Here is a 54,277-nt window from a genome sequence, read left to right on the forward strand (position 1 = left end):
GGAGAGGGGACATCTCATGACATCAGCCGGTCCGCACCGCCGCGCCGTCGCGCTGGCCGCCCTGGCCACCCTGGTTCTCGGCGCGCCGCTCCCCGGCACCGCCCGCGCGGCCGACCGGGAGGTCACCTTCGCCCACCAGGACATGGTGGTGCCGTTCCGCGCCCTGATGGCCTCCGGGGCGATCGAGAAGGCGACCGGTTACACGATCCACTGGCGCAAGTTCGGCGGCGGCGGCGACGTGATCCGCGCCATGGCCTCGGGCAGCGTCCAGATCGGCGAGGCGGGGTCGAGCCCGATCGCGGCGGCCGCCTCGCAGGGGCTCGACATCCAGCTGTTCTGGATCCTCGACGAGATCGCCGACGCCGAGCAGCTCGTGGCCCGCGCCGGCAGCGGCGTGACGGGCGTGGCCGACCTGCGCGGCAAGACGATCGCGGTCCCGTTCGTGTCGACCGCCCACTACCAGCTGATCGCCGCCCTGGCGGAGGCCGGGCTGACGCAGGCCGATGTCCGGATCCTGAACATGCGCCCGCCCGAGATCGCCGCCGCCTGGGAGCGCGGCGACATCGACGCAACCTTCATCTGGGATCCGGTGCTCGCCCGGGTGAAGAAGTCCGGCACGGTGGTGGTCTCGGCCGGCGACCTCGCCCGCCGGGGCAAGGCGACCTTCGACGGACTCGTGGTCGACCGGGCCTGGGCGGCGCGGAACCGCGACTTCCTGGCGACGCTCGTCCGGCTGATCGCCGCCCAGGACGCGGCCTACGCCGCCAAGCCCTGGGGCGCCGACGCGCCGGAGGTGGCGGCGGTGGCCCGGGTCACCGGCTCGGCCCCCGCGGAGGTGCCGGCGAGCCTCGCGGCCTACCGGTTCCCGACCCTGGAGGCGCAGGCCTCGCCGGCCTGGCTCGGGGGCGGCGCCGCCAAGGCCCTGACCGAGACCGCCGCCTTCCTGAAGGCGCAGGGGCGCGTGCAGGCGCTGGCGCCCGACTACGCCCGGTTCGTCACGACGGAGTTCGTCGAGGCGGCCCGGAAATAGCCTGTCGCCGGACCGGAGGGCCCATGATCGAGATCCGCAACCTGAGCGTCCGCTACGGGCAGGGCGCCGACGCGGTCGCCGCGCTGTCGGGGATCGACCTGACCATCGCGCCCGGGGAGTTCGTGGTGGCGCTCGGCGCCTCGGGCTGCGGCAAGACCACCCTGCTCTCGGCGATCGCGGGGTTCCTGGCGCCCAGCGAGGGCCGCATCCTCCTCGACGGGGTGCCGGTCCGGGGGCCGGGGGCCGAGCGGGGCGTGGTGTTCCAGCGCCACGCCCTGATGCCCTGGCTGGACGTGGCCGAGAACGTGGCCTTCGGGCCGAAGATGCGGGGCGTGCCCCGGGCCGAGCGGCGGCGGATCGCCCTGGCGATGCTCGACCTCGTGGGCCTGCCCGACTGCGCCGACCGGAAGGTCCACGAGCTCTCGGGCGGCATGCAGCAGCGGGTCGGCCTCGCCCGGGCGCTCGCCGGAGACCCGCGTGCCCTGCTGATGGACGAGCCGCTCGGCGCGCTGGACGCCTTCACCCGCGAGCAGATCCAGGAGCTGATCCTCGAGATCTGGCACCGGACCGGCAAGATGGCCTTCTTCATCACCCACGACGTCGAGGAGGCGGTGTTCCTCGCCACCCGGCTGGTGATCATGAGCCCGCGGCCCGGCCGCATCGTCGAGACGCTGGACCTGCCCTTCTCCCGGGCCGCGGTCGCCGGCCGCGACACGCGGGCCGTGAAGTCGGACCCCGCCTTCATCGCCGTGCGCGAGCGCGTGCTCGCGCGCATCCGCGGCGGCGCCGACGCGGCGGCCGAGGCCGTCCGATGAGCGCTCTGTCCCGCGCCGCGCCGGACACGGTCCCGGCCTCGGCGCCGGCCCCGCGGGCGCGCTTCGGATCCCGCCGCGGCGGGATCCTGGTGCCGGCGGCCAGCACCGTCACCGTGCTGTCGGCCCTCGGCCTCTGGCTGGTCGCCACCCGCGCCGGCTGGGTGAAGCCGCTGTTCCTGCCGCCGCCGGAGGCGGTCCTGGCGGCCTTCGGGCAGGCCTGGCGCGGGGAGATCGACGGCGCCCCGCTCGGGCTCCACATCGGCGACAGCCTCCTGCGCGTCCTCGGCGCCTTCGCGCTCGCCGCCCTGTTCGGCATCCCGGCCGGGCTCGCCATGGGCACGAGCCGGATCGCCCGGGGCATCCTCGACCCGCCGATCGAGTTCTACCGGCCGCTGCCGCCGCTCGCCTACCTGCCGCTGATGATCATCTGGTTCGGGATCGGCGAGCTGTCGAAGGTGCTGCTGATCTTCCTCGCCTGCTTCGCCCCGGTGGCGCTCGCCGCGCGGGCGGGGGTTGCGCTCCGCCTCGCTCGACCAGATCAACGCCGCGCGCGCCCTCGGGGCGAGCCGCTGGCAGGTCCTGCGCCACGTGGTCTTCCCGGCGGCGCTGCCGGAGATCCTGATCGGCCTGCGGATCGGCATGGGCGTGGGCTGGACCACCCTGGTGGCCGCCGAGATGGTGGCGGCCCAGGCCGGGCTCGGGCAGCTCGTCCTCAACGCCTCCAACTTCCTGCGCACGGACGTGGTGCTGATGGGCATCCTGGTGATCGGCCTGTTCGCCGGCCTGTTCGAACTCGGGATGCGGGCCCTGGAGCGCGTGCTGGTACCCTGGAAGGGCAGAAACTAGCGCCGCCGCAGCACCTGCTTGAGCCGGCTGTCCGCGTGCGGATCGACGTAGTGCAGCAGGGCGGTGGCCCGGATCGCGTCGGACGCGCAGGGCTCGTTCGTGTGCAGCGAGCGGTAGCCCCAGAAGAAGTAGAGGCTTCCCGGCTTCAGCGACAGGCGGATCACGCGGTTGCTGCCGCGGTCGTAGGCGCGGGTCAGGAGCGTCTGCGCGAGCGGATTGTCGACCAGCACCTTGTCCACGAGGTTGACGAGGTAGCTCCGACGCAGCGGGCGGGTGTTCGGGTGGATGATCAGGCGCCCCGGGGACCCGTGGTCCGGCATCGTGATGGGGATGAGGGCCGTGAGCACGTAGGAGTCGAAGTGGAAGCGCATCGAGTGCGTCCTGGCGCCCCCTCCCGTTAGGCAGCGCAGGATCTGGTAGAAGCCGACATCCGGCGCGGGCCGTCCCACGGCGCTCTCGTAGATGCCGCGGCACAGGGCGTTGAAGGCCGGGTCGTCCGGCAGGGCGGCCAGGAACGTGCCGCCGAGATCCTTCGTCCCGGCGAAACCCGCGTACTCGCCGCCCTTCGCGGCGACCGCCCGCGCGACGAAAGCCTGCGCGACACGCAGGTCCTCCGGGCTCACGTAGTCCTCGAGAACCGCGTAGCCCCGTGACGTGATCTGCTGTGCAATCGCCCCCGCGACCGGTCCGGAGGGGGCCTTGAACATGTAGCTCATGGGACCGTACCTTGCCGACGCGCGCCGCACGACGCCTGAGAGCCGGTAAATCCGCTACCAAGAACACTATCTAAGCCTATACAACCCAATTCGGCAATCGTTAACCGGCATAAATAGCTGCACGGGATGGCGCAATTTGCGCCATTACTGCACAGTCCGCCGGAGCAGCTGGATTCGTTCTCGCGGCGCGGCGATGGATGGTTCCGCGCGGAGGCTCTGTGGATCGACGGAGCCTGCCGTCTCGCGTGGGTCTCTGCATCCACGTCCGCGTCCCGACAAGATGTGGGGCCCATCAGGCAGCGGACGTGGAGGTCGGCAGAACCAACCCGTCCTTGATCGCGTCGGCCCGCGCGCCGGTCGCCCTCATTTGATGTGCTGACGAACCGCCCTCGGCCTTCGCGCGGATGTCCAGGGCGCGCCCGATCCGCTCCGGGTCGGGGGCGGCGCCGGTTCCGCTCGTGCCGGCGCAGATCAGGTGCCGGCCAGTGGAAGGGACGGCCCGTCGCCGCGCGAAGCAGAAGAAAATTCTCTTCCAGCCCTCCGCTCAACTCTGGCGGAAGCCTAGGGCCGGCCAACCGGACATGGAGAGACAACACATATATTTGAATACAAGATCTTTACGAACATTTATATTACGCTAAAACGAATTAGGCAGGATCACACGCGTCGTGCAGCATCGCCTCTGGCTGCGGTGAGATCGGGGATGTCTCGGATGGACCACGCGGACGACGTCGTATCCGAGGCGGCGCTCGTCGCGGCGCTCGAGGCCTCCGGCGGCGTCGGCTTCTGGATGTGGGACATCCGCCGGGACGAGGCGCGGGCCGATCCGGTGAGCGCCCTGCTGTTCAACATCAGCCCGGCCCGGTCGCGGGCCGGGGTCAGCCTCGCCGAACTCCTGAAGGCCGTCCATCCGGACGATCAGCCCCATATATCGCAGGTCATCCTGGACTGTGTCCGGACCGGCGGCTCCTACACGGCCGAGTACCGCGTCCGCTCGCCGGAGGGGCGGCTGCGGTGGCTGTTCACCCGCGGGCACTTCTACTTGGACCAGGACGGGCGGCCGACCACCGGACGGGGCGTGATCGTCGAGATCTCGGACAGCAAGTCGGCCGGCGCGGCCTTCGCGGAGCGCGACGGGGTCACGATCGACGATGCGCTCAACCGCACCGCCGACCTCTGCCTGTCGCTGCACAACACCGTCTCGGCGCTCGGCGACACCGCCCTGGTGGCGCTGGCCGAGACGCTGCTCCTCGAGACCGGCAAGCGGCTCGCGGAGCGCCAGCGCGCCGAGCGCAGCGGCGCCCTGCACTGAGCGGGGCGTCCGCTAGAGCTCGCGGATCTTCCGCTCGATGCGCGCCGCCTCGGCTTCGTCGACCTCCACCGGCCGGCCGGTATCGTTCGGCAGGCCGGGCCCCGTCTGGGCGATGGTCTCGTCGCGGGGGCGGGCGCTCGGGCCGTCCGAGAGCGGCGGCTCCTTCGGGCGTTCGCGCTCCTGGTCCATCGCCATCCTCCAGGTCCGAGACCGCGCCCCGGCCGGATGCCGGGCGCGCCTCACAGGACCAGAACCCCGCGCGGCCCCGTCCGGGTCCCGGCGCCGTGCCGTCCCGCTCGGGACCGGCGCACGCCCCGTGCGGTGACGGGGCGGGCCAGGCCCGCGCGGCCGGGCGGCCCTGCGCCTGCGACCTTCCGACCGGAACTTGGCCGTGCGGCACCCGTGTTTGCCGGTTGAAAGAGCCCCGGGCTCGCAACCACTGAGAGGTGAACACCATGACCATGGACGCCCGCGAGATCTACGTCACGGCCCTGAAGAACACCCATGCTGTGGAGATGCAGGCGCTGCAGATCATGGAGCGGCAGGTCGAGCGCCTGGAACGCTACCCCGAGATGGAGCAGGCCCTGCGCCGCCACATCGAGGAGACGCACGGGCAGCGCCACCGGCTGGAGGAGGCGCTCCAGAGCCTGGGCGACAGCCCCTCGACCCTCAAGGAGGGCTTCCTCGGCTTCGTCGGCAACATGATGGCGCTGGGCCACACGCCGGCCCAGGACGAGATCCTGAAGAACACCTACGCCAACCACGCCTTCGAGAATTTCGAGATCGCCGCCTACGAGTCGCTGCTCACCATCGGCGACGCGGCCGGCCAGCAGGGCCACCGGACGGCGTTCGAGCAGTCGCTGAAGGAGGAGCAGGCCATGGCGGAGGCGGTCCGCAAGCTGATCCGCCCGACCACCGAGCGCTACCTCTCCCTGACGACGTCCGGCGCCAAGGCCGACCGCTGAGGTCCCGCCGTCCCCGCCCCGAGACGGGGCGGGGACGGCGCCCTCGTGCACCTTCACCCCTTCCCGAGCCACGTCGAACCGGCCTGATCGCGCGCCCATGGACACCGGAAGCCGCCCATCGACGGACAGCCCCCGGCCGGAGCCGGGATCCCCCGGCGGAGCCCTGGGACGTGGCTGCGTCCATCTCTGCGTCGACATGCAGCGCATGTTCGCCGAGTCGACCGACTGGCAGACGCCGTGGATGAACCGCGTCCTGCCCCAGGTCTGCCGCCTCGCGGCGGCGCACCCGGAGCGGACCGTCTTCACCCGCTTCATCCCGGCAGCCCGGCCGGGCGAGGGCCGCGGCACCTGGGCGACCTACTCGCGGCGCTGGGCCGGCATGACCCGGGAGCGCCTCGACCCGGGTCTGATCGACCTCGTCCCGGATTTGGCCCGGCTGGCTCCGCCCGCCGAGATCGTCGACAAGACCGTCTACTCGCCCTGGCTGGAGACCGGCCTCGACGCGCGCCTGAAGGCGCGGGGCGTCGACACCCTGATCGTCACGGGCGCCGAGACCGACGTCTGCGTGCTGGCCGCCGTGCTCGGCGGGGTCGATCTCGGCTACCGGATCGTGCTGGCCACCGATGCCCTTTGCAGTTCCTGCGACGAGGCGCACGACGCCCTCCTGCTGATGTACCGGATGCGCTACGGCCACCAGGTCGAGACGATGACGACCGCCGAGATCCTCGACCGCTGGCACTGAGCCGGCCGCCCGCCTGCCCGCCGGGCCCGAACATTCGCCCTGTAATGGCCAAGCTCAGGCGAGTTCTCCGCCGGGTGCCGCCGGCCTTCCCGGTTCACGAACACTCGATCCGTGCGCTCGCGCACGCGAAAAACAGTCGCAACGCCTGAACCAGCGGCCGGCGCGACCGTTATGCTCCTGAACACGGTTCCGGAGGAAAGGTTATGGCCAAGCACGAGATCCTCGGCTACTTCGAGCACCGCCGCGACGGAGCCTGGGTCTGCGTCCGTCCCTTCACCCTGACCACGCGGGATGCCAGCGTCGACATCCGTCAGGGCATGCGCTTCGACTACGGCAAGCGTGTCGGGGGCGTCGATCTGGCCGAGTACCTCGAGCGCCTGGGCTCGCAGTTCGGGTCCTGAGAGAGCGGCCGCCGGCCCGCAACACAGCGCAGATCCTTCGACGCGGCGCCGGGCGTGACCCCGGCGCCGCGTCGCGTCGTTCCGGCCCCGTTCAGGCGCCCCCCCACTGCATCGTCAGGCCACCGTCGACCACCAGGGTGTGGCCGGTGACGTAGGCGGCGTCGTCCGAGGCGAGGTAGAGGATCGCCCGGGCGATCTCCTCCGGCTGGCCGGCCCGGTGCCACGGGATCCGCTCCAGAGACTGGTCGAGAACCTCCCGCTTCTCGAACCGGTCGGCGGTCATCGGCGTCTCGATCAGGCCCGGGGCGACGTTGTTGACGTTGATCCGGTCCTCCGCGAGTTCCCGCGACAGCGACCGGCAGAGGGAGCCGAGCCCGGCCTTCGACATGCCGTAGGGGGCGCTCTCCGGCGTCGGCAGGTGCTGGGCCACGGAGGAGACGAACACGATCTTGCCGTTCCCGCCCTGCGCCCGGCGCATCCGAATGAAGGGGCGGGCGCAGAACAGCGGCCCCATGAGGTTCACCCGCAGGATCCGCTCCAGCACCGCGTCGTCCATCTCGGCGACCGGCATGCCGCTCATGGCCTGCCCGGCATTGGCCACGAGGATGTCGAGGGTGCCGAACTCGCTGCCGATGCGGTCGAAGGCCGCCGTGACCGCCGCCGGGTCGCCGACATCGAGCTGGAGCACCAGCGCCCGGCGGCCCGCGGCCTCGACCCGCGCGGCGGTCTCCCGGATGCCGTCGGCGTCGCTGTGATAGGTGATGGCGACGTCGGCGCCCGCGCGGGCGAGCAGCTCCGCGGTCGCCTGCCCGATGCCGGAATCGGCCCCGGTGACCAGGGCACGGGTGTCGGTGAAGCTCATCGCGGATCTCTCGCTGGCGCCGCCGTCGCGGCCGGGTGCCTGGGCAATGGGTGTCGCCGGGGCCGGTTCCGGGCGCGCGCAGCCGCCGCAGGGGAACCCGATCTGGGTTCGCGTCTTTGACGCTCCGCCTCCGCATGGCCTAGTGAGGACGCATGTCCCTGGAAGTTACGATCCCCTCGCTCGCGGAGGAGTGCGCGCCCGACACGCGGAGCCGCATCCTCGCGACGGCGGACGCGTATTTCCGGGAGATCGGCTACCAGAAGACGACCGTGGCCGACATCGCCCGGACGCTGAAGATGAGCCCGGCCAACGTCTACCGCTTCTTCGAGTCGAAGAAGGCGATCAACGAGGCGGTGCTGGAGCGGCTGATCGGCGAGAGCGAGGCGGTGATCCTCGGCATCGCCGACCGGCCCGGCCTCGACGCCGCCGCGCGCCTCGCGGCGGCGATCGAGGCCCTGCATCGCGACTGCACCCGGCGCTGCGAGACGTTTCCCCGCCTGCACGAGATGATCGAGGCGGCGATGGCGGAGAGCTGGGACGTCTGCCGCCACCACGTGGCCCGGATCACCGCCGGGTTCGAGCGGATCATCCGCGACGGGGTGGCGCGGGGCGAGTTCGAGGCGGCCGATCCCGCCGAGGCGGCCGCCTGCATCCACGTCGCCATCGCCCGCTACACCCACCCGCTGCTGGTGGGCTGCTCCACCCTTCAGCCGGTGCCGCCCATGGCGGCGATGACCGCGTTCCTGTTGCGGAGCCTCGCGCCGCGCAGGCCCCTGTCGTAGCGCGCCGGGGCCGCCCCTCTCGGGTTCCGCCCCTTGCCCCGCGGGCTACTCGGAGGCCGGTCCCGCCTCCGGCGCCGGCTCGGAGGCGCTGGGCTGCGGGCCGTCATAGCCCTCGATCACCAGGATCTCGGCCTCGACGCCGCCGCGCTGCTTGGCCTTGGCGGCTTGGTAGAGGTCGGAGTTCCAGCAGGCGAGGGCGTCGGCGTAGCTCGGGAACTCGATCACCACGTTGCGGGACCGGGCCGGGCCCATCACCGCCGCGTGGGCGCCGCCGCGCACGAGGAAGCGGCCGCCGAACTTGGCGAAGGCCGCGCCGTTGGCCGCCACGTAATCCTTGTAGGCCTCCGCGTCGCGGACATCGACCCGCGCGATCCAGTAGCCCTTCGTCATGCTGCGTCTCCTGCCCTGCGGAGCGAAGTGGATCCGGCCCGCGCGAAGGCAATCCCTGTCCGGGTCAGGCGAGGTCCGCCACGATCGCCTGCGTGACCGCGCGGGGGTCGGCGGCACCGGTGATCGGGCGGCCGACCACCACGTGGTCGATCCCGGCCCTGCGGGCATCGCCCGGCGTCATGACCCGCTTCTGGTCGCCGGCCTCGGCGCCCGCCGGGCGGATGCCCGGGGTGACGATCAGCCTGTCCGGCCCGACGATGCGACGGACCGAGCCCGCCTCGGCGGCCGAGCAGACGAGGCCGTCGATGCCGATCTCGGCGGCCTGGGCGGCGCGCTTGGCGACGAGCTCCGCCACCGGCAGGCCGTAGCCGGCCTCCGCGGCGTCGGCATCGTCGTAGGAGGTGAGCACCGTCACGGCGAGGATCCTGAGCCCCGCGCCCCGGCCGCGGACCGCCGCCCGCATGGTCTGCGGGTAGGCGTGGACGGTGAGGAAGGTGGCGCCCGAGCCCGAGGCCGAGCGCACGCCCTCCTCGACGGTGTTGCCGATGTCGTGGAGCTTCAGGTCGAGGAAGACCTTGAGGCCGCGGGCCGCCAGCCGCTCGGCCAGGGCGAGGCCGCCCGCGTAGCCGAGCTGGTAGCCGATCTTGTAGAAGGTCGCGGCGTCGCCGATCCGGTCGATCAGCGCCTCGGCCGCCTGCACGCTCGGCAGGTCGAGGGCCACGATCAGGCGGTCGCGGGGGTCGGCAATCTCGGTCATCGGCACGTCCTTCGGGGGTCGCGGCAGCGATCCCGCGGAACGCCGGCGACGTCAATGCCGGCACGGCCCCTCACCCCGCCATCACCCGCGCCACCTCGGCGCGCAGCACCGGCAGCAGCTCCGCCTCGAACCAGGGCTCGCGCTTCAGCCAGCCGTTGTTGCGCCAGGACGGGTGGGGCAGGGGCAGGACCCGGGGGCGGCGCGGCTCGGCCAGGATCTCCCGCCAGCGCCGCACCGTCCCGGTGAGGCCGCCCTCCATCCGCCCGAGATGCCAGCCCTGCGCGTACTGGCCGATCACCAGGATCAGCTCCAGCTCCGGCAGGCCGGAGAAGAGCTCCGCCCGCCAGCGCTCGGCGCATTCCCGGCGGGGCGGCCGGTCGCCGCCCTTGGCGTCGAGGCCGGGGAAGCACGACCCCATCGGCACGATGGCCACCCGGGCGGGATCGTAGAACCGCGCCTCGTCGAGGCCGAGCCAGGCGCGCAGCCGCACCCCGGACGGGTCGGTGAAGGGCTGTCCCGTGCGGTGGGCCCGGGTGCCGGGCGCCTGGCTGGCGATACAGAGGCGCGCCGTGGCCGAACCCTGGACGATCGGTCGGGGCTCCTGGGGCAGGGGCGGCCCGTAGAGCGGGCTGTCGCGGCAGAGGCGGCAGGCGCGCAGGCGCGCGGCGGTGTCGTCGAAGGCGGGCATGCCCCGGAGATGGCGTCGCGGCGCCCGAAAAAGAAACGGCGCGGTGTCGCGCCGCGCCGTCGTCAGTCGGGTCTCTTGCCTTGGGGGGAAGGCTCCTCCGTCCTACGCCGATGCGCGCGATCGGAACGTGCGTTTCCTCACGCGCCCTTCACGCCCGAGAGGTCGAGGGGCAGCGAGCGCACGCGCCGGCCGGTCGCGGCGAAGACCGCGTTGGCGATCGACGGCCCGAGCACGGGTACGCCCGGCTCGCCGATCCCGGTGGGCGCCACCTGGCTCGGCACGATGTGCACCTCCACCTTCGGCATCTCGCTCATCCGGGTCGGCTCGTAGGCGTCGAAATTGTGCTCCTGCACGTGGCCCTCCTTGAGGGTGATGCGGTTCCGCAGCACCGCCGACAGGGCGAAGCCGACCGCACCCTCGACCTGCGCGCGGATCACGTCCGGGTTGACCGGCACGCCGACATCCACGGCCGCCACGATCCGGTTCACGCGGATCGCGGCGTCGCGCGCCGTGACGTCGGCCACCATGGCGACGTAGGAGCCGAAGGATTCGTGGACCGCCACCCCGAGGCCGCGCCCCTGCTCCTGCGGCTTGGCGCTCCAGCCGGCCTTCTCGGCGGCGAGCTTGAGCACGCCGGAGAGCCGCGGCGCCTGGGTCAGGAGGGACAGCCGGTAGGCTACCGGATCGACGTTGGCGGCGTGGGCCAGCTCGTCGATCATCACCTCCATCACGTGGGCCGTGTGGGTGTGGCCGACCGAGCGCCACCACAGGACCGGCACGCCCTCGCGGCCGTTATGGACACCGAAGCGGTAGGCCGGCAGCGCGTAGGCGGTGTCGGAGGCGCCCTCCACGGTGGTCGAGTCGACGCCGTTCTTCACGATCATCGCCTCGAAGGGCGAGCCGATCATGATCGACTTGCCGACCATGACGTGGTCCCAGCCGACCACCGCGCCCTTGCCGTCGATGCCGGCCCGGACCCTGTGCAGCACGGTCGGGCGGTAATAGCCGCCGGCCATGTCGTCCTCGCGGGTCCAGACGAGGTGCACGGGGGCCTTCTCGCCCGACGCCTTGAGGACGGTCGCGGCCTCCGCGAGGTAGTCGGCGGTGGGCGTCGCCCGGCGGCCGAAGGAGCCGCCGGCCCAGTTGCTGTGCAGCCGGACCCGGTCGGGCGTCACCCCGAGGATCGCCGCCATGGTGGCCTGCTCGACGGTCTGGAACTGGAAGCCCGCGTAGACGTCGTAGCCGCCGTCGGCCGCCCGCTCGATCGTGGCGTTGAGCGGCTCCATCGCCGCGTGCGCGAGGTAGGGGAAGGTGAACTCGGCCTCGACGACCTTGGCGGCGCCCTTCAGGGCCGCCTGCGGGTCGCCGCGCTCGGACGCGGTGAGGCCGGGACTTTTGGCCCGCTCGCGGTACTCGGCGAGGATCGCGTCGGACGAGCGGGTCTCGGCGGTGCTGTCGTCCCAGGCGACGGTCAGCGCCTCGCGGCCCTTCATGGCCGACCACGTGTCGCGGGCGATCACCGCCACGCCGGTCGGCACCTGCACCACGTCGAGGACGCCCGCGACCTTCCGGGCGGCCGCGGCGTCGAAGCTCTTCACGGTGGCGCCGAAGCGCGGCGCCCGGGCCACGACGGCCTTGACCTGGTTCGGGCGGCGGATGTCGAGGGAGTAGACCGCCGTGCCGTTCGTCTTGGCGACGGAATCGAGGCGCGGCACCTTCTGGCCGATCAGCGTCCACTCGCTCGGGTCCTTGAGACGCGGCTCGGACGGCACCGGCAGGGAGGCCGCCGAGGCCGCGAGCTCCCCGAACCGGGCCTGCCGGCCGGACGGGGCGTGGCGCACGAGATGGTCGGCGACCGTGATCTCGGCGACCGGCACCTTCCAGCGGAAGGCGGCCTCGGCCGTCAGCATCTCGCGGGCGGCCGCGCCGGCCTTGCGCAGCTGGAACCACGAATTGGCCACCGCGGTCGAGCCGCCGGTGCCCTGGATCGGGCCCATCAGGGTGTTGTTGTAGAGCGCCGCGTCGGCGGGCGCGAACTCCGTGCGGACCTTCGCCCAGTCGGCGCCGAGCTCGTCGGCCAGGATCGTGGCGAGCCCGGTCGTGTTCCCCTGGCCCATGTCGAGGTGCTTGATCACCACCGTGACGGTGTCGTCGGCGCCGATCCGCACGAAGGCGTTGGGCTGCGCCTTCACGTCGGCGAGGTTCGGGCCGGGCGCGGCGCGGGCGGGTTTCGGGTCGAGCCGGAACGCGACCACGAGGGCGCCGGCGCCGGCCAGCAGGCCGCGGCGGCTGGGGCGGGCGGGCAGGGGGCTCGGTCGACGGGCGTTCAGCATGGCGGCGAGGCTCCGGTCGGGACCGCGGGGGAGGGCGGGAAGGTGGGCGCCGGGACGGATCAGGCGAGGCTGCGCGCGGCTTCGTGAATCGCCGCGCGGATGCGCTGATACGTGCCGCAGCGGCAGATGTTGCCGTCCATGGCGCCGTCGATGTCGGCGTCGGTCGGCTTGGCGTTGCCCGAGAGCAGGCCGATCGCCGACATGATCTGGCCGGACTGGCAGTAGCCGCACTGGACCACGTCGAGCTTGCGCCAGGCCGCCTGGACGGCCTCGGCCACCCGGCCCGACACGCCCTCGATGGTGGTGATCTGCGCGGTGCCGACATCGCCCAGGCGCGTCTGGCAGGCACGGACCGGCTGGCCGTCGAGGTGGACCGTGCAGGCGCCGCACTGCGCGATGCCGCAGCCGTACTTGGTGCCGGTGGCGTCGAGCCGGTCGCGCAGCACCCAGAGCAGGGGCATGTCGGGATCGGCGTCGATCGCGTGCGTGACGCCGTTGACGGTGAGATTCGGCATGGTCGGCGACCCTCTCTCGACGCGCGTGTCCGGGCGCCCCGGACCGCGGCGTGCGGCCGCGCTCGGGCAAGCGGGCCTGCACACCAGGATAGCGAGCGCGGGCCCGGACACGATGTGCGGCACCGCACGCCGATCCGGCGGCACGACAGTCTCGATACAGCCCGCGATGCTTAAGATTGCAGGGATGTCGGCAGCCGCTTCTTAACACATCCACCCCATCCTCACGGAGTGCTTCCCAGCCACCGCCGCCCGTCCGCGCATTCGAGCCGAGTTTCAAGAAGCGCATGTCCGATCTCACCGTCGAGATGGTCCAGCGCGGTCGCGGCCCCTCGACGGAGGAGGCGGCGCGCCGCCTCGGGGTTGCCCGCGAGATCCGCTCGGCCCGCGAGAAGCTGACCTCGCAGACCGGACTTGAGCGGGCCTTCGACTACGAGCTGCTGCGCCACTACGCCCAGTACCGGGCCGGGGCGGGCATCCCGCTGGCGGGGTTCGCGGCGGCGCTGGCCGCGGCGGCGACCTTCTGGATCGCGCCGCCGGTGGCGGCGGCCTGGGCGCTCGGCGTCTTCCTCATGATCACGCTCAACACGACGTTGAGCCGGCGCTTCCTCCGCGCCGACCCAGCGACGATCCCGCTCGCCCGCTGGCGGCGCCGCTTCCTGGTCGGCGAGGTGCTGCAGAGCCTGTCGTGGGCCGCGATGATCGGGCTCGGCACCACCGGCGGCTGGACCTTCGCGCTGTTCGGCCTCGTCATCGCCTCCGCGGTCACAACCATGCTGGCCGCGACGGTGCCGCTCGCCGCCGTCGCCGCCCTGGTGCCGCTGGCCCTCGCCACCGCCTCGCTCGCGGCCTTCTCCCGCGGGATGGACCTGCTGATGCTGGTGGTGATGGCCGGCGGCGCGCAGGTCTTCTTCCTCGGCCTGTCCCGCCGCCTCTACACCTCGACGGTGGGCGCCCTGCGCTCCCGCGCCGAGAAGGACGCGGTGTTCGGCGAGCTGGAGCAGGCCAAGGCCAACTCGGACGAGGCCCGCCGCCGGGCCGAGGAGGCCAACCTCGCCAAGTCGCGGTTCCTGGCCACGATGAGCCACGAGCTGCGCACGCCGCTCAACGCCATCCTGGGCTTCTCGGAGGTGATGAAGAACGAGGTGTTCGGCACCCACACGGCGCCGTCCTACCGCGAGTACTCGCACGACATCCACGACAGCGGGATGCACCTCTTGAACCTGATCAACGAGATCCTCGACCTGTCGCGGATCGAGGCGGGGCGCTACGAGCTCAACGAGGAGCCGGTGCAGCTCGCCCACGTGGTCGAGGAGTGCCGCCACATGATGGGCCTGCGGGCCAAGGCGAAGAACCAGACCTTCCACGACCTCGTCGACGGCTCGCTGCCGCGGCTCTGGGCCGACGAGCGGGCGCTGCGCCAGATCGTCCTGAACCTCCTGTCGAACGCCGTGAAGTTCACGCCCCCGGGCGGCGAGATCTGGCTGAAGGTCGGCTGGACCGCCTCCGGCGGGCAGTACGTGTCGGTGAAGGACAGCGGCCCGGGCATCCCCGAGGACGAGCTCGGCACGGTCCTGTCCTCGTTCGGGCGCGGCTCGCTCGCGATCAAGACCGCCGAGCAGGGCTCCGGCCTGGGGCTGCCGATCGTGAAGGGGCTGGTGGAGCTGCACGGCGGGCAGTTCCAGCTGTCCTCCAAGCCCCGCGAGGGCACCGAGGTGGTGGTGACCCTGCCGGCCGCCCGGGTCATGGACACGCTGCCGCCGGTCGAGGTCGAGCCGGACTTCGTGGGCCCCGTGCGCGGCCCCCTCAACCGCGCGGCCTGAGCCGGCCGTCGGGCGGCGCGCCGCGGCTCAGCCGAGACCGCCGAGCGCGCAGACCCGCGCCCACTCGGCCTCGGTTACCGGCTGCACCGACAGGCGGGAATTGTTGACCAGCACCATGTCGGCGAGCGCCGGGTCGGCCTTGATCGCCTCGAGCGTCACCGGGCTCGGCATCGCCCGCACGGCCTTGACGTCGACCATGCCGAAGCGGCCGGTCTCGTCCGTGTGGTCGGGATAGTAGGCGCGGATCACCGCCACGATGCCGACCACCGCCTTGCCCTCGTTCGAGTGGTAGAAGAAGCCCCGCTCGCCGACCTGCATGGCCATCAGCTGCTTCTTGGCGAGGTGGTTGCGCACGCCGTTCCAGTACGTGCCGGCCTCCCCGGCCGCGACCTGCTGATCCCACGACCAAGTCGCGGGCTCGGATTTGAACAGCCAGTACGCCATCGCTGAAGTCCCAGTGGACCGCCCGGTCGGGCGGCGCGCCCCGCCATAGCCCAGCTTCGGCCCTCCGGGACAGGCCGGCCCGGCCCCGGCCGCGCGCGGCACCGCCGGCCAAGCAGAACCCGCGTCAAACGCCGCAGATCTTCTATCGTATTTCTTGGGTAAATATTAAATTCTGCATGCCAATAGCCGTACAAATCATCAACTACCAATTCTCGGTTGCATAGATGCTCGCAGTCGTCGGTTGTTTCGTCGGGGAACACAACCTGTGGCTAGTGGCCCTCGCGGCCCTGGTCTGCACGCTGGCGAGCGCCACCGCGATCGAGCTGCTCATCCATGCCGGCGGGGCCGGCGGATTCAGCCGCTACGTCTGGCTCGCGGTGGCCGCCGCCGCCGGCGGATCGGGGATCTGGGCGACGCATTTCCTGGCGATGCTCGCCTTCGAGCCGGGGCTGCCCTCGGGCTACGGCGTCGGGCTGACGCTCCTCTCCTACGTGGACGCCGTCGCGATCACGGGGCTCGGCTTCGCCCTGGCCGCGTCCGGCCGGGCGATCCAGGCGGGTCTCGGCGGCGCCGTGGTCGGCGGCGGCATCGCGACGATGCACTACACCGGCATGGCCGCCTATCAGGTGGCGGGACACCTCGTCTGGAATCCCGCGCTGGTCGTCGTCTCGGTCGCCCTCGGCGCGGGTCTGGGCGCCGCCGCCCTGGTGGTCGGCCTGTCGGCCACCACGGTCCGGGGTCGGTACGGCGGCGTCGCGCTGCTGATCCTGGCGATCTGCGCCCACCACTTCACCGGCATGGGCGCGGTGACCCTCCATCCCGACCCCACCGTGGCGATCCCCACCGGCGCGATCCGGACCGGGTGGCTCGCCGCGGCCGTGGCGGTGGCGAGCTGCTTCATCCTGCTGCTCGCCGGCGCCGCCCTGATGGTCGACCTGCGGGAGCGCCGCCGCGCCGATCTCGAGCGCGAGCGCCTGCGCAGCCTCGCCAACGCGGCCGTGGAGGGCCTCGTCGTCTGCCGCGGCGGCGAGATCGTCAGCGCCAACGAGGCCTTCGCCCGGCTCGCGGGCCTGGAGGCGGCCCTCCTGACGGGCCGGAGCCTGACAGCCTACCTGCCGGACCTCGTGTCCGGGACCGGGACGGCCGACCAGCCCCTGGAAACCGAGCTCGTCCCGGCAGGGGGCGCCCCCATCCCGGTCGAGGTGATCATGCGCCCGGTCGCCGAGTACGGGCGGCTGCCGCACCACGCCGTGGCGGTGCGCGACCTGCGCGCCCGGCGCCGGGCCGAGAGCGAGATCCACTATCTCGCCCACCACGACGCGCTCACCGGCCTCGCCAACCGCACGAGCTTCCACGCGCGGCTCGAGCGCGAGATGCGCACCGCCGACGCCCTGGGCGGCCGGCTCGCGGTGCTGTGCCTCGACCTCGACCGTTTCAAGGAGGTCAACGACCTGTTCGGCCACGCGGCCGGCGACGCGATGCTGCGCGACCTCGCGCTCCGGGTCGGCGGCCTGCTCGATCCCCGGCAGCTGATGGCGCGCCTCGGCGGCGACGAGTTCGCGATCCTGACGCCGCAGGCGGACGGATCCGCCGAGCGGCTGGCCGAGCGGATCCTCGCCACCCTGGCGGCGGTGCCGGCCGCCTCCGGCCCGGTGATCGCCACCAGCATCGGCATCGCGGTCTATCCCGACGACGCCGCGGACCAGCGCGCGCTCCTGAGCCACGCCGACGCCGCCCTCTACCGGGCCAAGAACGAGGGGCGCGGCACCTGCCGGCGCTACGACGCCAGCATGGGCGCGCAGATCCGCGACCGGCGCCAGCTCGAGCACGACCTCCGCCACGCTGTGGCGAAGGGCGAGCTGGAACTCGTCTACCAGCCGCAGACCCAGATCGAGTCCGGCGCGATCACGGGCTTCGAGGCGCTGCTGCGCTGGCGCCATCCCGAACGGGGCAGCATCTCCCCGGCCGTGTTCGTGCCGATCGCCGAGGAGACCGGGGCGATCCTGGAGATCGGCGCCTGGGTGCTGCGGGAAGCCTGCCGGGCGGCGGCCGGCTGGCCGAACCCGCTGGCGATCGCCGTCAACGTCTCGGCGGTGCAGCTCCACAATCCGCTCTTCGTCCAGTTCGTCCACGGCACCCTGTACGAATCCGGCCTGAAGGCGGAGCGCCTGGAGATCGAGATCACCGAGACCGCGCTGATCCGGGACCCGGCCCGGGCGCTCCTCACCCTGCGCCAGCTCAAGGCGCTCGGCGTGCACATCGCCATGGACGATTTCGGCACCGGCTACTCGTCGCTGTCGAACCTGCGCTCCTTCCCGTTCGACCGGATCAAGATCGACGGCTCGTTCATCAAGGCGGTCCACAGCAACCCGCAGGGAGCCGCGATCGTGCGCTCCGTCCTGGGGCTGGGGCGCGGCCTCGGGCTCGCCGTGGTGGCGGAGGGCGTGGAGACCGCCGAGGAGCTGTCCTTCCTGGCCGACGAGCAGTGCCACCTCGCCCAGGGCTACCTGCTGGGCCGGCCGGCACCGATCGCGCGCTTCTCGACCCACACCCACGGCGACGCCCGCGGCGTCCCGCCGGGGCCGGCGGCCTCGGCGGCGTGAGGGGGCTGCGGACCGGGGCAGGCGCTCAGTCGGTCTCCCCGCGCAGCGGCCGGGCCAGCAGGCCGGCGATCACGTCGTCGACGCTGGCCGTGCCGGCCACGATGGCGGCGACGGCCGCCGCGACCGGCATCTCGATGCCCTTGGCGGCGGCCAGCCCGGCGAGCGCCGCGGCCGTGAACGCCCCCTCGGCGAGCTTGCCGCCCGCGGCCTCGGCCGGGCTCGCCCCGGCGCCGAGGCGCTGGCCGAAGGCGAAGTTGCGCGATTGCGGCGAGGAGGCGGTGAGCACGAGGTCGCCGAGGCCGGAGAGCCCCATCAGGGTCTCGGCACGGCCGCCGAAGGCGCGGGCGAAGCGCATCAGCTCGGCGAAGGCCCGGGCGATCAGCGCCGCCCGGGCGCTCTCGCCGAGCCCGCGCCCGGCCACGATCCCGCAGGCGATGGCGAGCACGTTCTTGCCGGCACCGCCGATCTCGACGCCGCGCACGTCGTCGGTGTGGTAGAGGCGGAAGCTCGGTCCCGACAGCAGAGCGCTCAGGGCGGCGGCGCGGCCGGCATCGGACGCCGCCAGGGTCACGGCCGTGGGCAGGCCGCGGGCGACGTCGATGGCGAAGCTCGGGCCGGACAGGACCGCCACGGGCGCCCCCGGCGGCAGGACCTGCTCGGCCACCGCGCTCATGAAGCTGTCGCTGCCGCGCTCGATCCCCTTGGCGCAGAGGATGACCGGCCCGGCCGTCGCCAGGGGCCCGCGCAGGGATTCCAGTACGCCGCGCACGGTCTGGGCAGGCACGACCAAGAGCGTCGCCCGCGCACCCGCGAGGTCCGCGGCCTCGCCCGTCGCCCGGATCGCCGGGTGGAGGGGCACGCCCGGCAGGTAGCGCGGATTCTCCCGCTGGGCCTGGAGGGCGGCAGCGGCCCCGGCGTCGCGCAGCCAGAGGGTGACGGGATGGCCGGCCCCGGCGGCGGCGTTGGCCAGCGCCGTGCCCCAGGCACCGCCGCCGACGACGTTGATCGGGGTCTCGGCGCTCATGCCGCTTCCTCCCTGTCCGCGCAGTCCAGCCGGTAGAGCACGTGGTCGCGCAGCGGCCCTTCCGGCACCGCCGGATGCGGGAATGTCCCGGCCAAGCGCATGCCGAGGCGCTCCATCACGGCGCGGGAGCGGCCGTTGCCGGCCGCCGTGAAGGCCACGACGTCCCGGATCCCGCAGCGCCCGGCGAGGTCGGCGCGGGCGAGCCGCGCGGCGCGCGTGGCGAGCCCCAGGCCCCAGGAATCCCGCGCGAGGCGCCAGGCCAGCTCGACCGTCGAACCGGGCCGGTCACCGCCCGGGAAGGGCAGGGGGCGCAGGATCCGCATCGCGCCGGCGAAGCCGACGAACCGGCCCGCGCGCTCCAGGGCCCAGGGGCCGAACCCGTCCGCCACGAAGCGGCGGTCGAGGAGGCCGGCCTCGGCCTCGCTCTCCGTCGCGGTCCGGGTCCGCGGAAAGTGGGCCATCACCGCCGGATCGGCGTTGAGCGCCGCGAACGGCGCCGCGTCCTCCGAGCGCCAGCGGCGCAGGATCAGGTCGCCGTCGCGGAGAGCCGCTGGGACCGGCGCGAGGGCGATCTTGCCGCGCCACGCGAGCGAGCGGCGGTTGAGGAGGGCGAGATCCGCGCGACCCGCGAGCACCGCCTCGCCGAGCGCGATCGCCAGCTCCAGCTGCGCGAGGGGCATGGTGGCGTGGGCGGGCGGGCGGACGTGGTCGCGCCACGCGCCGCCGCAGGCGTGGTCCAGGAGGATGCGGGCGAAGCAATGGTCGAGCCGCACCGGCCAGCCCGGCCGGGCGGCCCCGGGCAGGCGGCGCTCCACCAGGTCCCGCCAGTGGGCGCGCCGGTCCGCCGCGCTCATCCGGCCGGGACCGCCGCGCGGGCCGGGGCGGCCGCCAGCGGCCAGCGCGGCCGCGCCGGGGCGGTGAGGTCGTCCACCAGCCCGAGGCGCAGGCGCTCCAGCCCGGCCCAGGCGATCATCGCGCCGTTGTCGCCGCAGAGCGGCAGGGGCGGGGCGACGAAGCTCAGGCCCGCCTCGCCGGCCAGGGACGCCAGCGCCCGCCGGACGGCACCGTTGGCCGCCACGCCGCCGGCCGCCACCAGGGCGGTGGGCCGTCCGGCCACGTCCGAGAAGGCGCGCAGGGCGACCCGGGCGCGGTCCACCACCACGTCGACCACGGCGGCCTGGAAGCTCGCGCAGAGATCGGCGACGTCGCGCTCGGCCAGCGGGGCGATCCGCTCGGCCTCGATCCGCACGGCGGTCTTGAGGCCCGAGAGGGAGAAGTCGGCCTCGCGGCGGCCGAGCATCGGCCGGGGCAGGGCGAAGCGCTCGGGATCGCCGGCCTCGGCCGCGCGCTCGACCTCGGGGCCGCCGGGATAGCCGAGGCCCAGGAGCTTGGCGACCTTGTCGAAGGCCTCGCCGATGGCGTCGTCGACGGTGGAGCCGAGGCGCACGTAGTCGCCGACGCCGCGCACGGCCACGAGCTGGGTGTGGCCGCCCGAGACCAGGAGCAGCAGGTAGGGGAAGGCGATGCCGTCGGTGAGCCGCGCCGTGAGGGCGTGGGCCTCGAGGTGGTTGACGGCGAGCAGGGGCTTGCGGGTCACGAGCGCCAGGGTCTTGGCGGTGACGAGGCCGACCAGCACGCCGCCGATCAGCCCCGGCCCGGCCGCCACCGCGATGCCGTCGAGGTCCCGGAAGCCGGTCCCGGCCCGGTCGAGGGCGCGGGCGATCAGCCGGTCGAGCACCTCGACATGGGCGCGGGCGGCGATCTCCGGCACGACGCCGCCGTAGGCCGCGTGCTCGGCGATCTGACTGAGCACCTCGTTGGCGCGGATCTGAGCGACACCGTCCTCGTCGATCGACACCACGGCGGCGGCGGTCTCATCGCAGGTGGTCTCGATGCCGAGCACGGTCTTCTGCACGCGCGGAACTCCTTGTCCGGACTCATCCTATCCGGCGGCGGCGGCGGCGCGAAGGCGGCCGGCCCCCACCGGAGCCCGGAGCGTGGTAGATGGGCGTCGTCAGTCGACGGCGACCATGACGTCGGAGGCCTTGATCACCGCGTAGGCGGGACCGCCGGCGACGAGCTTGAGGGACTCGACGGCCTCGTTGGTGATCGAGGCGGTGACCACTTGGCCGGGGCTGATCTCGATCCTCACGTGGGAGGTGGTCGCCCCCTTGTCCACCGAGACGACCGTGCCCTTGAGAACGTTGCGCGCGCTGATCTTCATGGTCTGCTGCCAATCTCCATGAGCGGTCCCGGGCCGGTCTCCTACAGCATGGCGGAGCCCGGCGCGACCACCTCAGCGCGGATCGGCCTCGGGCTCGCCGGGCTCGTCCTCGGGGACCGGCGCGGCGCCCCAGGCGGCGAGCGCGGCGTTCAGGTCGTCGAGGACGAAGTGCCGGGCGCTGTCCCGGTCGTAGCCGTCGGCCAGGAGTTCGTCGTAATCGGTGAAGACGTGGCGCGCGTAGCTCACGAGGGCGAGGCGGGCCGCCGTCTCGGGGGCGGCGCGGCGCAGGCCGGGGCTCGCCAGCGCCCGGTCGAGGGCGGCCTCCGCCTCGAAATCCGGCAGGCGCGGGGCGAGGCGGGCCAGGGCCGCGGCGACGGCCTCCCGGCGGTTCAGGGGCGGACCGGCGCTCACCGGAGATCTGCCGTCGGCATGATTTTAAAGGTGTGATCGGATAGGATCGCCGCCAGATGAGGCGGGGCCGGCACAGGATCCTCCGCCGGGGAGATCAGGTCCATGGCAATTCTTCGTCCCGCGCTGCTTCTCGGCCTCCTGCTCGGGGCGACACCGGCGCTGGCCCAGAGCCCGGCTCCGGGCGCGGCTCCCGGACCGGCCGCCGCCCCGACCGGTCCCATCGTGGGCGGCCGCCGGGTGACCCCCATGAGCCAGACCAAGGCGCCGGGCAACGCCGCGGCCACCGGGCTGCCGCAGCCCGTGAGCCAGGCCGAGATGATCAAGGCTCAGAAGGCCGCCGAGGCCCGCTCGAAGGCCTGGGACAGCAAGATGCGCCACACGATGGGGTCGATCTGCCACGGCTGCTGAGACCCGACCCCCGCCCCGGCCGGCGGTGGCCGGCGGTCGGGCCGGGGCCCTCGAAACGCGAAGGGGCCGCCCGAACGGGCAGCCCCTCCACCGGTCGCCGGGGCGACAGGATCAGCGGGAGTAGAACTCGATGACGAGGTTCGGCTCCATCTGCACCGGGTAGGGCACCTCGGACAGGCTGGGGATGCGGGTGACGCGGGCGGTCATCTTGGCGTGGTCGGCCTCGATGTAGTCCGGCACGTCGCGCTCGGAGAGCTGGGTCGCCACGATGACGATCTCGAGCTGGCGGGACGATTCCTTGACCTCGATCAGGTCGCCGGCCTTCACCTGGTAGCTCGGGATGTTGACGCGGACGCCGTTCACCTTGACGTGCCCGTGGTTGACGAACTGGCGCGCGGCGAACGGGGTGGCGACGAACTTCGCCCGGTAGACCACGGCGTCGAGGCGGCGCTCGAGCAGGCCGACGAGGTTCTCGCCCGAGTCGCCGCGCAGGCGGATCGCCTCGGCGTAGTAGCGGCGGAACTGCTTCTCGGTGATGTTGCCGTAGTAGCCCTTGAGCTTCTGCTTGGCGCGCAGCTGCGTGCCGAAGTCGCTCATCTTGCCCTTGCGGCGCTGGCCGTGCTGGCCGGGGCCGTACTCGCGGCGGTTGACGGGGCTCTTCGGGCGGCCCCAGATGTTCTGGCCCATGCGGCGGTCGAGCTTGTGCTTCGCCTGAATCCGCTTCGACATATTTTCCGCGTCCTCTCGTGACGAGAATGAGGAACGCGCCCTCCTTTTCCCGGCCCTTCGCGGTCCGGGACGACAGGGCGGGAGGATCCCGCCCACGGGTGCGCGTGAAAACGCGACGGGGCCCCGTGCGGGGCCCCATCGACGGGCGGGTCTTTAGGGGACGGAGACGCCGCGGTCAACCGTGAGAGGTCAGATGAACGAGTCAGTCGCGCTCCGGCGCGGTGCGCAGGCGGACGCGGAGGCGGTCCGGGCGCTGGTGGAGGCGGCCTACACCAAGTGGATCCCGGTGATCGGCCGCCTGCCGATCCCCATGCAGGCGGACTACGCGCAGGCTTTGCGCGACCACCGCTTCGACCTGCTGCTGGCCGGCCCGGATCTCGCCGGCCTGATCGAGACGCGGGCCGAGGCCGATCACCTGCTGGTCGTCAACGTCGCGGTGCACCCGGCCTTCCAGGGCCGGGGCTTCGGCAGCCGGCTGATGGGACGGGCCGACGCGGTCGCGGCCGAGGCCGGGCTCGCGCGGCTGCGCCTCTACACCAACAAGAAGTACACGGCGAACCTGCGCCTCTACGGCGCGCTCGGCTACCGGGTGGAGCGGGAGGAGCTCTACGACGGACCGGGCCGGACCCGCGACGACGACGTCACCGTGCACATGGTGAAGGACCTCGCGGCGTGACGCCCCGCTCCCTCAGGTCACCACGCTCGGCTCGGCTCGGCCGGTGCGCGGCGCGATCTCGGCGATCGCGCGGGCCGCGGCCGCGACCGGGGCCAGCATTTCGGCAACGGCCAAGTCGAGCCGGTCCGGCGCGTTCTCGTAGCGCTCCAGGTAGACCCGCAGCGTCGCCCCGGCGGTGCCGGTGCCCGAGAGCCGGAACACCGCCCGCGCGTCCTCGGCGAAGCCGATCCGGATGCCCTGGCGCTCGGTGAGCGAGCCGTCCACCGGGTCGCGGTAGGCGAACTCGTCGGCCGTCGACACCGTGAGCTCGCCGATCCGCGTGCCCGGCAGCCCGGCGAGCTTCCCGCGGAGCGCGTCCATCAGGCCGTTGGCGGCGTCCGAATCCACCTCCTCGTAGTCGTGGCGGGCGTAGTAGTCCCGCCCGTAGGTGCGCCAATGCGCCCGCACCAGCGCGTCGGCGCGCTCGCCGGTGGCCGCCAGGATGTTGAGCCAGAGCAGCACCGCCCAGAGCCCGTCCTTCTCGCGCACGTGGTTCGAGCCGGTGCCGGCGCTCTCCTCGCCGCACAGGGTGATGAGGCCCGCGTCGAGGAGATTCCCGAAGAACTTCCAGCCGGTGGGGGTCTCGTAGGCCTCGATGCCGAGGGCGGCCGCGACCCGGTCGGCGGCGCGGCTCGTGGGCATCGACCGGGCGACGCCCGCGAGCCCGCCCGCGTAGCCCGGCGCCCGGTGGGCGTGGGCGGCGAGCAGCGCGAGGCTGTCGCTCGGCGTCACGAACAGGCCCGGCGCCACGATCATGTTGCGGTCGCCGTCGCCGTCCGAGGCGGCGCCGAAATCCGGCGCGTCCGGGCCCTGCATCAGGTCGAACAGGTCGTGGCAGTGGACCGGGTTCGGGTCCGGGTGGTGGCCGCCGAAATCCTCCTTCGGGACGGCGTTGACCACCGTGCCTGCGGGGGCGCCGAGCATCCCCTCCAGGATCGCCGTCGCGTAGGGGCCGGTCACCGCGCTCATGGCGTCGAAGCGCATGCGGAAGCCGGAGGCGAACAGGCGCGACACCGCGTCGAAGTCGATCAGCGTGCGCATCAGTTCGGCGTAGTCGGCCACCGGGTCGATCACCGTGACCGTCATGGCACCGAGGCGGGTGTCGCCGAGCGTGTCGAGGTCGAGGTCCGGAGCCTCGACGAGGCGATAGTCCGTGATCGCCCTGGCGCGCGCGAAGATCGCGTCTGTGACCGACTCGGGCGCCGGGCCGCCGTTGGCGGCGTTGAACTTGATGCCGAAATCGCCCTCCGGCCCGCCGGGATTGTGGCTCGCCGAGAGGACGATGCCGCCGAGCGCCTTGGCCTTCCGGATCACGCAGGAGGCGGCGGGCGTCGAGAGCAGGCCGCCGCGCCCGACCAGGACCCGGCCGAACCCGTTGCCGGCGGCGAGGCGCAGCGTCTTCTGCACCACTTCGCGGTTGAGGAACCGGCCGTCGCCGCCGAGAACCAGGGTGGCGCCGGCCTTGTCGGGGAGGGTGTCGAAGATCGCCTGGACGAAGTTCTCGACGTAGTTCGGCTGCCGGAACACGGGCACCTTCTTGCGCAGGCCGGAGGTGCCCGGCTTCTGGTCGGGGAAGGGCGTGGTCGCGACGGTCGTCGGGGTCGTCATAAGCGGGCGTCTCCCGGGCTCTCCCGCCTCAATGCCCGCGCGGAGGCGCGGCGTCACCAGCCCCGGCGACAGGGACGGGCTTTTTTCACGCTGTTTCGCCGGATCGGGCGACGGAATCCGCCGCCTGTCCGGCCGCCCGCGCCGCCGGGCGTTGCACCGGTCGACACCCGTGGGTTGAATGACCGGAGCCGCCAGACAAGGCGGGCCGGAGGAAACCATGGCGGACAGACGCGCGCAGACAGATCCGAACCGGGCGCCCCCGGGCAAGGATCCGCCCCGGGGCCTGGCCCGGCGCCATCTGGTCGGAGCCCTCGCCGTCGGTGCGGCGGTCGCGGCGACGCCGGCGCGGGCGGCCGCCCCGCCGGGCCGGCTGGCGACGGAGGAGTTCCGCCTGCCCTGGAGCGAGCCCGGCGTCGACATCTACGTGCGCAACAAGCGCCCGGCCGGCACCGACACGTTCCCGGGCGACCGGATCCTGCTCTACGTGCACGGCTCGACCTACCCGTCCTCCACGGCGTTCGATCTGCCCCTCGGCGGGATGTCGGCCATGGACTACCTCGCGGGCCTCGGCTTCGACGTCTACTGCGTGGACCTGCCCGGCTACGGCCTGTCCGGGCGCCCGGCCGCCATGGACGCGCCGCCGGACGACAACCCGCCGCTGATGCGCACGCCCGACGCCGCCAAGGTCGTGGGACAGGTCGTCGACTTCATCAAGAAGCGGCGCAGCGTCGAGAAGATCGACCTGATGGGCTGGTCCTGGGGGACCTCCACCATGGGGCTCTACACCAGCACCCACAACGACAGCGTCAACCGTCTCGTCCTCTACGCGCCGCAATGGCTCGCGCGCACGCCGGGCCTGATCGGCGGCGGCGGCAAGGTGGGTGCCTACCGCACCGTCAGCCGGGACAGCGCCCGGGCCCGCTGGCTGACCGGGGTGCCCGAGGACAAGAAGGCCGACCTGATCCCGGCGGGCTGGTTCGACCAGTGGGCCGACGCGACCTTCGCGACCGACGCGGCCGGCGCGAAGCGGTCGCCGCCGGTCCTGCGCGCACCGAACGGCACGGTCGCCGACAAGGACGCCTACTGGGCGGCCGGCAAGCCGCTCTACGACCCGGGCGAGATCCGCGTGCCGGTGCTGATCATCCACGCCGAGTGGGACGCCGACCTGCCGAGCTATCAGGCGCAGGAGTACTTCACCAAGCTCACCCACGCCCCCTACAAGCGCTTCGTCGAGCTGGGGGAGGGCACCCACACGGTGATGATGGAGAAGAACCGCATGCAGTTCCTCCACGCCGTCGGGGCGTTCCTCACGGAGGCGGACCCGCAGGCGCTGAACTGAGCGCCCCATCCCCGGGGCCGGCCGATCCCATGCCACCGCCTCATTCTGCGGTGCCCGCGCCAGGGAGCCTCCGAGGAGGGGTCAGGGATCGCGCGACTGGCCGGAGGCCTCCTTCGAGGCCTCCGCTGCGCTCCGGCATCTCCGGTTGAGGGCGGGGGCGGGAAGGATCGGGGCGGCCAAGCCCGGCCACCGCGGGAGGCTCGCCCTACTCCGCCGCCTGCCGGGCCGCGTAGCCCAGCCGCTCGTTCAGCGCGCGGATCAGCTTGGCGGCCGCCTCGGCGATCACCGTGCCGGGCGGGAAGATCGCCGCCGCGCCGGCCGCCGTCAGCGCCTCGTAGTCGCCCGGCGGGATGACGCCGCCGATGGCGATCATCACGTCGTCGCGGCCCTGCTCGGTGAGCGCCGCCTTCAGCTCCGGCACCAGGGTCAGGTGGCCGGCCGCCAGCGACGAGACGCCGACGATGTGGACGTCGTTCTCCACCGCTTGGCGGGCGGCCTCCGCCGGCGTGGCGAAGAGCGGCCCGATATCCACGTCGAAGCCGAGATCCGCGAAGGCCGAGGCGATCACCTTCTGGCCGCGGTCGTGCCCGTCCTGGCCCATCTTGGCGACCAGGATGCGCGGCCGGCGGCCGTCATTCTCCTCGAACGCCTCGACCAGCGCCCGGACTTCCTCGACCACAGGCGACATGCCCCCCACCTCGCGCTTGTAGACGCCGGAGATCGAGCGGATCTCGGCGCGGTGCCGGCCCCAGGCCTTCTCCAGGGCCTCGGAAATCTCGCCCACCGTCGCCTTGGCGCGGGCCGCGTCGACGGCGAGTTCCAGCAGGTTGCCGGCGCCGTCGGCGGCCTTCGTGAGCGCGTCGAGCCGGTCCGCGACCGTCGCCTCGTCGCGCTCGGCGCGCAGGCGCTTGAGCTTGTCGATCTGGAGCCGGCGGACGTTGCCGTTGTCGACCCGCAGCAGCTCGATCGCCATCTCGTCGTCGGCCCGGAACTTGTTCACGCCCACGATAGTCTGGCGGCCGGAATCGATCCGCGCCTGCGCCCGCGCGGCGGCCTCCTCGATGCGCAGCTTCGGGATGCCGGCCTCGATCGCCTTGGCCATGCCGCCGAGCCCGTCGACCTCGCGGATGTGCTCCCAGGCCCGGGCGACCATGTCGGCGGTGAGCTTCTCCACGTAGTAGGAGCCGCCCCAGGGATCGACGATCCGGGTGGTGCCGCTCTCCTGCTGGAGGAACAGCTGGGTGTTGCGGGCGATCCGGGCCGAGAAGTCGGTCGGCAGCGCCAGCGCCTCGTCGAGCGCGTTGGTGTGGAGCGACTGCGTGCCGCCCTGCGTCGCCGCCATCGCCTCGATGTTGGTGCGGGTGACGTTGTTGAACACGTCCTGGGCGGTGAGCGACCAGCCCGACGTCTGCGAGTGGGTGCGCAGCGCCAGCGACTTCTCCGACTTCGGATCGAAGCCCTTCACGAGCTTCGCCCAGATCAGGCGCGCGGCCCGCATCTTGGCGACCTCCATGAAGAAGTTGGTCGAGATCGCCCAGAAGAACGACAGGCGCGGGGCGAACTGGTCGATGGTCAGCCCCGCCGCCAGCCCCGCCTTGATGTACTCGACGCCGTCGGCGAGCGTGTAGGCGAGCTCCAGGTCGTTCGTGGCGCCCGCCTCCTGCATGTGGTAGCCGGAGATCGAGATCGAGTTGAACTTCGGCATATTCTTGGACGTATATGCGAAGATATCGGAGATGATCCGCATCGATCCCTTGGGGGGATAGATGTAGGTGTTGCGGACCATGAATTCTTTTAGAATGTCATTTTGAATGGTGCCCGCGAGCTTCTGCGGCGGCACGCCCTGCTCCTCGGCGGCGACGATGTAGAGGGCGAGGATCGGCAGCACGGCGCCGTTCATCGTCATCGACACGGTCATCTCGTTGAGGGGAATCCCCGAGAACAGCGTGCGCATGTCGTAGATCGAGTCGATCGCCACGCCCGCCATGCCGACATCGCCCGAGACGCGGGGATGGTCGGAATCGTAGCCGCGGTGCGTGGCGAGGTCGAAGGCCACCGACAGGCCCTTCTGTCCGGCCGCGAGGTTGCGGCGGTAGAAGGCGTTCGAATCCTCGGCCGTGGAGAAGCCGGCGTACTGCCGGATCGTCCAGGGCTGGGTGACGTACATGGTCGGGTAGGGGCCGCGCAGGAACGGCGCGAGACCCGGATAGGTGTCGAGGAACTCGATGCCCTCCCGGTCCTCCGGCCCGTAGCGGCCCTTCACCAGGATGCCCTCCGGCGTCATCCAGGGCTCGCCGAGCGCCGGGGCCGCGATCGCGAGTGATTCGCCGGCGAGCGGGATTTCGGCGAAGTTCGGGATGCGCGAGGTCATGGCGTTGACTCGTTGTGGCGTTTGTCACGCCATTATAGGGACCCGCTCGGAGCGGGCTACTCCCCTATCGGTCAAGCTTCCGCGGAGGCGCCTGAGCGCAGCTCAGCGCAGCTCGGAGTCCCGGTCGCCCGGGCCGCGCCGCAGGAGGTAGACCACGGCGCCGGCCAGCATCAGCGCCATCCCGTACCACGTGATCGCGTAGACGAGATGGTTGTTGGGGAAGGCGATCACCGTCAGCCCGCCCACCGGGAGGCCGCCGGGATTGGGCGTCGCGTCGGCGTCCACGAAGTAGGGCGCGACGTCGCCCAGGCCACGCGCGGCCGCGATGGCGGCGACGTCCCGGGAGTACCAGCGGTCATCCTTGGGATCGTTGGCGCGCAGGAACGCGCCCTTCGGTTCGGTCAGCCGCAGGAGGCCGGTCACCGTCGCCGCGCCCGCGAGCTGCCCGGCCGCCCGGGTCGCCGGATCGCGCCGGGCGCCGGGCACGAAGCCGCGATTGACCAGCACGAGGGTGCCGTCCGGACGCCGCAGGGGCGTCAGCACCCAGAAGCCGCCGCCGAGTTCCGTGACGGCCTGAACCAGGGTCTCGCGATCGTTCAGGAAGGTGCCGGAGAGCCGGACGTGCCGGTAGGCGTCGTCGGGGCCGACGCGCGGCCAGTCGGCGGGGCCGGGGGCCGGCACGGGCGGGGCGTGGACCCGAGCATCGACCCGGGCGATCAGGTCGAGCTTCCAGGCCCGCCGCTCCACCTGCCACGTGCCGAGGCCGAGCAGGACCAGGAAGACGATTCCCGCGCCGACGCCGAACACGGCGCGCCGCAGCAACAAGAGCGGGGCCGGGGAGGGGGCCGGTCCCGGATCAGCCCCCCCTCCCGGCCCCGCGGGCCTCATCTCCGGACGCGCGCTCAGCGGGCGTTGTTCATGACGTCGTGGGCATCCATCGGCATCATGTTGTGGTTGAGGTGGTACATCACCCACACCGAGCCGGCGAGCATGATCACCACCAGCGTGATGGTGAAGATCAGCGCCATGAAGGTCCAGCCGCCCTCCGACTTCGTGCTCATGTGCAGGAAGTAGATGACGTGCACGACCATCTGGACGCCGCCGAGCGCCAGGATGACCAGGGTGGTGACGAGGCTGTTGTCGAGGACGTTGCCCATCACCAGCCAGAACGGGATCACCGTCAGGATCACCGACAGGACGAAGCCCGTCATGTAGCTCTGGAAGGTACCGTGGCCGCCCTCGCTGTGGGCGTGGGCGTCGTGCGTGTCCTGACCGTGACCGGTGAGGTGGTGTGCGTCGGCGCTCATTCGAGCACTCCCATCAGGTAGACGACGGTGAAGACGCCGATCCAGATCAGGTCGAGGAAGTGCCAGAACATCGACAGGCACATCAGCCGGCGCTTGTTCTCGACGATCAGGCCGCGCTTGCCCACCTGCACCATCAGCACGACGAGCCACAGGATGCCCATCGAGACGTGCAGGCCGTGGGTCGACACCAGCGTGTAGAAGGAGGACAGGAACGCGCTGCGCCAGGGCGGCGCGCCCTCGTGGAACAGGTGGACGAACTCCCGGATCTCCAGCGCCACGAAGGCCGCGCCGAACAGGCCGGTCACCGCCAGCCAGATCTGCGTCTGCTTCACCCGGTCCCGGTCCATCTCCAGCATGGCGAAGCCGTAGGTGATGGACGAGAACAGCAGCATGGCGGTGTTCACCGCGATGCCCGGCAGGTCGAACAGCTCCTTCGGGGTGGGGCCGGCCGCGTAGCTGCGCCCGAGCACCCCGTAGGTCGCGAACAGGGTCGCGAAGATGAGGCAGTCGCTCATCAGGTAGAGCCAGAACCCGAGCATGGTCGAGCCCTCGGAATGATGGCCCTCCTCGTCGATCTGGTAGAAGACCGGCGCCGCGGCGCCGGGGGGTGCAGTCTCCGCGTGCATCATCGGATCACGCCATCTCCAGTTCGCGCGTCCGCTGACCTTCCGTCCGACTGACGACGTCGGCGGGAATGTAGTAGTCGCGATTGTAATTGAAGGTGTGGGCGATCGCCACGACGAAGATCGCCACGAAGCTGAGGATCGCCAGCCACCAGACGTACCAGACCATGGCCAGGCCGAAGATGAGGTTCAGGGCCGCCAGGATCGCGCCGGCCGCGGTGTTCTTGGGCATGTGGATCGGCTTGTAGCCCTTGAGCGGACGGTCGAAGCCGCGGTTCTTCATGTCCCACCACGCGTCGGAATCGTGGACCACCGGCGTGAAGGCGAAGTTGTAGTCCGGCGGCGGCGAGGAGGTGGACCATTCCAGCGTCCGGCCGCCCCACGGGTCGCCGCTCAGGTCGCGCAGCTTGTCGCGGTTGCGGATCGAGACCACGAACATGACGATCTGCGAGGCGATGCCGCAGGCGATGAGCGCCGCGCCGATGGCGGCGATCACGAACCAGATCTGCAGCGACGGGTCGTCGAAGTGCTGCATGCGCCGGGTCACGCCCATCAGGCCGAGCACGTAGAGCGGCATGAAGGCGACGTAGAACCCGGTCACCCAGAACCCGAGGGCCATCTTCCCCCAGAACTCGTCGAGCTTGAAGCCGAAGGCCTTGGGGAACCAGAAGGTCACGCCGGCGAACATGCCGAACAGCACGCCGCCGATGATCACGTTGTGGAAGTGCGCGATCAGGAACAGCGAGTTGTGCAGGACGAAGTCGGCCGGGGGCACCGCCAGGAGGACGCCGGTCATGCCGCCGATCACGAAGGTGACGATGAACGCCACCACCCACAGCATCGGCACCTCGAACCGGATCCGGCCGCGGTACATCGTGAACATCCAGTTGAAGATCTTCGCGCCCGTCGGGATCGAGATGATCATGGTCGTGATCCCGAAGAACGAGTTCACGTCCGCGCCCGAGCCCATCGTGAAGAAGTGGTGCAGCCACACGAGGTAGGCGAGGATGGTGATGACCACCAGCGCGTAGACCATCGAGGTGTAGCCGAACAGGCGCTTGCCGCAGAAGGTCGAGGTGATCTCCGAGAACACCCCGAAGGCGGGCAGGATCAGGATGTAGACCTCCGGGTGACCCCAGATCCAGATCAGGTTGAAGTACAGCATGGCGTTGCCGCCGAGGTCGTTCGTGAAGAAGTGCGTGCCGACGTAGCGGTCGAGCGACAGCATCGCGAGAACGGCCGTGAGGATCGGGAAGGCGGCCACGATCAGGATGTTGGTGCACAGCGCCGACCAGACGAAGATCGGCAGCTTCATCATGGTCATGCCGGGCGCCCGCATCTTCACGATGGTGGCGACCAGGTTGATGCCCGAGAGCAGCGTCCCGATACCGGCGATCTGCAGCGCCCAGATGTAGTAGTCGACGCCGACGCCGGGGCTCATCGCCGCCCCGGAGAGGGGCGGGTAGGCGAGCCAGGTGGCGCGGGAGAACTCGCCGACGAACAGCGAGACCATCACCAGCAGGCCGCCGGCGACCGTCATCCAGAAACTGAAGTTGTTCAGGAACGGGAAGGCGACGTCGCGGGCGCCGATCTGCAGCGGCACGGCGAAGTTCATGAGCCCCGTGACGAACGGCATCGCCACGAAGAAGATCATGATCATGCCGTGGGCGGTGAAGATCTGGTCGTAGTGGTGCGGCGGCAGGAAGCCCTGCTGATCGCCGAAGGCGACCGCCTGCTGGGAGCGCATCAGGATCGCGTCGGCGAAGCCGCGCAGCAGCATGATGCCCGCGAAGATGCAGTACATGATGCCGATCTTCTTGTGGTCGATCGACGTGATCCAGTCACGCCACATCGGCCCCCAGAAGCGGTAGTAGGTGATGACGCCCAGCACGGTGAGGCCGACGACGGCCACGCCGGCGAACGTCGCCTGCAGGATCGGCTCGTGATAGGGGATCTGCTCGATCGTAAATCGCCCGACGAGCAGCTGCTGTAGGTCCAGGTTTGCGAACATGGGATCGGCCCGTTCAGTGGGTTCGACGGCGACCGCCGGTTGTGTGTGTGGAGTCCGCTGTCAGCACGCGCGGCCTCACTGGTTCAGCTGCTTGGGGGCGATCTGGCCGCCCTCGCTCTGGCCCTCGCCGGAGCCCTTGCCCTGGCTGTCGGGCGACTTCTGGCCCCGGACGTCCGGGTTGCCCATGTCGGGCCGCGGCTTCATGCCCTGCGGCTGCGTCTGGCCGTGGGGCAGGGTCTCCGAGGCCGGCGCCGTCGCGCCGGGCCCCTCGACGCCGCGCTCCGCGAGGCGGTTGTCGTACTGCAGGCGCTTGTAGTTCTCGGCGGCCTCCGCGCCGTGGGCCCCGCCCTGCGCGTCGATCTTCACCATCTCGCCGACGCACATCTGGTCGGGCCGCGGGCACATGCCGATGATCCGGTCGTAGAGGCCCTTCATGTACGCCTTGTAGAACCGCGCCGGCTCGGCCTCGCTCGGCTCCTCGAGCTTCAGGTAGGCCTCCTGGGTGAGCTCGCCGCCCTCGGCCTTGGCCTTGGCGATCCACTTGTCGAAGCCCTCGTTGGTGAGGCCGTGGAACTTGAAGAACATGTTGGAGAAGCCGGCGCCGCTGTAGTGCGCCGAGCGGCCCTCGTAGGCGCCCTCGCGGTTGATCACCGCGTGGAGCTGGGTCTGCATGCCGGGCATCGCGTAGACCATGCCGGCGAGCGTGGGCACGTAGAACGTGTTCATCACGTCGGTGGCGGTGATCTTGAAGCGGATCGGCCGGTCCACCGGCGCGGCGAGCTCGTTGACCGTGGCGATCCCGTATTGCGGGTAGAGGAACAGCCACTTCCAATCCATGGCCACCGCCTCGACCTCCAGCGGCACGGTACCGGCCGGGACGTCGCGCTTCGGGTCGATCTTGCTGAGCGGCCGGAACGGATCGAGGGTGTGGGTCCCGATCCAGGTCAGGGCGCCGAGCGCGATGATGATCATCAGCGGCGCCGTCCAGATCAGCACCTCGAGCTGGGTCGAGTGGTGCCATTCGGGATCGTAGACCGCGTCCTCGTTGGTCGCGCGGTAGCGCCACGCGAAGATCAGCGTGAAGGCGATCACCGGGACGATGATCAGGAGCATCAGCCCGGTCGCCGCCAGCACGAGGTTGCGCTGCTGCTCGGCCACGTAGCCGGCCGGGTGCAGGACCACGAAGTTGCAGCCGCCGAGCAGGGTCAGGAGCGGCAGGGCGAGGAGCGGCAGGAGGCGCCGCCCGCGGCCGCCTCGGCGGGTCGCGGCGTCGGTCCTGTCCGGTCGATGGATCGTGGAGGTCACAGCACGCGTCTCGTCATCCCAGGCCGCTCGCGCGGCGCTTCTGCCATGCCGCTGCCGCGGCGCTTCAGCCGTGCCGCGCGAGGCGGCGTTCCCGTCAGTTCACGGGCGGGCCGGGCGGCCCGCGCCGCCGACTCACATCTGGCGCAGTTCCGACCGGTCGGTGAACAGGGCCACGAGGCTGCAGACGGCGCCGGAGAGGAGGTAGACGCCGATCATCGCCAGGCCGTAGCGCTGCGACAGGAACAGGGCCACCAGGGGGGCGAAACCGGCCCCAAGCAGCCACGCGAAGTCGGAGGTGAGCGCGGCGCCGGTGTAGCGGTAGTGGTTGCCGAGGCGGGCGCTCACCGCACCCGCGGTCTGGCCGTAGGCGAGGCCGAGCAGCATGAAGCCGATCGTGACGTAGATGGTCTGGCCGATGGCGCTCTCGCCGAACAGGAGCGGCGCGATGATGCTGCCGACGGCGAAGAAGGCGATCAGCGAAGAGCTCATGATCAGGCAGTTGCGGCGGCCGATCTGGTCGGCGATCAGCCCCGAGGCGGCCACCGCGCCGGCGCAGACGATGGCGCCGGAGAACTGCACGATCAGGAACTCGCCCGGCGAGCGGGTGGTGCTGTTCAGCGCGAGCCACGCGATCGGGAAGATCGTCACGAGGTGGAACAGCGCGAAGGCGGCGAGCGGCACGAAGGCGCCGCGGACCACGTCGCCGGCGTGGTGACGGAACAGCTCCAGGGCCGGGACCGGGCGCAGCCGGTCGAGGTCCATCATCCGGGCGAACTCGTCGGTGGCGACGAGGCGCAGCCGGGCGAACAGCGCGACCACGTTGATGGTGAAGGCGCAGTAGAACGGGAAGCGCCAGCCCCAGTCGATGAAGTCGGCCTCGTCGAGGTTGACGAGGAAGAACGCGAACAGGGCGCTCGCCACCATGAAGCCCAGCGGCGCGCCGAGCTGCGGGATCATCGCGTACCAGCCGCGGCGCTCGCGCGGCGCGTTCATGGCGAGCAGGGAGGCGAGACCGTCCCAGGCGCCCCCGAGGGCGAGGCCCTGCAGGATCCGCAGGCCGGCCAGGATGTAGACCGCCGAGATGCCGATGCTGTCGTAGCGCGGCAGGAAGCTCACCGCCGCCGTCGACCCGCCGAGCAGGAACAGGGCGGTGGTCAGCTTGACGCTGCGCCCGTGGCGCCGGTCGATCGCCATGAAGATCACGGTGCCGACCGGGCGGGCGATGAAGGCGAGGGCGAAGATCGAGAAGGCGTAGAGGGTGCCCTTCAGCGGGTCGACGAAGGGGAAGAACACCTTCGGGAAGACCAGCACGCAGGCGATGCCGAACACGAAGAAGTCGAAGTATTCGGACGCGCGTCCGATCACCACGCCGATGGCGATCTCGTTGGGATGGACCTTGTGGTCTCCCATCGCCTGCTGGGCGTCGCGCTCCAGGCCCGTGACCGTAGGGGTGTTCGCACTCATCTCTGATTGTCGCCCTCGCCGCGCGCCCGTGGGGGCGCCTTGGCCGGAACTGCCTCTTGCGGCATGTCCAGAGGTACCGCAACCGGCTCCGGACGCAAGTTCACCCACTGACGCACGCATAGCACCGCGTGGCCGCAGCCACCGGCGGCGTCAGGGGCGCGGACCGCTCACACGCGGTAATGCGCCGAATTCCGTGACAGGTTGATGTTGTAATAGGGGTCGGCGCGCAGCTCCGGGCCCCAGCGGTCGAGCATGGTCAGCACCTCGCCCTCGAAGCGCTTCTGCTTCTCCGGCGTGTCCTCGGCCCCGCGGCTCTTCGACTCGTGATGAATCAATTTCGCGAAGGGCGTCCAGACGATCCGGTAGCCGGCCCGGCGGATCTTCAGGCAGAGATCCACGTCGTTGAAGGCGACCTTCAGGGCCTGAGCGTCGAAGCCCCCGACCTCCGCGAACACGTCCGCCCGCATGGCCAGGCACGCGCCGGTGACCGCCGAGACCTCGTGGGCGATGACCATGCGGCAGAAATAGCCCGGATCCGCGTCGGCGACGCCGAGATGGCTGTGGCCGGCCACGCCCCCGATCCCGAGGACGATGCCGCCGTGCTGGATCGTGCGGTCCGGATAGAGGAGCTTGGCCCCGACGGCCCCGATCTCCGGCCGCACCGCGTGGCGGACCAGCTCGGCGAGCCAGCCGGGCTCGAGCACCTCGATGTCGTTGTTGAGGAACAGGAGCACCGCGCCGGTGGCCGCGGCGGCGCCGCGGTTCGACAGATCCGAGAAATTGAACGCCCCCGGCACCGGCACGACGCGCACCCGCGGATCGTCCCGGTAGCGGGCGAACAGGGCGGCGGTCGCGGGCTCGCGGCTGTCGTTGTCGACGATCACCACCTCGATGTCGGGGTAGTCGGTCGCGCCGAGCAGCCCGTCGAGGGTCACCGACAGGATCTCGGCCCGGTCCCGGGTCGGGATGACCGCGGAGACCCGCGGCGGCCGCGCCGGCAGCGGCCGGACCAGGCGGTTGAAGCCGCCGGGACCGCGCTCCGCCCGGCCGCCCCAGGGTGCCACGACCTCCTCGAGGGCGCGCAGGCGCGCGGCCTCCGCCCGAGCGAGTGCCCGGTCCGAGAAGGTGCCGGAGCCCTGCGCGGCGCGCCAGTGATAGAGCACCCGCGGGATGTGGCGGATGCGGGCGGGGTCGAGCCCGTCGGTCAGCCGCAGCAGCAGGTCGTGGTCCTGGCTGCCCTCGAAGCCGGGGCGCAGGCCGCCGACGGCGCGCAGCGCCTCGGTGCGCACGACCGTGAGGTGGTTGATGTAGTTCTGGGCGTAGAGCAGCTCGCGGTCGAAGCAGGACTTGAAGTGCGGGTCGAACCGCCGGCCGCGCCCGTCGATCTTGTCCTCGTCGCTGTAGATCAGCACGAGGCCCGGGTCGCGGCGGAGCGCCCGGGCGACCTCGTAGAGGGCGTCCTCGGTGAGCGCGTCGTCGTGGTCCATGAAGGCGCAGACCGCGCCCCGGGCCATGCCCAGCGCGTCGTTGGTCGCCCGGGCGATGTGGCCGTTCTCGGTCCGGGCCAGGACGCGGATGCGCGGGTCGGCCTCGGCCGCCCGGCTCAGGATCCGCGGGATCTCGGGGCGCGTGGAGGCGTCGTCGACGGCGCACAGTTCCCAGTGGGGGTAGAGCTGCGCGCGCAGCGACGCCAGGGCCGCCCGCAGCACCTTCGGATCCGGATCGTGGACCGGCATCAGCACGGAGATCAGCGGCGGATCGGTCCAGGCGGCGATCTCGGCGGCGATCCCGTCCCGCTCCGCGCGGCGCAGGGTGTGGGTGCCGAGCCAGGCCTCGTAGCCGCTCACGCGCCGGTGGCGCAGCGCCCGGCCGAGGAAGCCCCGCGCGCGCACCTTCTTGCCGAGGATCCGCCAGGTGAAGGCCTGCACGGTCAGGCCGGGATCGCGCAGGAGCCCGCGGGCGGCCAGGACCGGCCGGGCGAGGCGGCGCACGGCGATCCGGCGCAGCCGGACCGGCACCCGCCCCGCCGGATCGGCCACGCGCAGCTCGACGACGTCCTCGGGCAGGCAGCCGATCCACGCGAAGGCACCGCCGCCCCGGGCCTCCTGGGGCAGCAGCGTGCCCGGCCGCCCGTCGGGACCGACGAAGCTGATGTCGGGGAGGGTGTCGCGGGCCTCGGCCGGGTCGTTGGACAGGATGATCTCGACCCAGCGGCCCGCGAGATCCGGCAGCGCGACGCGCAGCCCGTCGGCGCCCGCCCGCGCCGGGAGGGCGCGCCGCTTGCCCCAGAGCCCCGCGACCTGCGCCGTCGGGAGGCGGAGTTCGGGCACCGCCGGCCCGGTCGAACGCACCATCAACTCCAGCTCTTGTCGACCGAGGCCTTCACGGCATCCGACATGGCCACGTCGAACACGATCATGTCCTCGACCGCCTTGACGCTCTTCAGGCGCTCGGCCAGCGCCAGCGTCTCGGCCGGCACCGGCGGCAGGGTCGGGATCGGCGTTCCGATCCCGAGGCGGTCGAACAGCGTCGACGCGAAGGCGGAGAACCGGGTCTTGTGGCCGACGATCCCGACCCGGGCGAGAATCTCGATCGCCGCGATCGAGTTGCCCGGATGCAGCCGGTCGTCCGGCATGCGGGTCCCGAGCTGGCGGGTCAGCGGGTTGTAGAGCAGCCGGTAGGCGGGCTCGGGCAGCATGCGGAAGAAGCGCTTGAGGCTCTTCACGTCGGAGAAGTCGTAGTCGTCCGCGAAGGCGGCGGCCTCGGCCAGCGGCCCCAGGCGCCAGCTGCGCCCGGGATCGGCGGCATCCGCGGCCCGGGCCTTCAGCCAGCGCATCCGGGCCGCCATCTCGATCTGCGGTTCCTGGAGCAGGATGGCCGTGACCATCAGGTCCGGCGTCATGAAGTTCTCGTAGCGCGGGATGGTCACGGCGCCCGACAGGAAGGCCGACGGCGCGGCCGGGCCGGCCAGCACGCAGCTCAGGATCTCGTCCGGCAGCTTGTGGATGCCGAAATAGCAGTGCTGGAAATACGGGAAGAGCGCCGTCTGGAGCACGATCTCAGGCTCGATGCCGGTGTTGACCAGCATCACCCGCTGCCGGATCTGCCCCTCGGCCGGCATGCGCCGGTAGACCAGCACGTTGGTGTCGGCATCGTAGAGTTCGAGCCGCGGGATCTCGGACAGGCCCGGCACCTCGGCCTCGCTGACCACGAAGGTGCATTGCCCGGTGGCGTGCCAGCCGTTGCGCTTGAAGGCCTCGTCGATGACGCTGGCCGGGACCTCGGCCACGCGTCGTCCGTCGACCGCGACCACGACCCGGCTGATGGCGAGGGGATTGTCCGGCACGATCCAGCCGCGGATCGAATCGCCCTGATCGTGGTCGATGAAGTAGCGCATGTCCTGAAGCGTGAGGCGGCGGCATGCCGGCGCCAAGTGTCCGCCATGTGTCGCGGCGCGGCCGGATGCCGAGCGGCAGGGCCATAGCGCATTTTTCCGTCGGCGTGCACCATGGCGCGTTCGGACCGGGGACGGATCCCGGCGGGTCGACCCCGCCGGCTCGATGTGACCGTCTCTAAGCCACTGATGCCGAATGCGCTATCCGACCGCGGCGCGATGCGATCGGGTCGGCGCGTGCCCGGGACGGACCGGCGGGGGACGCGATCGATCGGCCTCGGCATGCAGGTTCCGCTTGCGCCCTCGCCGGGCAGCCGCTATAGGCCCCGCCCACCGGAGCCCGAACGGCGCCGGGCCGGGCGCGTAGCTCAGCGGGAGGGCACTACCTTGACAGGGTGGTCGACACTCCTCATAAGCTACTGACCAATATGGACTATCTCGATGGCGTCCAGGTTCGGTGAACCTGATCGTGATCGATGAGGAGACGTAGCACAGCGGTAGTGCATTCCCTTGACATGGGAAAGGTCACAGGTTCGATCCCTGTCGTCTCCACCACTCGACGCCGTGAAGTGTCCGGCTTTCTCCAGAGCATGCGCCTCGAACGGATCCCTCGCGGGATCACCGACCCCGAAGGGGTCTGCCGAACCTGACGCGGCCTTTGGCAGCGCGCTTGCCCGCCCATCCCACAGTCGCTCGGCGGCCCGCCCCGCGCGGCGAGACGATCAGGCTCGCCCGTGCGCGTCATCGGCGCGATGACGCCCCCTCGTCCGGGGTGAGGAGCCGCACGGGGACCCGTGAGACCCGGACCAGCCGCGCGCGACCGCGTCGGACAGGGACGGGAAGCCGCCGCGCAGGTCGACGGACGCGATCCGGTATCGGTGGTCGCCGACGAACCCGGTTCAACCGCGCCACGCGCCGCGCGCGCTTCGCCCAGGGCAGGGACGCGGCGATCCGCGGATCGACCTCGAAGGCGATCATGCGCCGACGCCGGATCTGCACCGTCGCGATGCCGCGCGCCGCCGTCCAGGGGATCCAGTCGGTGGAGAGCCGCCGGTCGAAGATCCCGCCCGGTCCGACCGACACCACCGGGCCGCGCCGGAGCAGCGTGCGGAGGACGCGCGCCGCGCACAGCCCGGCCGCCCTCCCGGGCGAGCGATGGATCTCGACGACGGTCAGGGCGATGCGCTCCCGGCTGCCTCCGGCCCCGCGCACGGGCACGCGGTCTCAACAGCGACGGCGCACCGGGGCGGCACCCCGCCGAAGCGGCCTCGGCCGCACTGTCCCGCGGCTACGCCGCGCCGCCGGCGAGACCGGAGTCCTACGGTGTCGCGGCGCGGGCGAGGGCCGCGCGGCGCAGCCGGCAGACGGCCTCCGAGACGCGGCGCGCCCGGTCCCGTCCCGCGTCCGGCCGCGGGCGGTCGCAGGCCTCCGCCACCGCGTCCAGCACGGCCGAGGCCGCCGCCATGACGGCCAGCGCCGTCGCCGAACCGGCCGAGACCAGGAAGAAGATCGTTGCGATGACTTGCGGGGCGGTCATGGCGCACCTCCTCGGGTGCTCCGCGGCGGTTTCGCGGTGGTTTCGCGGTGATGAGGAAGACTTATGACCGCTCCGGCGGGAATCGCGTGCGGCCGAGCACGGGCCGCGTCGCGTCGGGCGCATCGCGTGCGGGACCGGCGCCCGTCCCCGCGGCCGTCGCGCCGGCGGGCTCCGGAGGCGCGGAGAACCTCAGCTCGATCGTCCGGCCCGTGCGCGCGACGACCTCGCAGGCCTGGTTCAGCATCAGGGCGATCGAGACGAGCCGGACGGTGCGCGGCGGCACCGCCTCCGGCCGGACCTCGATCCGCGCGCCGGATGTCCGGAGCTCCCAGATGAGGCAGTCACAGCATTCCTGAGGGGCCCCGAAGAAAATCTGTCCGGTCTTGAAGGCCGGCCTCCAAGCCTCGTCCGAGCGGTACCCGGCCATCGCGATCTCCCGAACTACAAACATTTCAACCCGTAACGACGGACTGAATACGCGGTCATTCGAGGCGCGAATTCTGTATCAAACAACACGTCCTGCGAGCGCGCCGGCGAACCCGCCGCCGGCAGGTGCCGGCGATCCGGCGCCTGCCGAGGGGCCGCCGCCCGTGGCCACCGCGCGCGAGCGATCCGCGGCGTTAATAGTCCGACACCTTATCGCTCGCCGTTTAATCCTTCGTTAACCATTCTAAACAGTTTAGTCGGATCAGAATTGCGTCCACAGGGAGCAGGGGATCCGTGAGCGAGCTGCAGAGGCTTCTGAGCGATCCTCGGTTTCGGTCCGCGGACAAGGTCAAGCGCGGCGCCGGTGCCGCGCCCGAGCCCGACCTCGGCAACGTCCTGCGCGCCGTCGCGTCGTTGCAAGCGCGGACCGAGTCCCCGACACCGCCGGCCGCGCCGCGGGACTGGGACGCGCTCATCAACCGGGTGCAGACCGCCGCGCGCCAGGCGCGCGTGATCGAGGCCCAGGCGCGCGAGCGGGAGGCGCGGATCGAGCAGGTGCTGGATCAGGTCCGGGAGGAGATCCACGCCTCCAACGAGCGCGCCCGGATGGCCGAGATGCAGGCGCGCGAGGTCCAGCTGCGCGCCGAGGCGCAGGTCGCCGCCGCCGAGGAGCGCGCCAAGGCGGCCGAGGCCCGCGCCCGCACCGCCGAGGATCGGGCCCGGCAGGCCGAGGAATGGCTGGACCGCGTCCAGCAGGCGATCCTGTCCGAGTTCTCGGACCTCACCGAGCAGGCCGCGGCATGAGCGCCGCCCGCGCGTGGGACGGGCCGACGGAGCCCCATCCCCTGTCCGACCCGGCCTCGCCGCGCGACGGCCGCGCCGACCCGGTCGACCGGGTCGTGGCGCTGTTCTCCGGCGCCGCCTCGGCCGCGCCGGCGTTTTCCGCGGCCGAGGATGACTGGTCGACGTCCCTGACCGCCGTGCGCGGCGCCGCGGCGCGGTTGCGCGCCCTGCAGGCGAGCGCCCGCGATTCCGTCCGGGAGGCCCAGAGTTCCGTGCGCGCGGCCGAGACGGCGCGCCGCGCCGCGGAGGAGCGGGCCCGCCACGCCGAGGCGCTCCTCGCGGCGGCGCTCGCCCGGGCCGAGCAGGCCGAGGCGCAGGCCCGCGCGTCGGACGAGCGGGCCGAACGGGCGGAGGCCCAGCGGGCGGAGGCACGGGCGTGGCTGCGCCGGATGCACGAGTGCATGGTCAACGAGTTCGGCGCCCTGTCCGGAGCGGCGGATCGGCCCTGAGCCGGGGCGCGCCGGCCCCGGTCGGGCAAACGTCCGGCCCGGATCGCGGCCCGCTCCCCTTGATCCAGGAACGCGGGTATCCGGCCTATCACCGCGCTGACCCGCCGTGCGTCGGCCCCCGCCGAGCGCGCGACGCAGCCGGCAGGGCGCACGGTGGCCGCGCCGGCGCGAGGGGCGCCGCGCAGATTTCCCCGAGCTCCCGCAATTGCGAGCACTCGCCTTAAGCCGGCGAAAACAATTCTCAGGTCATAGAATTCTGATCTCGTCGTCTCGACGCCGTCCGCTTGGCAGGATCGCCGTGACCCTCAGCCTCGTCCTCAGCACGTCCCTTCCGCTCCTCACCGGGGCGGTGGCGCTGCTGTGGGCGGGGTTCGTCGCTCCGGAGCGGGAGGAGCGTCCGGACGTGCCCGACGCCCGCGACCTGCGCACGTGGTGAGCGCCAGAAGCCGGCCGGGCGTCCGCGCCCGGTGGCGGCGCCAGCGGCACGGATCCCGGTTCCGGCCGTAAGGCATCCTCCGCCGGACGGCTCCCCACTGACGTCACCCCGGGACGCCCCGCGCCCTGTCCCGGGCCGCTTCCGGGGACGGCCCCCGGCGCGCTATGACGCGCCGGGCGCCCTCGCGGCGAGGGCCGGCTCACGGAGGCTTCCCATGGATCTCGGCTTGAGCGGGCGCCGGGCGCTCGTCTGCGCGGCGAGCAAGGGGCTCGGCAAGGGCTGCGCCCTGGCGCTCGCCCGGGAGGGCGTCGCGGTGACGATCACGGCCCGCACCGCGGAGACGCTGGAGCGGACCGCGGACGAGATCCGCGCCGCGACAGGTGCCACCGTGACCACCGTCGCGGGCGACATCGCCACCGAGGCCGGCCGGGCCGCCGCGCTCGCCGCCTGCCCCGAGCCCGACATCCTGGTCAACAATGCCGGCGGCCCGCCCCCCGGCGATTTCCGCGAGTGGGACCGCGACGCCTGGATCCGGGCGCTCGACGCCAACATGCTGGCGCCGATCGCGCTCATCAAGGCGACGGTCGACGGGATGATCGGCCGCGGGTTCGGCCGGATCGTCAACATCACCTCCGGCGCCGTGAAGGCGCCGATCGAGCATCTCGGCCTGTCGAACGGCGCCCGCTCGGGACTGACGGGCTTCGTGGCCGGGCTCGCGCGGAAGACCGTGCGGCACGGCGTGACGATCAACAACCTGCTGCCCGGCCCCTTCGACACCGACCGGATCCGCAGCAACGCGGCGGCGGGGGCCGCCAAGGCCGGCACCACCGTGGAGGCGTTCCTGGAGGCGCGGGCCCGCGACAACCCCGCCGGCCGCTTCGGCCACCCCGACGAGTTCGGCGCCGCCTGCGCGTTCCTGTGCAGCCAGCAGGCGGGCTTCATCACCGGGCAGAACCTGCTGATGGATGGCGGCGCCTATCCCGGCACGTTCTGACGCGGACCGGCCCTCCGTTTGCAGGGGCGGGCCGGATCACATCGTGCGGTGAGGACCATGAGCGTACGCGAGACCGTCGAGGAGCGTCTGGCCCGGATCGCCGAGGGGGACCCGGCGGTCTTCACCCGCCTGTACGCGGAACAGGCCCGCGCGGCGGCGGACGCCGCCGATGCGCGCCGCCGGGACGGGATCTCCCTCGGCCCCCTCGACGGCGCGATGGTCTCGATCAAGGACCTGTTCGACGTGGCGGGCGAGACCACGCGCGCCGGCTCGATCCTGCTCGCCGACGCCGCCCCGGCGCGGACCGACGCCCCGGTGGTCGCCCGGCTGCGCCGGGCCGGCGCGGTGATCCTGGGCAAGACCAACATGTCCGAGTTCGCCTTCTCGGGGCTCGGCCTCAACCCGCATTACGGCACCCCCGGCAACGCCGCCGATCCGGCGTGCATCCCCGGGGGCTCGTCCTCCGGCGCCGGGGTCTCGGTGGGGCAGGGGACGAGCGACATCGCGATCGGGTCCGACACGGGCGGCTCCGTCCGGATCCCGGCCTCGCTGAACGGCGTCGTCGGCTTCAAGCCGACCGCCCGCCGCGTGCCGCTGGAGGGAGCGTTCCCGCTGTCCTACGCCCTCGATTCCCTGGGGCCCCTCGCCCGGACGGTCGCGGATTGCGCGGCCGCCGACGCCGTGATGGCGGGCGAGGAGCCCGCGCCGCTGGAGGCGCTCGCCGTCGCCGGCCTGCGCATCGGCGTGCCGCGGGGCCTGCTGTTCACCGAGACGGAAGGGCCGGTCGCCGAGGCCTTCGAGCGGGTGCTGTCGCGCCTGTCCCGGGCCGGCGCCCGGATCGCCGATCACCCGATCGACGACCACCTCGCCGCCATGGACGCGGCGCTCCCGGACGGCTCCCTCGCGGCGATCGAGGCCGCGGCGATCCACGCCGACTGGCTGGACAGCGCGGCCGACCGCTACGACCCGCGGGTCCATCGCCGCATCGTGGCCGGGCGGGGCGCGACGGCCGCGGGCTACATCCGGACGATGCGCCGGCGGGCCGCGCTGATCGCCGCCTTCGACCGGTACCTCGCCCCGCTCGACGTGCTGGCGCTCCCGGCGACCGCCACCACGGCGCCGCTCACCGCCCCGCTGGCGGCGGACGACGCGGCCTTCCTGGCGGCCAACCGCCTGATGCTGCGCAACACCGCGTTCGGCAACTTCTTCGATCTCACCGGCCTGTCCCTGCCGATGCCGGACCTGCCCCGGCCGGCGGGCCTGATGCTGCTGGCCCGGCACGGTCAGGATCGCCGGCTCCTGGCGATCGGGGCCGGGATCGAGGCCGCGCTGGCGGGGTGAGCGCCCCGCGCAGCCGGGGTCCGCTCACCGGATGTGGCGGGACAGCGCCACGCCGAGGCGCTCCGCGCCGATCTTCGGCTGGCCGCCGGCCACGAAGACGACGAGATGCTTGCCCGGATCGACGTCGACCGCGCTGTTGACGCCGTAGGTCCCGCCGACCTTCAGGAAGACCGGCCAGGACCTGACGGCTGGCCCTCCGTGCCGTGGCCCTGCGCGAGACGCTCGCGGTCGGTCGGCTTCGCGGTGACCGCCGTGCTGGTCATCCCGAGCGGGCCGGTGATCCGTTCGGGCATGAGGCTCTCCCACGGCGCGCCGGGACGTTCGGAGAGACCGTAGCCGAGCAGGCCGATGCCGGCATTCGAGTACCGGTAGGGAGCGGGCAGGGCGCAGCCGCCCGCCTCGGATCCCTCCGGGCTCCAGCGCGACACCCAGGCCAGGAACGCCTCCGGCGGGCAGGTCCGGACGCCGCGCTCCGCCAGGGGACGCGGCAGGTCGCCCGGCAGGGTCGGCATCCCGGAGGTGAAGTCGGCGAGTTGCAGCGGCGTGCCGGGGCGCAGGCGGTCCGCGTCGACGGCCCCGGCGAGCAGCGCGGTCGTGAACACCTTGGTGATCGAGCCGATCTCCACGATCGTGTCGGGCAGCGCGTCCGCCTCCGCACCGGTCGCGAGGTCGGCCGGGCGCCCGGCCCCCTCATCGAAGCCGCCCCGCGCGCCGCCGGGACCGGCGGCGCGCGCGAGGACGAGGGTGGCGAGGCCGGCCGTCACGATGGGCCGAGACCGCCCGCCGGCCCGACGATCCGCGCTGTTCACGGTCCCTCTCCCGATCCGCCACCGGCGTGCCGGGCAAGTCAGGCAAGGTCGAATACATTGACGAAAACTTAATACAGAACGGAAACCGCGTCGAACACAGACGATAATGCGTAGTGGATACGGGCATTGATTGAATGCGATCCGTTGACATCAGTCTTGCTTGGCAAGCAGCGTGACGCACGCTCCGGACGCGGACAGCGCGCCGGTCGCGGGAGGATCACGCCGTGCATTCCGTGCGGATGATGGGGCTCGTGGCCCTTGTGTTGAGCGGCCTGGTCCTGGCGGTCCCCGCGTCGGCGTTCCCGCTCACCAGCGCCGCTGGCCGGCGACGCGAGCGGGCTGACCCGGGTCGGCGACTGGTGCGGGCCCGGATTCCACCGCCCCCTGGGGCCGGTGCGTCCCAGACGTTCGCCGGTTCTACGGCCCGGGCCCGGCGTTCTACGGAGCCCGCTCCTACGGAGGCCGGCGCCTCTACCGGACCTACAACGATCGCTGGCATCGTAACTGCCGTTGGCACCGCAACTGTCATTGGCGTCGCCGCTGACGAACGCGCCGCCCGCGCCACATACCGCTTCCCAGATCCGCGGCCGGCCGGACACCGGCCGCCGCGGCGCCGTACCCGGAGACCTGTGACGATGCGCCTCCCGCTGATTGCCTTCGCGACCGCGATCGCCCTGACCACGGGGGCGGCGGCGCAATCCGTTCCGGAGCCGCCCATCCAGAGCCCGCAGGACGCCGCCTGCCGCGAGCAGGCGCGGGCCCAGATCTTCAGCTATCCGAACCCGAACAACCTCAGCCTCTACGACCTCGGCTCGCAGATCTGGCACCTGTGCATGGCGTCCTATCACGGCCGCGGCCCCAATCCCGGCCGCACGGAGCAGCGCTTCTAGGCCGCGCTTCCGGGACGGCCGCGGGCCGCGTCGCGGCCGCCGGGACAGCCCCTCGAGACAGCGCGGCGGAACCGACCATGACTAGCCAGCTCCGCGGCACGGGGCGCGGCGCGGCCACGCACCGCCCGTCGCGCCCGACGCGGGCCGGCGCGCGCGTTCCTCGGGGCCGCGGCCGAGACCTTCATGCGGGCGGCCATCGCCGAGGCGCGCCGCGCCGACTTCCCGTTCGGCGCCGTCATCGTCGCGCGGGGGCGCGATCCGCGCCCGGGGCCTGTATCTCGGGAAGCAGCAGCGCGATCCCACGGCCCACGGCGAGATGGTGGCGATCCGCCGCTTCCTCGCGCAGCACGGGCCGGAGGCGCTGCGGGGGACGACCCTCTACACGTCCGGCGACCCCTGCGCGATGTGCATGGGCGCGATCGTCTGGTGCGGGCTCCCGCGCGTCGTCTTCGCCGCCTCGTTGCAGCAGCTCGCCACGAAGATCGACCAGATCACGATCACCTGCACGCAGGTCGCGGACTGGTCGGCGTTCCGCCAGATCGCGATCACGGGCGGCGTCCTGGCGGAGGAGGCGCTCGCGCTCTTTCCGCCCGGTGACCGCCCGTCCGAGCAGGGGACCGGGAAACGGCTCGCGCGACCGACCGCGCGGGCGGCAGCCCGGTGGGACGCGGCCGTCGCCGCCCGGGCGCCCGCCGCATTGCCGGGTCGCGCGCCCTGGTGCACCCTGCCGGCGATTCCCGGACCTCGCCCCGAGCACCCGCCCCGGGCCCCCGGGGATCGCGGGACCGCCTGCGCCGGGCGGCGATCCCGGAGGGCCGACAGGGCCGACCGGCAGGGAGCCGTCGCATGAGCGCAGCCACACCGTCGATCGTCGCGGACCGGGATACGGACCCCGCCGATCACGCCGCGACCCGCGCGATGCGCGTCGACCTCGCGGCCGCCTACCGGCTGATCCATCGGCTGGGCCTCGACGACAGCATCTACACCCACATCTCGGCGCGGCTGCCGGGCGGCGGGCACCGGTTCCTGATCAACCCCTACGGGATGCGCTTCGAGGAGGTGACGCCGGAGAACCTCGTCACCGTCGACATCGACGGGAAGGTGCTCGAGGACCCGATGGGGCTCGGCATCAACCCGGCCGGGTTCACGATCCACAGCGCCATCCACGCCGCGCGCCACGACGCGATCTGCGTGCTGCACACCCACACGGTGGCGGGCGTCGCGGTCTCCTGCCAGGAGGAGGGGCTCCTGCCCCTGAACCAGTGGTCGATGCAGTTCACGGGGCGCGTCGCCTACCACGCCTACGAGGGCATCGCCCTCGACCTCGACGAGCGGCAGCGGCTGGTGGCCGATCTCGGCGACAAGCCCGTGATGGTGCTGCGCAATCACGGCCTGCTGACCTGCGGCCGCACGGTCGGCGAGGCGTTCCGGCTGATGCACAACATGGAGCGCTCGTGCCGGGCGCAGCTGGCGATCCAGGCGGCGGGCGCGCCGGTGATCCGGCCCTCCTCCGCCATCGCCACCAAGACCGCCGGGCAGTACGCTGCCGGCTACGACCGCGTCGTGGTCCAGGGAGAGCCCGACAACGAGTGGGCGGCGTTCAAGCGGATGCTGGCGCGGACGGATCCGGATTTCTTCGCGAATGGGTGAGGGCGGAACGGTCGCCGGCTGACCAGATCGGTCGATGCGCCGCTCTCCGTCATCGCGAGCGCAGTGAAGCGACCCCGGGCAGCGCGATTCCGGCCAGCCGGCGCTGCTGGATTGCTTCGCTCCGCTCGCAAGGACGGCGGTGCCGCAGTCATCGACCGGAGAGGGTATGAGACGCCTATCGGGTGCTCCCTCTCTGCAGGAGCGAGACGCCGCAGCACGCGCCTCACCCCTCCGCCCAGGCCCCGCTCGACCGGTAGGCCTGCTTAAGGAACGCGATGAAGGCCCGCGTCTTGGCCGGCACGAAGGCCCGGCTCGGGTAGACCGCGAAGATGCCCGCCGAGGCCGCCGCCGCGTAGGCCGGCAGCACCACCTCCAGCAGGCCGTCGCGGAGCTCCGCGTGCACGTCCCAGGTGGAGCGCAACGCGATCCCGAGGCCGCCGATCACGGCCTCGCGCACCACCTCGTTGGAATGGGTGCGCAGCGGCCCCGACGCGCCGACCGTGCAGGGGCCCTCCGGCCCGACCAGCCGCCAGGGATTCTGGTTCTCGGTGGCGAGGCAGACATGGCCGCGCAGGTCCTCGAGGCTCTGCGGCCGCCCGGCCGCGTCGAGGTAGCTCGGCCGCGCGCAGAGGACCCGCTGCACCGGCGCGAGGCGCACCGCCGTCAGCCCGGAACTCTCCAGCGCGCCGACCCGGATCGCGAGATCGTAGCCGCGCTCGACGATCGACTCGAAATCGTCGCTCAGCTCCAGGTTCAGCACGATGCCGGGATGGAGGGCGAAGAAGGCCCTCAGGTGCGGGACGATGTGCAGGCGCCCGAAGGAGCTCGGCGCCGTGACCCGGAGCGTCCCCCGGGCCCGCGTCGCCGTCTGCGACACGAGGCTCTCGGCCTCCGCGATGGCGTCGACGATCGGGGCGATCCGCTCGAAGAAGGCCGCCCCGACATCCGTCGGCGCCACGCGCCGCGTGGTGCGATGCAGCAGGCGCACGGCGAGGCGTTCCTCGAGCCGCTTCAGCCGCTTCGAGACCACCGCGACCGACAGGCCGAGTTCCGAACCGGCCTGAGTGAGGCTGCCGGTGCGGACCACCCGGGCAAAGATCTCGAGGTCGCTCTGGTCGCGCATTCTCAACGCTGCGGAAAAAATCAAATCCCTTTTGCCGCCTTTCTCGCGGATGCCAAGCGATCTATCGAGGGAAAATCAAAAAATTTTCACGGCGCGTTCGATTTTTTCTGACGCGCGGGCCCACGCATCCCAGAGGATCGCCATGTCGAATCTCGTCGTCGCCGAGGATCTCCGCACCTTCCTGTCCGAGGAGGCGCTGCCGGGGACCGGCCTCTCGGCCGACCAGTTCTGGTCGGGCTTCGCCGCGATCGTCCGCGATCTCGCACCGCACAACCGGGCGCTGCTCGACCGGCGGGACGGCCTCCAGGCGGACATCGATTCCTGGCACCGCGACCATCGCGGCGAGCCGCACGACCCGATGGCCTACGCGGCCTACCTGACGCGGATCGGCTACCTGCAGCCGGAGCCCGCGGCCGTGCGGGTGACCACCGAGAACGTGGACGCGGAGATCGCCGCGATCGCCGGGCCGCAGCTCGTGGTGCCGATCTCCAACGCCCGCTACGCGCTCAACGCCGCCAATGCCCGCTGGGGCAGCCTCTACGACGCCCTCTACGGCACCGACGCGATCCCGCAGGACGGCGACCGCGCGCCCGGCACCGGGTTCAACCCGGCCCGGGGCGCCGCGGTGGTGGCCCGGACCAAGGCGTTCCTCGACGCGACCGCGCCGCTCAGCGTCGGCTCCTGGGCGGATGCCATGGGCTTCTCGGTGACGGACGGCCGCCTCGCCATCGACCTCGGCGCCGGCCGCAGCGCCGGCCTGACCGGCTCGGCCACCTTCGCGGGCTTTACCGGCGACGCCGCGGCGCCGACCGCGCTCCTGCTGCGCCACAACGGCCTGCATATCGAGATCGTCATCGACCGCGCGAGCCCGATCGGACGCACCGACCCGGCCGGCATCGCCGACGTGGTGCTGGAGGCCGCCCTCTCGACCATCATGGACATGGAGGATTCGGTGGCGGCCGTGGACTCGGCCGACAAGGTCGCGGTCTACCGGAGCTGGCTCGGCCTGATGCGCGGCGACCTCGTCGCCACCCTGTCCAAGGGCGGCCGCACGATCGAGCGGCGGCTCGCCGCGGACCGGACCTTCACGGCCCCCGACGGCGGGCGCCTGACCCTGCCGGGCCGGTCGCTGATGCTGGTCCGGCATGTCGGCCACCACATGTACACCGACGCGGTGACCCTCGACGGCGCCGAGATTCCCGAGACGATCCTCGACGCGGCGGTCACCGCGCTGATCGCCCTGCACGACCTGAAGGGCACCGGTCCGCTCCGCAACAGCCGGACCGGCTCGGTCTACATGGTCAAGCCCAAGCTGCACGGCCCCGACGAGGTCGCCTTCGCGGTCGAGCTGTTCGGCCGGGTCGAGGCACTGGTCGGACTCGCGCCGCGGACGCTCAAGATCGGCGTCATGGACGAGGAGCGGCGCACGACGCTGAACCTCAAGGCGGCGATCGCGGCGGCGGCGGACCGGCTGTTCTTCATCAACACGGGCTTCCTCGACCGGACCGGCGACGAGATCCACACCTCGCTGGAGGCTGGCCCCGTGGTCCGCAAGGACGCCATGAAGGCGACCGCCTGGATCAAGGCCTACGAGGACGGCAACGTCGATGCCGGCCTCGCCTGCGGCCTGCCGGGTCACGCCCAGATCGGCAAGGGCATGTGGGCGGCCCCCGACCGGATGGCGGCGATGCTCGACGCCAAGGGCGCCCACCCGGAGGCGGGCGCCAACACCGCCTGGGTGCCGTCGCCGACGGCCGCGACGCTCCACGCGCTCCACTACCATCAGGTGGATGTCCGCGCCCGCCAGGCGGCGCTCGCCGGCCGGGCGCCCGCGACCCGCGCCGCCATGCTGACCCTGCCGCTCGCCGAGGGCGCGCTCGCTCCGGAGGCGGTGCGGGAGGAGCTCGACAACAACTGCCAGGGAATCCTGGGCTACGTGGTCCGCTGGGTCGACCAGGGCGTCGGCTGCTCCAAGGTGCCGGACATCCACGAGGTCGGGCTGATGGAGGACCGCGCCACCCTGCGGATCTCCAGCCAGCACATCGCCAACTGGCTGCGCCACGGGATCGTGGATCGCGCGCAGGTCGCCGCCGCCCTGCGGCGGATGGCCGAAATCGTCGATCGCCAGAACGCCGGCGACCTGGCCTACCGGCCGATGGCCCCGGGCTTCGACGGGCCGGCCTTCCGCGCCGCCGAGGCCCTGGTCTTCGAGGGCGCTAGCCAGCCGAACGGCTACACCGAGTTCGTGCTGCACCGGTTCCGCCGAGAGGCGAAGCGCCTGGACGCCCCCGTTCGGGCGGCCTGAGGCTGCTCCCGGATCCCGGGCGCGCCCCCGGGATCCGCCCCCGCGGGATCGCTGAGGCCTGCGCCCCGCCGGCCCGGCGAGCCAGTCGACGGCCTGCGAACTCCGCAATCCCGCGCAGCGGATCTACGTCACGCTGTCCGCCCAGATGGCGCTCGAGCAGCGCCTGAACACGGTGGCCGCCAACGTCGCCAATCTCGGGACGGTCGGGTACGGCGTGCCCCTTGGCGTGCTCTACGCTGTCGGCCTTACGGAGACCGGCAAGCGCGGCTCCCTCCAGCCCTACGCCATGAACATCGAAGGGCCGGCCTATTTCGCGATGGGGCCCCAGGACGTGCTCGCCCACTTCACCGCGGCGCGCCGCCGGGGCGCGCGCCTGATCGATCTCGGCTGCATGCAGATCAACCACCACTATCGCGGCGGCAAGTTCGCCTCGGTCGAGGCCATGATCGACCCGCGCGCGAACGTGGACTACGCGACGCAATTCCTCCGGGATCTGAAGCAGCGGGAGGGCAGCTGGACGATGGCCGTGGCGCGCTATCATGCCGGCCCGCACAACAACGCGGCGCAGAAGATCTACATCTGCCGGGTCGTGGCGAACATGGTCGCGACGGGTTTCGGCCAGTGGACGCCGGCCGCGGCGCATTTCTGCCGGTGATCGTCCAGGCCGGGCGCAGAATGCGGACCGGGGCGGGGCCAGGGAACCAACCGGAGGACCGGGGCCTTTCGGCACAGGCCCCGTCACCGGCCGGTCAGCGGACGGGGACGGTCGTCCCCGTCCGCTGACCGGCCTGGAGGAGCCGCATGACCGACGCCTCAGACCCACCGGAGGGACCGTCCGGGAAAACGGCGCTGCTGGTCGTCCTCACCCTCACGGCCGTTGCCGCCGCCGCCTACGTCCTGATCCACATGGACTAGGTCGCCGGCGACGCCCCTACAAGGTCCGGCAATTCCCGTAGCTGACCTTGACGTCGTTGCGGTCCTCGGGATTGAGTTGCGCCTCGACGAAGTTCATCTTGTTGAGATCGATCAGCAGGAAGTAGACGCCGTTCTGACACTTGATCGCGTTGCGCGGGGTGCGCTCGTTCAGCCGCGGCGAGGCCGTCTGGCACTCGTAGTAGTCGGAACGTCCGGCCGAGATCACGGTCAGCAGGCCGCCGCTGGAGACCAGCGAGAATGTCCGGGCCTTGTGGGGCTGCGGTGTCGCCCCTTCGGGTGCGGCGGCATTGAGACCGGTCGACGCCTCCACCGTACACGTCATCGGACGGCGCAGCTGGGAGACCGAGGGCGTGATGCTCAGCAGGAGGAGCGCACCAGCGAGTGCTACCCGTTCGGCGATCATCGGCGATGGATCCGTGATTCGTGGGTAGTTTCTACCCAGAAGCTAGGCCGTTATCCATCGTTGTAAATGCCGCCTGATCGGATCGATGGGCCGATCAACAGATTTGCCGCCCGCTCCATTGCACCGCCCGAAGGATTACGGATCAGGCCGGTTCAACCGTCGGGACCCGGTCCGACCGGAACGCCGGCGAAGCGGGTTCTAATCCTCCCGGACGTCCGGATTGTCGTTGGCGGCCGGGTCGGCGTCGCGCCGCGCCGCGATCTCCGTACCGATGTCCATGAGCAGCAACCGGGACAGGAGCTTCATCGTCGCCGTGCCGTGCGCGGCCACGAGTTGATGGGCCAGGATGGTCGCCTCCACCATGCGGTCAAAACCGTCGTCGTCGGACATGGCGGTGCAGTAACCTGGTTGAATGCCGAGCATACAACTTAAAGGTAAGGATCCGGTTCGACCGTCCGCGCAGAAACAGGATTCTCCATGATCCCGACCGTCCAGGCCGACGCGCTGCTGGGGAGACTGGCCGAGGCCCTGGGGCGCCCGGTCGAGATCTTCTTCACCGGGTGCGGGGACGCATCCGGGGACGCGTCCCCGGAATGCGACGCGCTGCCGACGCTGGAGCTGCTCCGTCTGTGGGCTGCGCTGCGGGAACCGGTGAGCCGGCAGCGGGTGCTGGCCGCCGCCCGGCAGGAGGCCCGAACCCTGCGGGCGGGCCGCGCCGAGGATGCCGCGGCCGGCTGACCGGCGCTCGCCGCCGGGATCCCGCGACGCGGCGAGCGACGCGGGCCGCCGCGATCAAGGGCTCGCGGCAGGCGGCGCGGGTACGGCCGCGAAGGTCAGGGCGGTAGCGGGAAGGGTGGGCGTGGCCGCCTTGTCCTGCTGCGCGGGCTTGTCCTGCTTCTCCAGCTTGGCCGTCCGCCTGTCGCGCTTCTCGTAGAAGGCGTTGCCGCCGGCGACGGCCACGTAGTGCATGTTCGTGTAGGGGAAGTGGTGGCCCGCGGTGTGGAAGAACATCGCCTTCCCGACCTTCGGGTGCCGCTCGCCGGCCAGGACGGCGTCGGCGGCGTCGGCGACCTTCTGGAGATCCTTCTCCTGCATCGGCTTGGTGAGGACGCCCGGCGCGAACTGTCCCGGCTGCCCGACCACCGCGCAGATGCCGCCCGGGAAGATCGCGTTCTCGAGCC

General features: G+C 72.0%; 55 protein-coding genes, 1 tRNA gene and 1 pseudogene (1 of these 57 cut by a window edge). 25 read left to right on the forward strand and 32 right to left on the reverse strand.

Annotated elements, in window-relative coordinates:
- Window positions 1–16 precede the first annotated feature (16 nt).
- The 3 genes and pseudogenes from tauA to ME121_RS19070 all read left to right on the forward strand — a co-directional run bounded on the left by tauA (window position 17) and on the right by ME121_RS19070 (window position 2,691).
- Window positions 17–1,030: a taurine ABC transporter substrate-binding protein gene (tauA, locus tag ME121_RS19060; RefSeq protein ID WP_012318747.1), complete on the forward strand. Its 1,014-nt coding sequence runs from the start codon at window positions 17–19 to the stop codon at window positions 1,028–1,030.
- Window positions 1,031–1,053: 23 nt separating this feature from the next.
- Window positions 1,054–1,845: a taurine ABC transporter ATP-binding protein gene (locus ME121_RS19065; RefSeq protein WP_012318746.1), complete on the forward strand. Its 792-nt coding sequence runs from the start codon at window positions 1,054–1,056 to the stop codon at window positions 1,843–1,845.
- Window positions 1,842–2,691: pseudogene (locus ME121_RS19070) on the forward strand (ABC transporter permease subunit). Before ME121_RS19065 ends, ME121_RS19070 begins: the two are co-directional and overlap by 4 nt.
- Here ME121_RS19070 and ME121_RS19075 read toward each other — a convergent pair.
- Window positions 2,688–3,407, reverse strand: a complete 720-nt coding sequence (locus ME121_RS19075) for a phytanoyl-CoA dioxygenase family protein (RefSeq protein ID WP_012318744.1) — start codon at window positions 3,405–3,407, stop codon at window positions 2,688–2,690. The pseudogene ME121_RS19070 and the gene ME121_RS19075 sit on opposite strands and share 4 nt — an antisense overlap.
- 712 nt (window positions 3,408–4,119) lie before the next feature.
- Here ME121_RS19075 and ME121_RS19080 point away from each other — a divergent pair.
- Window positions 4,120–4,719 (forward strand): PAS domain-containing protein, encoded by a 600-nt coding sequence (locus ME121_RS19080; protein WP_029361120.1) that lies wholly within the window; start codon window positions 4,120–4,122, stop codon window positions 4,717–4,719.
- A gap of 12 nt (window positions 4,720–4,731) precedes the next feature.
- Here the strand turns inward: ME121_RS19080 and ME121_RS19085 are convergent, their stop codons facing one another.
- A complete protein-coding gene (locus tag ME121_RS19085; protein ID WP_012318742.1) occupies window positions 4,732–4,908 on the reverse strand; it encodes a hypothetical protein in 177 nt (58 codons plus the stop codon).
- A 266-nt stretch (window positions 4,909–5,174) separates the two neighbouring features.
- Between ME121_RS19085 and ME121_RS19090 the strand changes: the two genes are divergently transcribed.
- From ME121_RS19090 to ME121_RS19100, 3 genes are all read left to right on the forward strand, one after another.
- Entirely contained in the window at window positions 5,175–5,684 is a 510-nt protein-coding gene (locus ME121_RS19090) for a ferritin-like domain-containing protein (RefSeq protein ID WP_012318741.1), read from the forward strand.
- Between the two features lie 97 nt (window positions 5,685–5,781).
- Window positions 5,782–6,426: a cysteine hydrolase family protein gene (locus ME121_RS19095; protein ID WP_081437756.1), complete on the forward strand. Its 645-nt coding sequence runs from the start codon at window positions 5,782–5,784 to the stop codon at window positions 6,424–6,426.
- A gap of 203 nt (window positions 6,427–6,629) precedes the next feature.
- The gene (locus tag ME121_RS19100; RefSeq protein WP_012318739.1) at window positions 6,630–6,827 is read left to right on the forward strand and encodes a hypothetical protein; all 198 of its coding nucleotides are present in this window, start codon (window positions 6,630–6,632) and stop codon (window positions 6,825–6,827) included.
- 91 nt (window positions 6,828–6,918) lie between these two features.
- Here ME121_RS19100 and ME121_RS19105 read toward each other — a convergent pair whose 3' ends face one another.
- The gene (locus tag ME121_RS19105) at window positions 6,919–7,689 is read right to left on the reverse strand and encodes an SDR family NAD(P)-dependent oxidoreductase (protein WP_024830379.1); all 771 of its coding nucleotides are present in this window, start codon (window positions 7,687–7,689) and stop codon (window positions 6,919–6,921) included.
- Window positions 7,690–7,841: 152 nt separating this feature from the next.
- Between ME121_RS19105 and ME121_RS19110 the strand changes: the two genes are divergently transcribed.
- Entirely contained in the window at window positions 7,842–8,471 is a 630-nt protein-coding gene (locus ME121_RS19110; RefSeq protein ID WP_012318737.1) for a TetR/AcrR family transcriptional regulator, read from the forward strand.
- A gap of 45 nt (window positions 8,472–8,516) precedes the next feature.
- Here the strand turns inward: ME121_RS19110 and ME121_RS19115 are convergent, their stop codons facing one another.
- The 5 genes from ME121_RS19115 to ME121_RS19135 form a co-directional block, all read right to left on the reverse strand.
- Window positions 8,517–8,861, reverse strand: a complete 345-nt coding sequence (locus tag ME121_RS19115; RefSeq protein ID WP_029361121.1) for a DUF1330 domain-containing protein — start codon at window positions 8,859–8,861, stop codon at window positions 8,517–8,519.
- 64 nt (window positions 8,862–8,925) lie between these two features.
- Window positions 8,926–9,618 (reverse strand): orotidine-5'-phosphate decarboxylase, encoded by a 693-nt coding sequence (gene pyrF / locus ME121_RS19120; protein WP_029361122.1) that lies wholly within the window; start codon window positions 9,616–9,618, stop codon window positions 8,926–8,928.
- 70 nt (window positions 9,619–9,688) lie between these two features.
- Window positions 9,689–10,306 (reverse strand): uracil-DNA glycosylase family protein, encoded by a 618-nt coding sequence (locus ME121_RS19125; protein ID WP_012318734.1) that lies wholly within the window; start codon window positions 10,304–10,306, stop codon window positions 9,689–9,691.
- 137 nt (window positions 10,307–10,443) lie between these two features.
- Window positions 10,444–12,639 carry a xanthine dehydrogenase family protein molybdopterin-binding subunit gene (locus ME121_RS19130; protein WP_053622451.1) on the reverse strand — a complete coding sequence of 732 codons (2,196 nt, stop codon included), beginning with the start codon at window positions 12,637–12,639 and terminating at the stop codon, window positions 10,444–10,446.
- Between the two features lie 59 nt (window positions 12,640–12,698).
- Window positions 12,699–13,154 (reverse strand): (2Fe-2S)-binding protein, encoded by a 456-nt coding sequence (locus tag ME121_RS19135; protein ID WP_053622452.1) that lies wholly within the window; start codon window positions 13,152–13,154, stop codon window positions 12,699–12,701.
- Between the two features lie 284 nt (window positions 13,155–13,438).
- On the opposite strand from ME121_RS19135, the gene ME121_RS19140 reads away from it, so the two are divergent.
- A complete protein-coding gene (locus tag ME121_RS19140) occupies window positions 13,439–14,974 on the forward strand; it encodes a sensor histidine kinase (RefSeq protein WP_029361125.1) in 1,536 nt (511 codons plus the stop codon).
- 27 nt (window positions 14,975–15,001) lie between these two features.
- Here the strand turns inward: ME121_RS19140 and ME121_RS19145 are convergent, their stop codons facing one another.
- Window positions 15,002–15,418 carry an EVE domain-containing protein gene (locus ME121_RS19145; RefSeq protein ID WP_012318730.1) on the reverse strand — a complete coding sequence of 139 codons (417 nt, stop codon included), beginning with the start codon at window positions 15,416–15,418 and terminating at the stop codon, window positions 15,002–15,004.
- Window positions 15,419–15,642: 224 nt separating this feature from the next.
- On the opposite strand from ME121_RS19145, the gene ME121_RS19150 reads away from it, so the two are divergent.
- Complete coding sequence (locus ME121_RS19150; RefSeq protein ID WP_053622453.1) at window positions 15,643–18,021, forward strand: bifunctional diguanylate cyclase/phosphodiesterase; 2,379 nt, start codon at window positions 15,643–15,645, stop codon at window positions 18,019–18,021.
- Between the two features lie 25 nt (window positions 18,022–18,046).
- Here ME121_RS19150 and ME121_RS19155 read toward each other — a convergent pair whose 3' ends face one another.
- The 5 genes from ME121_RS19155 to ME121_RS19175 form a co-directional block, all read right to left on the reverse strand.
- Window positions 18,047–19,045 carry an NAD(P)H-dependent glycerol-3-phosphate dehydrogenase gene (locus tag ME121_RS19155; RefSeq protein ID WP_053622454.1) on the reverse strand — a complete coding sequence of 333 codons (999 nt, stop codon included), beginning with the start codon at window positions 19,043–19,045 and terminating at the stop codon, window positions 18,047–18,049.
- Entirely contained in the window at window positions 19,042–19,899 is an 858-nt protein-coding gene (locus ME121_RS19160) for a GNAT family N-acetyltransferase (RefSeq protein WP_053622455.1), read from the reverse strand. The genes ME121_RS19155 and ME121_RS19160 overlap by 4 nt, the downstream gene beginning before the upstream one ends.
- Entirely contained in the window at window positions 19,896–20,960 is a 1,065-nt protein-coding gene (gene tsaD / locus ME121_RS19165; protein ID WP_012318726.1) for a tRNA (adenosine(37)-N6)-threonylcarbamoyltransferase complex transferase subunit TsaD, read from the reverse strand. The genes ME121_RS19160 and tsaD overlap by 4 nt, the downstream gene beginning before the upstream one ends.
- Window positions 20,961–21,059: 99 nt before the next feature.
- On the reverse strand, window positions 21,060–21,269 hold the full coding sequence (locus tag ME121_RS19170) for a TOBE domain-containing protein (RefSeq protein WP_012318725.1): 210 nt from the start codon (window positions 21,267–21,269) through the stop codon (window positions 21,060–21,062).
- Between the two features lie 72 nt (window positions 21,270–21,341).
- Entirely contained in the window at window positions 21,342–21,680 is a 339-nt protein-coding gene (locus ME121_RS19175) for a DUF2293 domain-containing protein (RefSeq protein ID WP_012318724.1), read from the reverse strand.
- A 102-nt stretch (window positions 21,681–21,782) separates the two neighbouring features.
- Here ME121_RS19175 and ME121_RS19180 point away from each other — a divergent pair, with 102 nt between their 5' ends.
- On the forward strand, window positions 21,783–22,088 hold the full coding sequence (locus tag ME121_RS19180) for a hypothetical protein (protein ID WP_012318723.1): 306 nt from the start codon (window positions 21,783–21,785) through the stop codon (window positions 22,086–22,088).
- Between the two features lie 111 nt (window positions 22,089–22,199).
- On the opposite strand, the gene rpsD is transcribed toward ME121_RS19180, so the two are convergent.
- Complete coding sequence (gene rpsD, locus ME121_RS19185; protein ID WP_010686187.1) at window positions 22,200–22,817, reverse strand: 30S ribosomal protein S4; 618 nt, start codon at window positions 22,815–22,817, stop codon at window positions 22,200–22,202.
- A gap of 193 nt (window positions 22,818–23,010) precedes the next feature.
- Between rpsD and ME121_RS19190 the strand changes: the two genes are divergently transcribed.
- Window positions 23,011–23,493, forward strand: coding sequence for a GNAT family N-acetyltransferase (locus ME121_RS19190; RefSeq protein ID WP_012318722.1), 483 nt, complete (start codon window positions 23,011–23,013; stop codon window positions 23,491–23,493).
- A 12-nt stretch (window positions 23,494–23,505) separates the two neighbouring features.
- On the opposite strand, the gene ME121_RS19195 is transcribed toward ME121_RS19190, so the two are convergent.
- Window positions 23,506–25,140 carry an alpha-D-glucose phosphate-specific phosphoglucomutase gene (locus ME121_RS19195; protein WP_012318721.1) on the reverse strand — a complete coding sequence of 545 codons (1,635 nt, stop codon included), beginning with the start codon at window positions 25,138–25,140 and terminating at the stop codon, window positions 23,506–23,508.
- Window positions 25,141–25,357: 217 nt separating this feature from the next.
- On the opposite strand from ME121_RS19195, the gene ME121_RS19200 reads away from it, so the two are divergent.
- Window positions 25,358–26,479 carry an alpha/beta hydrolase gene (locus ME121_RS19200; RefSeq protein ID WP_012318720.1) on the forward strand — a complete coding sequence of 374 codons (1,122 nt, stop codon included), beginning with the start codon at window positions 25,358–25,360 and terminating at the stop codon, window positions 26,477–26,479.
- Between the two features lie 205 nt (window positions 26,480–26,684).
- Here ME121_RS19200 and scpA read toward each other — a convergent pair whose 3' ends face one another.
- From scpA to ME121_RS19245, 9 genes are all read right to left on the reverse strand, one after another.
- Entirely contained in the window at window positions 26,685–28,850 is a 2,166-nt protein-coding gene (gene scpA / locus ME121_RS19205) for a methylmalonyl-CoA mutase (protein WP_053622456.1), read from the reverse strand.
- A 102-nt stretch (window positions 28,851–28,952) separates the two neighbouring features.
- Window positions 28,953–29,738, reverse strand: a complete 786-nt coding sequence (locus ME121_RS19210) for an SURF1 family protein (RefSeq protein ID WP_491892851.1) — start codon at window positions 29,736–29,738, stop codon at window positions 28,953–28,955.
- 14 nt (window positions 29,739–29,752) lie between these two features.
- Window positions 29,753–30,157, reverse strand: coding sequence for a cytochrome o ubiquinol oxidase subunit IV (cyoD, locus tag ME121_RS19215; protein WP_043073575.1), 405 nt, complete (start codon window positions 30,155–30,157; stop codon window positions 29,753–29,755).
- On the reverse strand, window positions 30,154–30,786 hold the full coding sequence (gene cyoC / locus ME121_RS19220; protein ID WP_012318716.1) for a cytochrome o ubiquinol oxidase subunit III: 633 nt from the start codon (window positions 30,784–30,786) through the stop codon (window positions 30,154–30,156). The genes cyoD and cyoC overlap by 4 nt, the downstream gene beginning before the upstream one ends.
- Window positions 30,787–30,790: 4 nt before the next feature.
- Window positions 30,791–32,791, reverse strand: coding sequence for a cytochrome o ubiquinol oxidase subunit I (gene cyoB, locus ME121_RS19225; RefSeq protein ID WP_029359356.1), 2,001 nt, complete (start codon window positions 32,789–32,791; stop codon window positions 30,791–30,793).
- Between the two features lie 75 nt (window positions 32,792–32,866).
- Entirely contained in the window at window positions 32,867–34,096 is a 1,230-nt protein-coding gene (cyoA, locus tag ME121_RS19230; RefSeq protein WP_012318714.1) for a ubiquinol oxidase subunit II, read from the reverse strand.
- A 132-nt stretch (window positions 34,097–34,228) separates the two neighbouring features.
- On the reverse strand, window positions 34,229–35,560 hold the full coding sequence (locus ME121_RS19235; protein ID WP_012318713.1) for an MFS transporter: 1,332 nt from the start codon (window positions 35,558–35,560) through the stop codon (window positions 34,229–34,231).
- A 167-nt stretch (window positions 35,561–35,727) separates the two neighbouring features.
- Window positions 35,728–37,914, reverse strand: coding sequence for a glycosyltransferase family 2 protein (locus ME121_RS19240; protein WP_053622457.1), 2,187 nt, complete (start codon window positions 37,912–37,914; stop codon window positions 35,728–35,730).
- On the reverse strand, window positions 37,914–38,957 hold the full coding sequence (locus ME121_RS19245) for a hypothetical protein (protein WP_012318711.1): 1,044 nt from the start codon (window positions 38,955–38,957) through the stop codon (window positions 37,914–37,916). Before ME121_RS19245 ends, ME121_RS19240 begins: the two co-directional genes overlap by 1 nt.
- A 477-nt stretch (window positions 38,958–39,434) precedes the next feature.
- Between ME121_RS19245 and ME121_RS19250 the strand changes: the two genes are divergently transcribed.
- Window positions 39,435–39,509, forward strand: a tRNA-Val gene (locus ME121_RS19250).
- A gap of 763 nt (window positions 39,510–40,272) precedes the next feature.
- On the opposite strand, the gene ME121_RS19260 is transcribed toward ME121_RS19250, so the two are convergent.
- Together ME121_RS19260 and ME121_RS19265 are read right to left on the reverse strand one after the other, a co-directional pair.
- Window positions 40,273–40,491 (reverse strand): hypothetical protein, encoded by a 219-nt coding sequence (locus ME121_RS19260; RefSeq protein WP_012318710.1) that lies wholly within the window; start codon window positions 40,489–40,491, stop codon window positions 40,273–40,275.
- A gap of 61 nt (window positions 40,492–40,552) precedes the next feature.
- The gene (locus ME121_RS19265; RefSeq protein ID WP_053622458.1) at window positions 40,553–40,918 is read right to left on the reverse strand and encodes a hypothetical protein; all 366 of its coding nucleotides are present in this window, start codon (window positions 40,916–40,918) and stop codon (window positions 40,553–40,555) included.
- Window positions 40,919–41,211: 293 nt separating this feature from the next.
- Here ME121_RS19265 and ME121_RS19270 point away from each other — a divergent pair, with 293 nt between their 5' ends.
- The 5 genes from ME121_RS19270 (at window position 41,212) to ME121_RS19285 (ending at window position 44,980) form a co-directional block, all read left to right on the forward strand.
- Window positions 41,212–41,721 (forward strand): hypothetical protein, encoded by a 510-nt coding sequence (locus tag ME121_RS19270; RefSeq protein WP_024830395.1) that lies wholly within the window; start codon window positions 41,212–41,214, stop codon window positions 41,719–41,721.
- A complete protein-coding gene (locus ME121_RS19275) occupies window positions 41,718–42,209 on the forward strand; it encodes a hypothetical protein (protein WP_029359354.1) in 492 nt (163 codons plus the stop codon). Before ME121_RS19270 ends, ME121_RS19275 begins: the two co-directional genes overlap by 4 nt.
- 298 nt (window positions 42,210–42,507) lie before the next feature.
- The gene (locus tag ME121_RS33825; protein WP_012318706.1) at window positions 42,508–42,645 is read left to right on the forward strand and encodes a hypothetical protein; all 138 of its coding nucleotides are present in this window, start codon (window positions 42,508–42,510) and stop codon (window positions 42,643–42,645) included.
- A gap of 214 nt (window positions 42,646–42,859) precedes the next feature.
- Window positions 42,860–43,639 carry an SDR family oxidoreductase gene (locus tag ME121_RS19280; protein WP_053622459.1) on the forward strand — a complete coding sequence of 260 codons (780 nt, stop codon included), beginning with the start codon at window positions 42,860–42,862 and terminating at the stop codon, window positions 43,637–43,639.
- Window positions 43,640–43,696: 57 nt separating this feature from the next.
- Window positions 43,697–44,980 (forward strand): amidase, encoded by a 1,284-nt coding sequence (locus tag ME121_RS19285; RefSeq protein ID WP_053622460.1) that lies wholly within the window; start codon window positions 43,697–43,699, stop codon window positions 44,978–44,980.
- 161 nt (window positions 44,981–45,141) lie between these two features.
- Here ME121_RS19285 and ME121_RS19290 read toward each other — a convergent pair whose 3' ends face one another.
- The gene (locus tag ME121_RS19290; RefSeq protein WP_179239961.1) at window positions 45,142–45,789 is read right to left on the reverse strand and encodes a serine hydrolase domain-containing protein; all 648 of its coding nucleotides are present in this window, start codon (window positions 45,787–45,789) and stop codon (window positions 45,142–45,144) included.
- Between the two features lie 635 nt (window positions 45,790–46,424).
- Between ME121_RS19290 and ME121_RS19295 the strand changes: the two genes are divergently transcribed.
- The 3 genes from ME121_RS19295 (at window position 46,425) to ME121_RS19305 (ending at window position 48,329) form a co-directional block, all read left to right on the forward strand.
- Window positions 46,425–46,679 (forward strand): hypothetical protein, encoded by a 255-nt coding sequence (locus ME121_RS19295; RefSeq protein ID WP_020093249.1) that lies wholly within the window; start codon window positions 46,425–46,427, stop codon window positions 46,677–46,679.
- Window positions 46,680–46,995: 316 nt separating this feature from the next.
- The gene (locus tag ME121_RS33830) at window positions 46,996–47,529 is read left to right on the forward strand and encodes a deaminase (protein WP_234741792.1); all 534 of its coding nucleotides are present in this window, start codon (window positions 46,996–46,998) and stop codon (window positions 47,527–47,529) included.
- Window positions 47,526–48,329 carry a class II aldolase/adducin family protein gene (locus ME121_RS19305; RefSeq protein WP_083461135.1) on the forward strand — a complete coding sequence of 268 codons (804 nt, stop codon included), beginning with the start codon at window positions 47,526–47,528 and terminating at the stop codon, window positions 48,327–48,329. The genes ME121_RS33830 and ME121_RS19305 overlap by 4 nt, the downstream gene beginning before the upstream one ends.
- 223 nt (window positions 48,330–48,552) lie before the next feature.
- Here ME121_RS19305 and ME121_RS19310 read toward each other — a convergent pair whose 3' ends face one another.
- The gene (locus ME121_RS19310) at window positions 48,553–49,452 is read right to left on the reverse strand and encodes a LysR family transcriptional regulator (RefSeq protein ID WP_012318701.1); all 900 of its coding nucleotides are present in this window, start codon (window positions 49,450–49,452) and stop codon (window positions 48,553–48,555) included.
- Between the two features lie 142 nt (window positions 49,453–49,594).
- On the opposite strand from ME121_RS19310, the gene ME121_RS19315 reads away from it, so the two are divergent.
- Both ME121_RS19315 and ME121_RS19320 read left to right on the forward strand, forming a co-directional pair.
- Complete coding sequence (locus tag ME121_RS19315; RefSeq protein WP_053622462.1) at window positions 49,595–51,757, forward strand: malate synthase G; 2,163 nt, start codon at window positions 49,595–49,597, stop codon at window positions 51,755–51,757.
- Window positions 51,758–51,878: 121 nt separating this feature from the next.
- Window positions 51,879–52,412, forward strand: a complete 534-nt coding sequence (locus ME121_RS19320; RefSeq protein WP_280951364.1) for a flagellar basal body protein — start codon at window positions 51,879–51,881, stop codon at window positions 52,410–52,412.
- A 276-nt stretch (window positions 52,413–52,688) separates the two neighbouring features.
- Here ME121_RS19320 and ME121_RS19325 read toward each other — a convergent pair whose 3' ends face one another.
- Together ME121_RS19325 and ME121_RS19330 are read right to left on the reverse strand one after the other, a co-directional pair.
- Complete coding sequence (locus ME121_RS19325; protein WP_053622463.1) at window positions 52,689–53,096, reverse strand: hypothetical protein; 408 nt, start codon at window positions 53,094–53,096, stop codon at window positions 52,689–52,691.
- Between the two features lie 198 nt (window positions 53,097–53,294).
- Window positions 53,295–53,486 (reverse strand): hypothetical protein, encoded by a 192-nt coding sequence (locus tag ME121_RS19330; RefSeq protein WP_012318656.1) that lies wholly within the window; start codon window positions 53,484–53,486, stop codon window positions 53,295–53,297.
- A gap of 87 nt (window positions 53,487–53,573) precedes the next feature.
- Here ME121_RS19330 and ME121_RS19335 point away from each other — a divergent pair, with 87 nt between their 5' ends.
- Entirely contained in the window at window positions 53,574–53,834 is a 261-nt protein-coding gene (locus tag ME121_RS19335; protein WP_053622464.1) for a hypothetical protein, read from the forward strand.
- 54 nt (window positions 53,835–53,888) lie between these two features.
- Here ME121_RS19335 and ME121_RS19340 read toward each other — a convergent pair whose 3' ends face one another.
- Window positions 53,889–54,277: the 3' portion of a cell wall hydrolase gene (locus ME121_RS19340; protein WP_053622465.1), read on the reverse strand. Its footprint extends 238 nt past the window's final position; only the last 389 of its 627 coding nucleotides appear in the window; its start codon lies off the right edge, out of view — the gene reads right to left on this strand; it ends in the stop codon at window positions 53,889–53,891.

The organism is Methylobacterium sp. ME121, assembly GCF_000974725.1.
Taxonomy (GTDB): domain Bacteria; phylum Pseudomonadota; class Alphaproteobacteria; order Rhizobiales; family Beijerinckiaceae; genus Methylobacterium; species Methylobacterium radiotolerans.

Bases quoted from the DNA above. Each gene is read 5' to 3' on its own strand.
- tauA (WP_012318747.1), top strand. From the start codon at position 17: ATGACATCAGCCGGTCCGCACCGCCGCGCCGTCGCGCTGGCCGCCCTG.
- ME121_RS19265 (WP_053622458.1), bottom strand. From the start codon at position 40,918: ATGGCCGGGTACCGCTCGGACGAGGCTTGGAGGCCGGCCTTCAAGACC.
- ME121_RS19170 (WP_012318725.1), bottom strand. From the start codon at position 21,269: ATGAAGATCAGCGCGCGCAACGTTCTCAAGGGCACGGTCGTCTCGGTG.
- ME121_RS19100 (WP_012318739.1), top strand. From the start codon at position 6,630: ATGGCCAAGCACGAGATCCTCGGCTACTTCGAGCACCGCCGCGACGGA.
- ME121_RS19155 (WP_053622454.1), bottom strand. From the start codon at position 19,045: ATGAGCGCCGAGACCCCGATCAACGTCGTCGGCGGCGGTGCCTGGGGC.
- cyoB (WP_029359356.1), bottom strand. From the start codon at position 32,791: ATGTTCGCAAACCTGGACCTACAGCAGCTGCTCGTCGGGCGATTTACG.
- ME121_RS19275 (WP_029359354.1), top strand. From the start codon at position 41,718: ATGAGCGCCGCCCGCGCGTGGGACGGGCCGACGGAGCCCCATCCCCTG.
- ME121_RS19235 (WP_012318713.1), bottom strand. From the start codon at position 35,560: ATGAGTGCGAACACCCCTACGGTCACGGGCCTGGAGCGCGACGCCCAG.
- ME121_RS19260 (WP_012318710.1), bottom strand. From the start codon at position 40,491: ATGACCGCCCCGCAAGTCATCGCAACGATCTTCTTCCTGGTCTCGGCC.
- ME121_RS19115 (WP_029361121.1), bottom strand. From the start codon at position 8,861: ATGACGAAGGGCTACTGGATCGCGCGGGTCGATGTCCGCGACGCGGAG.
- ME121_RS19245 (WP_012318711.1), bottom strand. From the start codon at position 38,957: ATGCGCTACTTCATCGACCACGATCAGGGCGATTCGATCCGCGGCTGG.
- ME121_RS19305 (WP_083461135.1), top strand. From the start codon at position 47,526: ATGAGCGCAGCCACACCGTCGATCGTCGCGGACCGGGATACGGACCCC.
- ME121_RS19310 (WP_012318701.1), bottom strand. From the start codon at position 49,452: ATGCGCGACCAGAGCGACCTCGAGATCTTTGCCCGGGTGGTCCGCACC.
- ME121_RS19195 (WP_012318721.1), bottom strand. From the start codon at position 25,140: ATGACGACCCCGACGACCGTCGCGACCACGCCCTTCCCCGACCAGAAG.
- ME121_RS19200 (WP_012318720.1), top strand. From the start codon at position 25,358: ATGGCGGACAGACGCGCGCAGACAGATCCGAACCGGGCGCCCCCGGGC.
- pyrF (WP_029361122.1), bottom strand. From the start codon at position 9,618: ATGACCGAGATTGCCGACCCCCGCGACCGCCTGATCGTGGCCCTCGAC.
- ME121_RS19095 (WP_081437756.1), top strand. From the start codon at position 5,782: ATGGACACCGGAAGCCGCCCATCGACGGACAGCCCCCGGCCGGAGCCG.
- ME121_RS19315 (WP_053622462.1), top strand. From the start codon at position 49,595: ATGTCGAATCTCGTCGTCGCCGAGGATCTCCGCACCTTCCTGTCCGAG.
- ME121_RS19135 (WP_053622452.1), bottom strand. From the start codon at position 13,154: ATGCCGAATCTCACCGTCAACGGCGTCACGCACGCGATCGACGCCGAT.
- ME121_RS19330 (WP_012318656.1), bottom strand. From the start codon at position 53,486: ATGTCCGACGACGACGGTTTTGACCGCATGGTGGAGGCGACCATCCTG.
- rpsD (WP_010686187.1), bottom strand. From the start codon at position 22,817: ATGTCGAAGCGGATTCAGGCGAAGCACAAGCTCGACCGCCGCATGGGC.
- ME121_RS19145 (WP_012318730.1), bottom strand. From the start codon at position 15,418: ATGGCGTACTGGCTGTTCAAATCCGAGCCCGCGACTTGGTCGTGGGAT.
- ME121_RS19140 (WP_029361125.1), top strand. From the start codon at position 13,439: ATGTCCGATCTCACCGTCGAGATGGTCCAGCGCGGTCGCGGCCCCTCG.
- ME121_RS19325 (WP_053622463.1), bottom strand. From the start codon at position 53,096: ATGATCGCCGAACGGGTAGCACTCGCTGGTGCGCTCCTCCTGCTGAGC.
- cyoC (WP_012318716.1), bottom strand. From the start codon at position 30,786: ATGATGCACGCGGAGACTGCACCCCCCGGCGCCGCGGCGCCGGTCTTC.
- ME121_RS19085 (WP_012318742.1), bottom strand. From the start codon at position 4,908: ATGGACCAGGAGCGCGAACGCCCGAAGGAGCCGCCGCTCTCGGACGGC.
- ME121_RS19240 (WP_053622457.1), bottom strand. From the start codon at position 37,914: ATGGTGCGTTCGACCGGGCCGGCGGTGCCCGAACTCCGCCTCCCGACG.
- scpA (WP_053622456.1), bottom strand. From the start codon at position 28,850: ATGACCTCGCGCATCCCGAACTTCGCCGAAATCCCGCTCGCCGGCGAA.
- cyoD (WP_043073575.1), bottom strand. From the start codon at position 30,157: ATGAGCGCCGACGCACACCACCTCACCGGTCACGGTCAGGACACGCAC.
- ME121_RS33830 (WP_234741792.1), top strand. From the start codon at position 46,996: ATGGTGGCGATCCGCCGCTTCCTCGCGCAGCACGGGCCGGAGGCGCTG.
- ME121_RS19150 (WP_053622453.1), top strand. From the start codon at position 15,643: ATGCTCGCAGTCGTCGGTTGTTTCGTCGGGGAACACAACCTGTGGCTA.
- ME121_RS19280 (WP_053622459.1), top strand. From the start codon at position 42,860: ATGGATCTCGGCTTGAGCGGGCGCCGGGCGCTCGTCTGCGCGGCGAGC.
- ME121_RS19110 (WP_012318737.1), top strand. From the start codon at position 7,842: ATGTCCCTGGAAGTTACGATCCCCTCGCTCGCGGAGGAGTGCGCGCCC.
- ME121_RS19160 (WP_053622455.1), bottom strand. From the start codon at position 19,899: ATGAGCGCGGCGGACCGGCGCGCCCACTGGCGGGACCTGGTGGAGCGC.
- ME121_RS19080 (WP_029361120.1), top strand. From the start codon at position 4,120: ATGGACCACGCGGACGACGTCGTATCCGAGGCGGCGCTCGTCGCGGCG.
- ME121_RS19295 (WP_020093249.1), top strand. From the start codon at position 46,425: ATGCGCCTCCCGCTGATTGCCTTCGCGACCGCGATCGCCCTGACCACG.
- ME121_RS19335 (WP_053622464.1), top strand. From the start codon at position 53,574: ATGATCCCGACCGTCCAGGCCGACGCGCTGCTGGGGAGACTGGCCGAG.
- ME121_RS19125 (WP_012318734.1), bottom strand. From the start codon at position 10,306: ATGCCCGCCTTCGACGACACCGCCGCGCGCCTGCGCGCCTGCCGCCTC.
- ME121_RS19190 (WP_012318722.1), top strand. From the start codon at position 23,011: ATGAACGAGTCAGTCGCGCTCCGGCGCGGTGCGCAGGCGGACGCGGAG.
- ME121_RS19210 (WP_491892851.1), bottom strand. From the start codon at position 29,738: ATGAGGCCCGCGGGGCCGGGAGGGGGGGCTGATCCGGGACCGGCCCCC.
- ME121_RS19090 (WP_012318741.1), top strand. From the start codon at position 5,175: ATGACCATGGACGCCCGCGAGATCTACGTCACGGCCCTGAAGAACACC.
- ME121_RS19105 (WP_024830379.1), bottom strand. From the start codon at position 7,689: ATGAGCTTCACCGACACCCGTGCCCTGGTCACCGGGGCCGATTCCGGC.
- ME121_RS19130 (WP_053622451.1), bottom strand. From the start codon at position 12,639: ATGCTGAACGCCCGTCGACCGAGCCCCCTGCCCGCCCGCCCCAGCCGC.
- ME121_RS19180 (WP_012318723.1), top strand. From the start codon at position 21,783: ATGGCAATTCTTCGTCCCGCGCTGCTTCTCGGCCTCCTGCTCGGGGCG.
- ME121_RS19065 (WP_012318746.1), top strand. From the start codon at position 1,054: ATGATCGAGATCCGCAACCTGAGCGTCCGCTACGGGCAGGGCGCCGAC.
- ME121_RS19285 (WP_053622460.1), top strand. From the start codon at position 43,697: ATGAGCGTACGCGAGACCGTCGAGGAGCGTCTGGCCCGGATCGCCGAG.
- ME121_RS19075 (WP_012318744.1), bottom strand. From the start codon at position 3,407: ATGAGCTACATGTTCAAGGCCCCCTCCGGACCGGTCGCGGGGGCGATT.